This is a genomic window from Nocardia niwae NBRC 108934 = DSM 45340 (assembly GCF_001613465.1).
GTDB classification, from domain to species: domain Bacteria; phylum Actinomycetota; class Actinomycetes; order Mycobacteriales; family Mycobacteriaceae; genus Nocardia; species Nocardia niwae.
Genome location: NZ_BDCK01000042.1, coordinates 1 through 45111, shown reverse-complemented (window position 1 = coordinate 45111; position 45111 = coordinate 1). Strand labels below are relative to the sequence as shown.

Below are 45111 nucleotides of genomic sequence, written 5' to 3'. Positions count from 1 at the left end.
CCGTGCCCTCCGGGGCTTTGCGCACCAGCGTCTTGCGCACAGCGGTCGCGATGACGTCGCCGTGCTGGTTGCGTCCGGTGTGCGCGAAGGTGACGATGCCCTCGCCCGGCCGGCTCTTCGACTCCCGCTTGTCGGTGACCACGGTCTCGGCGTACAGGGTGTCGCCGTGGAACACCGGCTTGGGGAACGCGACTTCCGAGAACCCGAGGTTCGCCACGATGGTGCCCTGGGTCAGCTGCGCCACCGACAGCCCGATCAAGGTGGACAGGGTGAACATCGAGTTCACCAGCCGCTGGTTGAACGGGGGCAACTCGTCGCTGAACGCCGCGTCCAAGTGCAGTGCCTGCGTGTTCATGGTCAGCGTGGTGAACAGGACGTTGTCCGCCTCGGTGATGGTGCGGCCGGGCCGGTGCTCGTAGACCACCTCGGTGTCGAACTCCTCGAACCACAGGCCGCGCTGTACGACCGTCCGGCGGGTCACAGGCCCAGCTCCCGGCCGATCAGCATCAGCTGCACCTCCGTGGTCCCTTCGCCGATTTCCAGGATCTTGCTGTCGCGATAGTGCCGGGCGACGGCGTATTCGTTCATGAAGCCGTAGCCGCCGAAGATCTGTGTCGCGTCGCGGGCATTGTCCATGGCGGCCTCGCTGGCCACCAGTTTCGCGATGGACGCCTGCTTCTTGAACGGCTTGCCCGCCAGCATCAGCGCGGCCGCGTCGTAGTAGGCGGTGCGCGCGGCATGCGCCCGCGCCTCCATCCTGGCGATCTTGAAGGCGATCGCCTGGTTGCGCCCGATGACCTGGCCGAAAGCCTCGCGCTCCCGGGCGTAGCGCACGCTCTCCTCCACACAGCCCTGCGCGGCCCCGACCGCGAGCGCGGCGATGGCGATGCGTCCCTCGTCGAGGATGCGCAGGAAGTTCGCGTAGCCGCGCCCGCGCTCGCCGAGCAGGTTCTCCTCGGGCACCCGCACGTCGGTGAAGCTGAGGGGATGGGTGTCGGAGGCGTTCCAGCCGACCTTGTTGTACGCGGGCTCGGCGACGAAACCCGGCGTGTCGGTCGGCACCAGGATGGTCGAGATCTCCTTCTTGCCGCCGGTGTTCCCGGTCACGGCGGTCACCGTGACGAGCTTGGTGATGTCGGTGCCGGAGTTGGTGATGAACTGCTTGCTGCCGTTGATGATCCATTCGCCGCCGTCGGCGACCGCGGTGGTCCTGGTGCCGCCCGCGTCGCTGCCCGCGCCCGGCTCGGTGAGCCCGAACGCGGCGAGGTTGCGGCCGCTGGTCAGCTGCGGCAGCCATTCCTGCTTCTGCTTGTCGTTGCCGAAGCGGTAGATCGGCATCGCGCCCAGCGAGACACCGGCCTCCAGCGTGATCGCCACGCTCTGGTCGACCTTGCCCAGTTCCTCGAGCGCCAGGCACAGCGCGAAGTAGTCGCCGCCCATGCCGCCGTACTCCTCGGGGAACGGCAGGCCGAACAGGCCCATCTCGGCCATCCCCGCCACCACCTCGTAGGGGAAGGTGTGGTTGGCGTCGTGTTCGGCCGACACCGGAGCGACCACCGACCGCGCGAAGTCGCGCACGGTCAGCGCGAGGTCGCGGTACTCCTCCGGCAGCGTGCCGGTGGACAGGAAGTCGGTCATGCGGGGATTCCTTCTCGTTCGGCGTGATTCGTTTCGGCGTGCGCGACGACGCGCGCCAGCACCTGGTCCAGGCGCACCTGGGCGCCCGGCTCGACCAGTAGTTCGACGGTTCCGGCGACCGGCGCGGTGAGCGAGTGCTCCATCTTCATCGCCTCCACGATGACCACCGGATCGCCCGCGGCGACGGTGGCGCCCGAGGCGACCGGCGCCGCGATCACCGAACCCGGCATGGGGGAGCGGATCTCGGCGTCGCCCACGTGTTCGTCGCCGCCGCGCACGTTGACCTCGGCCACTTCGCGCAGCGCCGCGATGCCGGACGGTCCGGCCACCCACAGCAGGCCGTCTTGTTCGGCGACCCGGTAGGTGCGGCGCAAGCCGTCCAGGGTGAGCGTGAGCACGCCCGCGGACCGCTCGGAAGCGACGAAAGACGCACTGATCGAACGGTTTTCGCCCTCGTCGACCCGCACCGTCCCGTTTCCGGGGGTACCGGAGAGGTAGACGTGCTCGACCCGCTCGCCTGCGGCGAGCCGGAGGGGAGTGGGCGCGTCGGCCCCGATCCGCCAGCCGGACGGCACCTCCCAGGGATCGCGCGGCACAGCCGGCCAGCGGCGCAGCCAGTGCCAGGCCGCCGCGGCGACGAATTCGTCGTCGCCGACGGAAGCGGGCCGGAAGTCGGCGACCCGCCGGTCCAGCAGATCGGTGTCCAGGCGTCCTTCGGCCACGTCCGGGTCGTCCAGCAGGAAACGCAGGAATTCGATATTGCTGGTGACGCCGAGCAGGACCGTATCGGCCAGGGCGCGATCCAGATTCGCCAGCGCGGCCGTGCGGTCGGCGGCATGGGCGATGACCTTGGACAACATCGGGTCGTAGTCGCTGCCGACGCGCGTGCCGATCCGCAGGCCGGAATCGACCCGCACCCCTGGGCCCTCCGGCTCGTCGAGGTCGAGCACCGTGCCGCCGGTGGGCAGGAACCCGCGCGCGGGATCCTCGGCGTACACCCTGGCCTCGATCGCGTGCCCGACCATGCGGATGTCGTCCTGCGCCACCGCCAGTTTCTGCCCGGCCGCCACCCGGACCTGGCATTCCACCAGGTCGACGCCGGTGACCAGTTCGGTGACCGGATGTTCCACCTGCAGGCGAGTGTTCATCTCCATGAAGAAGAACTCGTCCGGCTGGTCGGCGGAGACGATGAATTCCACGGTGCCCGCGCCCACGTAGTCCACGCTGCGCGCGGTGTTGCAGGCGGCGGCGCCGATCCTGGCTCTGGTGGCCGCGTCCAGCAGCGGCGAGGGCGCCTCCTCGATCACCTTCTGGTGGCGGCGCTGCAGACTGCATTCGCGTTCGCCCAGGTGCAGCACATTGCCGAATTGGTCGGCGAGCACCTGCACCTCGATGTGCCGTGGCCGGGTGACGAAGCGTTCCAGGAACAGCGTGTCGTCACCGAACGCGGCCGCGGCCTCGCGCCGGGCGCTGCGCAGCGCCTCCGGCAGCCGGGCCGGATCGTCCACCCGGCGCATGCCCTTGCCTCCGCCGCCCGCGGACGGCTTGACCAGCACCGGATAGCCGACGTCGGCGGCGGCGGCGATCAGTTCGTCGTCGGTCAGGCCGGGGGTGGCGATGCCGGGCACCACCGGGACGCCGAACGCGGCCACGGTGTTCTTCGCGGTGATCTTGTCGCCCATCACCTCGATGGCGCGGGCAGGCGGGCCGAGGAAGACGATGCCCGCCTCAGCCAGCGCGGCGGCGAACGAGGCGTTCTCCGAAAGGAACCCGTAGCCGGGATGGACGGCTTGCGCGCCGGTGCGCACGGCGGCGGCCACCACCCGGTCGATGGCGAGATAGCTCTCCCTGGCCGGAGCCGGGCCCAGGCGCACTGCCGTGTCGGCTTCGTGGACGTGGCGGGCGTCGGCGTCGGCGTCGCTGTAGACGGCCACCGAGCGGACGCCGAGAGCGCGCAATGTGCGGATCACCCGCACCGCGATCTCGCCGCGGTTGGCGACGAGCACGGTGTCGAATCCGACGGGAACGGATCTGTTCAGCATCGTCATCACATCCGGAAAACGCCGTAGGAAACGGGTTCGAGCGGGGCTTGCGCGCACACCGAGAGAGCCAGTCCGAGCACGGTTCTGGTGTCGGCGGGGTCGATCACGCCGTCGTCCCACAGCCGGGCCGTCGAGTAGTACGGATTGCCCTGACTCTCGTACTGGTCCCGGATCGGGGCCTTGAACGCCTCTTCGTCCTCGGCCGACCAGGGCTGCCCGCTGCTGTCGAGCTGGTCGCCGCGCACCGTGGCCAGCACCGACGCCGCCTGCTCGCCACCCATCACGGAGATGCGGGCGTTCGGCCACATCCACAGGAACCGCGGCGAATACGCGCGCCCGCACATCGAGTAGTTGCCCGCGCCATAGGAGCCGCCGATGACGACGGTCAGCTTCGGCACGCGCGCGCAGGCCACCGCGGTGACCATCTTCGCGCCGTGCTTGGCGATGCCGCCCGCCTCGTAGTCGCGGCCGACCATGAAGCCGGTGATGTTCTGCAGGAACAGCAGCGGGATACTGCGCTTGTCGCACAGTTCGATGAAATGCGCGCCCTTCATGGCGGATTCGCTGAACAGCACGCCGTTGTTGGCGACGATGCCCACCGGATGTCCGTGGATGTGCGCGAACCCGGTGACCAAGGTCTTGCCGTATTCGGCCTTGAACTCGTGGAAGCCGCTCTCGCCCTCGACGGTCCCGTCGACCAGGCGGTGGATCACCTCGCGCACGTCGTAGGGGGTGCGCAGGTCGGTCGGCACCACGTCGTAGAGCTCGGATTCCGGCGCGGCGGGCGCGATGACCGGCCGCACGTCCCAGGGGACCGGCGTGCGCGGTCCGAGGGTGGCGACGATACGGCGCACGATGCGCAGCGCGTCCTGGTCGTCCTCGGCCAGGTGGTCGGTGACGCCGGAGGTGCGCGAATGCAATTCGCCGCCACCGAGTTCCTCGGCCGTGACCACCTCACCGGTCGCGGCCTTCACCAGCGGCGGGCCGCCGAGGAAGATGGTGCCCTGGTTGCGCACGATCACGGCCTCGTCGCTCATCGCGGGCACGTAGGCGCCACCGGCGGTGCACGAGCCGAGCACCGCGGCGATCTGCGGGATCCCCTTGGCGCTCATGGTGGCCTGGTTGTAGAAGATGCGCCCGAAATGCTCCCGGTCGGGAAAAACGTCGTCCTGGTGCGGCAGGTACGCGCCACCCGAGTCGACCAGGTACACACACGGCAGCTGGTTCTGCAACGCGATCTCCTGCGCGCGCAGATGCTTCTTCACCGTCATCGGGTAGTAGGTGCCGCCCTTGACCGTCGCGTCGTTGGCCACGATGACGCATTCGCGGCCGGACACCCGGCCGATCCCGGTGATGATTCCTGCGCCGGGGGACTCGTCGCCGTACATCCCGGTCGCGGCCAGCGGCGAGAGCTCGAGGAACGGGCTTCCCGGGTCCAGCAGCTGGTCCACCCGCTGCCTGGGCAGCAGCTTGCCGCGCGCGACGTGGCGGTCGCGCGCCTTCGCGGGCCCGCCCAGCGCCGCGGCGGCCAGCCGGGCACGCAGGTCGTCGACCAGCGCCGCGTGCGCGGCGCGGTTTCCGACGGCCTCTTCGGTAACGGTCATCACGCCATCCTGTCGTCCAGTTAGTCGACGATAACTGGAATTCAGGTTAGTCTTGATTAACCGAACTGTCCAGGTCGGCGGAAAGGAACGCGTGTGACCAGTGCCGAATCCGTCGCGCCCACTCGTCGCGAGCAACTGAAGGCGCAACGCAGGACGCAATTGCTGGAAGCCGGAGCGCGGTTGATCGCCGATCGCGGCTTCCTCGGCATGCGCTTGGACGACCTGGGCGCCGCCGTCGGGATCAGCGGCCCCGCGGTGTACCGGCATTTCCCGAACAAAGAAGCGCTGCTGGTCGAGCTGCTGGTGGGAGTGAGCCAGCGCCTGCTCGACGGCGGCAAGGAGGTGGTCGCGGGCACGAACTCCGCCGAACAGGCGCTCGCCGGGTTGGTCGATCATCACTTGGACTTCGCGCTCGGTGAACCGGAGTTGATCCGTATCCAGGACCGCGACCTGGACAACGTGCCGCCCGCCGCCCGCCGCGAGATCCGCCGCACCCAGCGTCAATACGTGGAGATCTGGGTGGGCGTGCTGCGCGAGCTGCATCCGGAGCTACCCGAGGAGACGGCGCGGGTGCAGGCCCACGCCGCCTTCGGCCTGATCAACTCCACCCCGCACAGCGCGAGCGACGCGACCGCGATCCGCGCCAGGCCGGTGCTGCGCAGGATGGCGCTGACCGCGCTGGGTTGAGCGCCCCCTCATCGAGCGCTCCACCCGCCGTCCATCGTGTAGGCCGCGCCGGTGACCATGCCCGCCTCCGGCGACGCGAGCCAGCTCACCAGCGCCGCTACTTCCTCCGGCTCCACGAGGCGCTTGATCGCGCTCTCGGTGAGCAGGATCTTCTCCACCACCTCCTGCTCGGGCACGCCGTGTGCCTTGGCCTGGTCGGCTATCTGCTTGTCCACCAGCGGTGTTCGCACATAGCCCGGGTTGACGCAGTTGCTCGTCACGCCGTGCGGGCCGCCCTCCAGGGCGGTGACCTTCGACAGCCCCTCCAGTCCGTGTTTGGCCGTCACGTAAGCGACCTTGTATTCGGAGGCGCGCAGGCCGTGCACGGAGGAGATGTTGACGATTCGTCCCCAGCCCTGCCGGTACATGTGCGGCAGCGCCGCGCGCACCAGCAGGAACGGCGCCTCGACCATCAGTGTGAGCAGGTCGCGGAAGCGCTGCGGCGCGAACTCCTGGATCGGGCTGACGTGCTGCACCCCGGCGTTGTTGACCAGGATGTCGACATCGAGGACCAGTTCCTCCAGCGCCGCGACGTCGAGCAGGTCCACCGCCCACACGTTGCCGCCCAATTCCCCGGCCACGGTCTTCGCGCCGGCATCGTCGACATCCGCGACGGTCACCGTGGCGCCGCGCGCCGCGAGCGCGCGGGCGCACGCCGCGCCGATGCCGCTCGCGCCGCCGGTGACCAGGGCGCTGCGCCCCGTCAGATCGCTCATCGCACGGTCACTTCGGCGCGCGCGCCGAGGGTGGCGGCGTCGGCGTGATCGATGCTTTCCAAGGTCAGCCCCTTCGTCTCTCGTGCGACGAGCACGGCGATCGCGCTCACCGCCGCGGCGCCGGCCAGGTACCAGGCGATCGGCACCGCGGAGTGGTAGGTGTTCAGCAGCCGGACGGCGATGATCGGCGCGAGCGAACCGGCCACGATCGAGGTCACCTGATAGCCCAGCGACACACCGGAGTAGCGCATCCGGGTGGGGAACATCTCGGCCATGATCGCGGGCTGCCCGGCGTACATGAAGGCATGGAAGATCAAGCCGATGACGATGGCGGACATGATGACCACGTTGTGCCCGCTGTCCATCATCGGGAAGGCGAAGAAGCCCCAGGTGCCCGCGGTGAGCGTGCCGATCAGGTAGACCGGCCGCCTGCCGAAGCGGTCGGACAGGCTGCCCACCAGCGGAATCGTCACGAAGTGCACCGCGTGCGCGGCGAGCAGCCACCACAGGATCACTTGGGTGTCGGCGTGCACCTGCGTCTTGAGATAGGTGATCGTGAACGTCACCACCAGGTAGTACATGACGTTCTCGCCGAAACGCAGCCCCATCGCGGTGAGCACGCCGCGCGGGTAGCGGCGCAGCACCTCGACCACGCTCAGGGAGGTCGCCTTGATCTGCTCGGCTTCCCGCTGCGCCGCGACGAAGATGGGCGCGTCGGTGATCTTGGTGCGGATGTAGTAGCCGATCAGCACCACCACCGCCGACAGCCAGAACGCGACCCGCCAGCCCCAGCCGAGGAACGCCTCGTCCGACAGCGTGGAGGTCAGCACCAGCAGCACCACCGTCGCCAGCAGGTTGCCCGCGGGCACGCCCGCTTGTGGCCAGCTCGCCCAGAATCCCCGGCTGCGACTCGGACTGTGCTCGGCGACCAGCAGCACCGCACCGCCCCATTCCCCGCCGACCGCGAAGCCCTGGATGAAACGCAGCGTCACCAGCAGCGCGGGCGCCCAGTAGCCGATCTGGCCGAAGGTGGGCAGGCAGCCCATCAGGAACGTCGCACTGCCCACCAGCACCAGGCTGAACTGCAGCAGTTTCTTGCGGCCGTACTTGTCACCGAAGTGCCCGAAGACCACGCCGCCGAGCGGGCGCGCAGCGAATCCGACCGCGTAGGTGATGAACGCGGCGAGGATGGCGTCCAGGTCGCTGGTGCCCTTGGCGAAGAACACCTTGCTGAACACCAGGGTGGCGGCGGTGCCGTAGAGGAAGAACTCGTACCACTCCACGACGGTGCCCGCCATCGATGCGGCCACCACGCGGCGCAGGCCGCTGGTCGTCCCGCCCGGATCCTCCGCCGCTGTCGTCGCGGCGCTGTGCTCCCTCATCGCACTTCTCCTTCGTGCCCGGGGCCACACTTCGCTCTCGATGTGATGGCCCCCACATTGCTTGGCTGCACCGAGTATTAGTGCAGACGATTTGCTCCGCAATGACCATTAATGCAGTGCCTCTCTGCAAAGATGCAGATATGCGCCCGGCCTCTCCCGGTCGTCCCAGCGCGGACGACCTTCTCGTGCTCTTGGCTGTCGGGCGCTCCGGCCGATTCGTGACCGCGGCCGATGAACTCGGCATCAACCACACCACCATCTCCCGGCGTATCGCCGCGCTGGAGCAGACCCTCGGCGGCCGGGTGCTCACCCGGGTGACCGGCGGCTGGGAACTGACCGATCTCGGCAGGGAGGCCCTGGCCGCGGCCGAAGCGGTGGAGTCGGCGGTGCAGTCACTGGCCGCGGACGCCGACGGCAACCGGGTGCTGGAGGGGGTGGTCCGGCTCTCGGCGACCGACGGCTTCAGTGCCTATATCGCCGCGCCCGCGGCGGCGGAGGTGCGGCGGCGGCATCCGAGGATCTCGGTGGAGATCGTGGCGATCACCCGGCGCGCCTCCCAGCAGCGTTCAGGACTCGATCTCGAGATCGTGGTCGGCGAGCCGCAGGTGCACCGCGCCACCGCCACCCACCTGGCCGACTACTGTCTCGGCCTCTACGGTTCCCGCGAATACCTGCACGAGCACGGCGCACCCGCGACGATCGACGACCTGTCCCGGTATCCGCTGGTCTACTTCATCGATTCCATGCTGCAGGTCGACGATCTCGACTTGGCTTCCAGCTTCGTGCCCGCCATGCGCGAATCGGTCACCTCCACCAATGTTTTCGTGCACGTGGAGGCCACGCGGGCCGCCGCGGGCCTGGGCCTGCTGCCCTGCTTCATGGCCGACCGCCATCCGGATCTCGTTCGCGTCCTGGCGGATTCGGTGACCGTGACCCTCGGCTACTGGCTCGTCGCCCGCACCGAGACCCTCCGCCGCCCGGAAGTGGCCGCCGTCGTCACGGCAATCCGCGCCGTGGTCGCCGACCAGCGCGACACCCTCCTCGGCCGCTCTCGTTGAGGCCGCCCGCGACCGCACCATAGCGAGACGACGATCCTCGCCGCCAGTGAAGTCGTCGGGCTTCGGTGCGACAGCCTGCTCGGCCGCTACGGTCACATCGACGCGAAATCGCTCGACGACCCCCGCACGACCGCCGACACCGTCACGGCGGTGGCTCCCGTGTCGAGTCCTTGTGGTGCGGTTGAACGACAGCTGAAGGCCTGCATCAGGGCCACGATGGTCGCATGCAATGGGCCGTAGTCGGAACAGTGGCCGGAGCCTTCTTGGGCGCTCTCGCCGCGATCGCTGGTCAACTGATAGCCGCCCGATCCGCCGAACGACGAGAAGCCCAAGTGCGTGCGGCTCAGCTGCGAGCGGAGAAGAAGGCTGCTATCGAGCAGTTTCTCGAGATCTACCAGGACATCGAACGAATCGTCGACAGCGATGAATCCGCCCGGCCCGGCGATCTCGGCCATCGTGTTTGGGTGCTGCACAACAAACTCGCGCTGATAGCCTCCGACCGCCTGCAGGGACCGCTGGCGGACGTGGCGGGCGAACTGCACCGTATCTATTGGCACGGGGTGCCCGACCAGCAGCACGCGTGGGAGTACCTTCGCGCGTATTGGCCTCCGTTTCGTGATGCAGCGCGGGAAGAGATCGGAACGGACTACTGAGGGGCAGCGGTCGATTGTGGCGGATGACCTGTTTCACGCCGTGCGGGTGAGGGTGTCGAAGCGGTGGCGGAAGTGTTCGGCGTTCTCGCCGCGGATGTGGGTGGCTGCGGTGCGGACGGGGTGTAGTTCGGCGAGTAGGCGTGGGGAGTTGACGGGGCCTTCGAGCAGGGTGAGGGCGGTGTGGGCTTCGGTGATGGCGGTTGTGGTGTCGCCGAGGCCGGTGAGGGCGGCGGCGTAGTAGACGCGGTACGACGCTTCGTCGCGCGGACGCTGGGTACCGCGGACGCCGATGGTCTCGCGGTAAATCGCGACCGCCCGGTCATGCTGTCCGAGATAGACACGGCCACGGGCCTCGATCGATCGGATTTCGGACGGCGTGACGTGATGCAACCAGACCGGCTCGTCGGCATCGTCGAGTCCTCGATCGACCTCGCGCCAGGCGCGGGTCATCGTTCGCTCGAAGTCCTGTCGTTCCCCGATCGCCGCGTGCGCCACGGCCTCCCGTGCGGAGCGAACCGCGTTCAGCCGGGCCGATGGGATCCGGCGAGCCAGATGGCTGGCGCGCTCGGCCAGGCGCACGGGCTCGCGGCTGGTCGGCCTGTCGGTCGTGAGAAAGGTCAGGCTGGCGAGCGCGTTGGCGAGCAACTCGTCGTTGTCGGCCTGCTCGGCCAGCGAAACCGCCTCGAAGTAGCACCGCCGCGCAACGTCGGATCGCCCAGCGTCCAGGCAGAGCCAACCGGCGCAGCGAGCCAGGCGGCTCGTCTCGGTCAGTAAGCGGAGGCCGGTGTGTCGTCCATAGACGCCGTGGTCGAGCAGGCGGCGTGCCACATCATATTGGCGGAGAGCGAGTTCGGCGATATCGCCGCCGCCGAAGTGGTTGTCGTGGTTCCACATCCGCTGAGTCAGCGTCTGGAAGTACTCGACATGTCCGGACCCGACCCGGGGCGGTGTAGCAGTCGCCGGTGCGCTGGCGGCCATCGTGGTGATCGTTGCTGCCAGGCCGAATTGTCTGCGGTCCATGTCGTCGGCTCCTTTACCCCCGACTTCGATGGTCCTCGGATCAACCTGCCCCAGCAAGATTGGAAGCAAAGCCGTGCGCGGCACTCCCAACGCGTCAGCGGCGCGCACGAGTTCGCGCACATCGAAGATGGTCCCCACTTCTCCCCGTTCCACCCGGCCCGCGTGGGTGCGGTCCCAGTGCAGGAGAGCGCCGAAATCCGCTTGGGACAGTCCCATCTCTCTGCGGACGAGGGCGAGGGCTTGACCAGGTTGTCCTTCGGCGAGCAGCTTGCGGAATCGCGGAGACTTCCAGATACCGCCGGCCATGTCCTCGGTCACTATTGCCCCCCGTTCTTGAACTGCGCTGTTGCATAGAAGCTTTATGAATGCCTGCACAGCGTGCACGGGCAATTGCAGATTTCGCGCATCGCGTCGCGTCTGCTTGACAGCGCGGTGTGTTCCCTCGTACTTCGATGCGCGGGATGCATGCAGTCCGGATGACCTCGAGTTGCGCGGCGCCCCGGATGCGAGCGGTGGCCGTCTTCCGGTGCAGGACGTCCGGATGACCTGTTTCACGCTGTGCGGGTGAGGGTGTCGAAGCGTTGGCGGAAGTGTTCGGCGTTCTCGCCGCGGATGTGGGTGGCTGCGGTGCGGACGGGGTGTAGTTCGGCGAGTAGGCGTGGGGAGTTGACGGGGCCTTCGAGCAGGGTGAGGGCGGTGTGGGCTTCGGTGATGGCGGTTGTGGTGTCGCCGAGGCCGGTGAGGGCGGCGGCGTAGTAGACGCGGTACGACGCTTCGTCGCGTGGGAAAGTTTCAGCACGGGAGATGCTTTTGCGGCACAGTTCGGCCGCTCGACCGTGGTGACCGAGCATTCCGAGCCCCCGCGCCTCGTGGGCGCGCAGTTCGGCCTCGTTGACGTGCTCCAACCAGGTCGGATCGTCCGGGTTGTCGAGACCGCGATCGGCTTCGCGCCAGACTCGCGCCATCGCGCGGTCGAACTCTCGCTCGTCGCCGACAGCCGCGTAGGCCGTCGCCTCCTCGGCGGCTTTCAAGGCATTCATGCGCGCCGACGGTATTCCTTTGACGAGCTCTGTCGAGCGTCGTGCGAGACGCACGGGCTCGGCGAACGAGGCGGGTGACGAAGCGGCGAGATTCGCCAAGTCTCCGAGGGCGGCGGCCAATAATGCACTGTCACCGCATTGTTCGGCAAGCAGAACCGATTCCGTGAGGTGCCGCCGGGCCGTGGCCGGGCGATTACTGTCGCGAGCCAGCCATGCGACGGTATTCGACAGCCATCCCGTGGCGCTCACCAAATCGGCGCCGATGCGGTGGCCATAGGACCTGGAGTCCAGAAGTCGTCGTGCGGCAGCATATTGCCGCGAGGCGTAATCGAAGACGCCACCGCCTCCGTGGAGATTGTCGTGCTCCCATAGCCGTTGCGTGAGCGCGCGGATGTAAGTGACATGTCCGGTGCCGACCCTGATCGGTTCAGCCGCCCTCGTCGGCGGTAGGGAGACGCCTGCCACTGCCGTTATCGTCGCTGCCCGGCCGAATTGTCTGCGGTCCACGTCATCGACTCCTTCGCCACCCCCGTCGTCGATGGTCCCCGTATCGGGTGTCGCGAGCAAGAGGGGAAGCAGCGCCGAGCGGGGGATGCCCAACGCGTCGGCGGCGCGCACGAGTTCGCGCACATCGAAGATGGTCCCCACTTCTCCCCGTTCCACCCGGCCCGCGTGGGTGCGGTCCCAGTGCAGGAGAGCGCCGAAATCCGCCTGGGATAAACCCATCTCCCGTCGGACGAGGGCGAGAGCTTGACCGGGTTGTCCTTGCGCGAGCAATTTCCGGAATTGCCGGGACTTCCATATACCGCCGGTCTCGTTGTCGATAGCTATCGCCCCCTGGCCCGAAATCAACTGTGTCGAGCGAACTTTAAGTACGACTGCGCAGGTGGTGGGAGACAACCGCAGATATCGCACACCCGGACGCGCGCTCTTGACAGCGTCGCGGTGGGCGCTCTGTTCCTCGAGGCTCTGGGGTGCGCGCGCCGCCGGGGTGATGTCGTGCCTGCACGGCACTCCGGACGCGGTGAGCCGCGAGCGGTGGCGAAAGCCCCCGGCGGCGGGCGCACCCATCGAACGAGAGGTGAACATGAAGCCGAAAGTGGTCGGATACCTGCGCCGTGACATCTCCGGGCGTCGCGCGCGCAGGCACGAACTGGAAATGCGGGCCCTGGCGAAGTCGTCGGGGTTGGATTTGGCGCGCACGCTGGTCGCCGGTCCGACCGCGCCCGCGTCGCTCGCGGCGCTGCTCACCGTGGTCGGCCGCGTCGGCGCGGTGGCGGTGATCACTCCAGCGCTCGACCATGTGGAATTCCGTGCGGACGAGATCATGGCGATGTGCGCGCTGATCACGCTCGAATCCCGGCACATCCCGCCGCATGGAATCGGCCGGCGTCCACCTCCCGCACAACGGGGATTCCCGGGTCGTTCGTGATCGGTCGGAAGAGTGCAGGCACTTTCGGTCACGCCTGGCGGGGAAGGGGACGGCCGTCGCGGGGAACCGGCGGCTTCGGGGGAGTGCAGGGTGTTCCCGCGCTGTCGAAGGACGCGGGCTCCGAGCTGTGACATCTCGTCAGGCTGAAAAGACCGTTCGGTAGTAAGTTGCCTTCACAGACGCCGACAGTCCGTTCAGGGAGCTCCGCTCCCTGTCGGATGTCGGACCGCTGCCGGGCGGTTCGTCGCAGTGAGAGGTGAGGTTTCATGGCCGGGTACACGCCGACTCTGGTCGCGATTCATGACGTCGGCTATTCGCCGTCACGCCGAGTGGCCGAATTCGGTCTGAATCCCGGCGGAGGGGTGACACTCACGGTGATCGATCCCGACGGATGCCTCATCGCCGAAAGGTTGTACACACGCGGCATCGAGGTTTTCGACCCGCCCGGACGGATAATGCCCGACGAGGGTCCGCCTTTCCTGCGCGCGTTGCTCCATTCGCGGGCGATGAGCTACTACCGCATTGTCGATGAAAGCCCGGACGAGCCGGAGCGCGGCATCCGTACGCCTTGGTCCGCGAATCCGGCATCGGGCCCGGATGGCGCGTCAGCGCCGCCCGTTCGGTGAGAGACGGCATCACTCCGCTACTTCGCAACATCACCCGGCGTCTGACCAGAACTCTCGATCTGGGGACCCGGTCCGCCGCGGGCACTTATCGGCGCACCAGCAGCACGCTGGACCTCGGCGCCCGTAGGTTCCGGGACGCGGACGAGCGGTCCTCGCATCTGTTGGAAGAAGCGCGCACCCGAGTGCAGCCGCATCCGGCGCAGGCGGCTCGGCAGCGCACGTGGGATTATCAGCCCAGTGCGGCCGAATCGGCCATGAGCGCGCGCCGGCTGACCACCGATGTCGAGTTCGAGGGCGACATGAGAGCAGCCGTGGCCAAGAGTTCCACCACGGTGCGGAAGATGCGTTCCGATGATGGGGAATTGAATATCTACAAACCTATCCACGGTGAGCAGTACGACGCGGGGCTGCCCTTCGTGCACGCTCCCGGCGCGCTGACGAGCCGCGAGATCGCGGCCTATCGTGTCGATGAGCTACTCGGCTTCGGCAGGGTGCCTCCGACGGCTCGGACGGACGGTGTCGTCGGACCGGACGGGCGAGCGTCCGGGCCCGGCATGATCCAGCAGTTCGTCGAGTCCCAGCCCGCGAGGGCGGTGGGGGACTACCCGATAGTGCAGCAGCAACAGGTCGCGGTACTCGACTACATCATCGGCTCGATGGATCGGCACCCCGGCAACTTCCGGACCGTGGAACGCGACGGACAGCTCGAAGTAGTCGCGATCGACCACGGTCGATCGTTCCCGCTGTCGACTCGACCGCTGGAGATAAACATCGACTCCGATTTCGCCATGGCACAAAAGGGTCAGCGCCTCGAGGACGAGGTGTTCCGCGCGGTCGCGGGCGTCGATATGGACCGCTTCCGCGCGGCGCTCGGCGACGCCGGACTGCACGACAACGCGATCAACGGCGCGGTGGCGCGGCTGGAGAAGATACGGGAACTGGGCATGATCCCGGCCGACGCCAGGGTTCTGCCACCCTGATCCGCTGGTCACCCGGCCTGTGGGTGCGGGCGCCGTTCGATCGTATTCCCCGCCCGTGCCCACACTTCCTGCGCATCGAAAGCCGGGGCCTGCCACGAGTCGGTCGCGAGACCGACTCTGCCGCGCCACTTCCGCATGATGTCGGCGTGCACCGGCCAGCGCACGAACCGCCGCATGTCCTGCTCGGTTTCCCACACCGAGATCGAACCACCGCGCGCCTCCGACGGCCTGGCCCACAACCACAGGCCGACCGCGCCGTGCATCACCGGCCAGTTCCGGCCCAACCGCATTCCTGTCTTGTAGATCTCCTGGACGTCCTCTTCGGAGGCGGCGAGGAAGTCGGTAACGCTGACGAACACCCTCCCTTGGGTGTCGTGTCGCGGCCCGGCTTGCCAGGGCATCAGCACGGTCCCGTCCGAAAACGGCTGGTGGTCCGATCCTTTGCGCTGGTCGTCGGATCGGCGATCACTGTTATTAGTAAGCATGAGCAGATGATATGCACACGTAGATAAATATGCCAACTCGGCGTGCGTCGACGGGTGGGAGGTCTCGGCCGCTCACCGCTCGACCGATCTGCCATCCGGGTTCCGTGTCACTGCGGGCCAACTTGGAGCGAACTCTGGTCGTCGGCCGATGCTGGGATTTAGAGTTAACGGCTATGAGTGGTAGGCATAGGAAAGATCGGGGGCGGAGCAGCATCGACTCCGTAGCGGTCGCCCGTGTCACCGCCGCGGCGCGGCGTGATCCGGAAAGCTCGACCGCCCGCGAAGGATTCGCTGCTCGTGCGCTGGCCGCGCAGCCGGAGGTGCCGGGTTGGATCGTGTGGCTGTATGAGCATGCGGGAGAACGGCTGGCGCGGTTGGAGTATCAGGTGCATTACCCGCTGGACTACGGCGGTCCGGGCGCTCGAACGAGCGAGGAGTGGCTGATCACCCAACGCGCCTATCTCGCCGAGCGGTCGGCTCGCGCGGTCGAGCGCGCCCGCCGCTTCCACGGCGACCGTCCCGGCGTCGTATACGCCCATGGCCCGGAACTGCCCGACGACGAGGAGTTCTACGACGCCCTCGAGTCGGGCAGGGAATGGACCGGACATTGGTATTCCCGCGACTCGGTCGAAGCGTGGGACTGTCCGGGAGTGCCGGCCTGACCGTAGCGGTGCAGGCCGAGCCCACATAAGCCCCTTCTGGGGCCCCGGGGGGTGGAGGGCGCCCACCCCCCGGGTGGGTGGGCGCCCGCAGGGGGTGGGCACCGTGCACCCAACTATGGACCGTAGCGGCTCACGGGCCGGCAACGCGGTCATTCGGCTGCGGCGTCAAGCGTGGCACGACGTTGTCCCCCATTCGCCCCTCATCCGAACGCCACCCGCCAGCGGTAGCGACCCTTCCGTCGGGGGATCTGCCTCGGTTCGGCAATCCGGGTTCCGGCGTGACGGAGCCACGGCACCTCGACGATCACCTCAGCGGAGCAGGCGCGCCGATTTCCGAAGCGGCTGCAGGGGGTCGAGGCCGAGCGGTGGGCGCTCGGCCGGGACGGTCTCCGTAGTGAGGCGTCCGTCGACCATGCGGTAGACGGCGGTCATTCGATGCAGGTGGGAGCGGTCGTGGGTGACCAGGAGGGTGGCGGCCGCGTGGTCGTGGGCGACCGACAGGATGAGGTCGATCACCGCGGCTCCGCGCTCGGAATCCAATGCGCTGGTGGGTTCATCGATCACCAGGAGGGAGGGAGCGTGCATCAGGGCGCGGGCGATGTTCACTCGTTGCCGTTGCCCGCCGGACAGTTGCGCGGGGCGTCGGTCCCGTTGATCGGCGAGTCCGACCGAGTCCAGCAGGGCCAGTGCCCGGCCGCGCGTCGTGCGGCGGTGCCGGGGTGAGGTGACGATTCGTTGCCCGAGATGCGCCATCGCCTCGAGTTGTTCGACGGCGGTGAGTGCCGGGATCAGATTCGGTTGCTGGAAGACGATGCCGATGGATGAGCGGCGCAGCGCTGCGGCTTCGCGACGGCTCACGGTGGTGAGATCGACCGATCCCCGCGATGTTTCGAGACCGATGTGCCCGGAGTCGGGGCGGATCAGGGTGGCGGTCACGGCCAACAGGCTGGACTTGCCGGAACCGGACGGGCCGGTGATGGCGGCGATCTCGCCGCCGGAGACCCGCAGGTTCACTCGGTCCAGCGCGGTGCGGCGGCCCGTGCCGTCGGGGTAGGTGAGCGTTACGTCCGTGAGGGTGAGCGTCATCTGGGGACTCCGATGCTGTGGACGAGCCGCGGCGCATGAAGGTGCTTCCCCGGCACTTGATCCGTGTGCGGTACTTCAGCGGCCCGCGCCTAGTGCGGTGAGTGGGTCGGCGGTGAACAGGAAGCGCAGGGCGAACGCCGCGCCGAGCAAGCCCAGCAAGATCAGTGCGGCCGAGGGGAGCAGCGTCGTGGCCGGGGTCAGCACGAACGGGACCGCGTCGCCGAGCAGTGCCGCGGCGGCGACGGTGATCCCCAGGCCCGTCGCGATACCGACGGCGAGCACGGTCGCGGCCTGGACGAGCGCATCGCGGACGAGTGATCCCGAGGTCGCCCCCAACGCCTTGAGCGTGGCGATATCGGGCATCCGCTGGATCGTCCATACGGTGAAGAAGGAGCCGATCACCAGCGCGGAGATGACGAACAGCAGGACGGTAAGCAGGGTGAGCGAGCCGTTTTCGGCCTGGTAGGAGGCGATCGCCGACCGGGCCCCGGACAAGTCGGTGGTCCGGGTGTGGGCGGTGGCGTTCACCGCGTTCCGATCGGCCGCCCCCGACACCGCCAGCACGGTGGCCGCGCCGGAACGAGGGTTCAGCGCCTGCCAATCGGCGAGCGTCGTCCAGACCACAGGCGTGTGGCTGTACCAGTCGTCGCCGCGCACGGCCGCCACGGTGAAGTAGCGTCCGCCGACCGCGACCGAATCACCGGGCGCCGCAGCGAGATCGGCGGCCGCGCCGGTGCTGAGCATCACTGTGCCCGCTTCGGTCGCCCAACGGTTGCCGGAGTCCTTGCCGGACGGCGCGACCTGCGTGGGGGCGCCCGTGCCGAACAGAGCGATCTGCGCGGGCGCGCTGCCGTCATGGATGGCCTCGCCGCGGGCTATGCCGATCGGCGTCACCTCGCTCGCGGCGGCCCGCCAAGTCGCGATCTGGTCCTCGGTCAGCGCGGATCCGTCGAACGAGGGGTCGCCCCCCGTGTCGGCGAAGACCACGGTGCCGCCGGGCAGTGACCGCACGGCCGAGACGTTCTGGTGGGCGAGTCCGGCGGTGAGCCCGCTGAGGAAGCTCACCAGCACCGCCACCAGCGTGACAACGAGTGTGATCAGCGAGAACCGGCCGCGGGCGGCGCGGAGGTCTCGGAGTGCGACGAACATGTCTCCACCCTCGCGTCGCACCGGGCCGATCCCATCGCCCGGGGGAAGGAACCAGGCGTGAGCGAAAGTCGGCGATGATTTTCCACCTTTCGATGGATGCCCTGGTAATAGCCGTACATAAGCTGGCACGGTGCACTCGTCCCCGCTGACCCCGGTTTTCACCACGTTGCGGCTCGGCCTGCACGTGCTGGCAACCGGCTTGGCGGTGGTCGTCGCCGGGCGCGCGATGCTGCCCGGCGCCGCGCATCCGGCCGCGACCGTCGTGTGCACCGTGGCCTTTCTCGCGACCTATTTCGCGGGTGCGGCGGTCGCCGGAAGACGGCACGCCATCCCGGTGTGGCTCGGTGCGCTGACGACGCTGTGGCTCGGACTGGTCGTGCTCGCGCCGGACGCGGGCTACCTCGCGTTCGGGCTGTTCTTCCTGTACTTGCACCTGCTGCCGCGCCCATGGAATCTCTGCGCCGTCGCGGCCGCGACCGCCGTGGCGGTAGTCGGCTTCGGCCTGCACCGGGGCTGGTCGGTGGCCGGCGTCGTCGGGCCGGTCATCGGAGCCGCCGTGGCGGTCGGCATCGGGCTCGGCTATCAGGCGTTGTTCCGCGAGGCGACCGAGCGGCAGCGGCTGATCGACGAATTGCTCAGCACCAGAGCATCTTTGGCGGACCGGGAACGTACGGCGGGCAAGCTCGCCGAGCGGGAGCGGCTGGCCGCCGAGATCCACGACACGGTGGCGCAAGGGTTGAGTTCCATCCAGCTGCTGCTGCACGCCGTCGAGCAGGAAGCGCCGCGGCACCCTGCGTTGCAACGAGTCCGGCTGGCCAGGGAGACGGCCGCGGAGAACCTCGCCGAGACACGAAGGCTCATCGCCGAGCTGGCTCCCGCCGCGCTGGAGGGGCAGTCGCTGGCCGAAGCGCTGGAGCGGATCACGCTGCGTGCCGCAGCGCCCGGGCTGGACACCCGGTTCGCGGTCGAGGGCCCGGCGCAGCGACTTCCCATGCCGATCGAGGCCGCGCTGGTCCGGATCGCGCAAGGCGCGGTCTCGAACGTCATCCGGCACGCCGGTGCGGACCGGCTGCGGGTGACGCTCACCTATGCGGACGACGCGATCCATCTCGACGTGGTCGACGATGGGGCGGGCATCGACCCCGAACTGCTCGCGCGAAGCCCGTCGAGATCGTTCGGGCTGGCCGCCATGCGGTCGCGGGTCCACGAGCAGGGCGGCGTCATGGCGGTCGAGTCCGAGCCAGGGCACACGGCGGTCACCGTGTCCTTTCCGCTCGATACGGGCTCGCCGGATCGCGCCGAACTCGCGGCGGGCGAACACGGCGCGGCGCCGAGTTCCGCGCCGCTGGGCACGGCACACCCGCTGCGCACGCAACGAGCCGCGGAATCAGCTGGTTCGGATCCGGGCGTGCCGGGATCCGAGCCAGGCGGGCCCGAGCAGGACGGAACGGGCGTGCCTGGCACGCAGCCGCGCGACCTGGGCCCGGAGGGCGGTACGTGATCCGCCTGCTGCTCGCCGACGACCACGCGATCGTCCGCGCCGGATTGCGCGCGCTGCTGGACGTCGCCGCCGACGTCACCGTCGTGGGCGAGGCGGCCACGGCGGAGGCGGCCGTCGCGTTCTGCGCGACCACTCCGGTCGATCTCGTGTTGATGGACCTGAGTTTCGGGTCCGGACGGTCGGGTGTCGAGGCGACCGCGCGGCTGCGCGCACTGGCGACGCCGCCGAACGTTCTCGTAGTCACCAACTACGACACCGACGCCGACATCCTCGCCGCCGTCGAGGCGGGCGCCTGCGGCTACATCCTCAAGGACACACCGCCCGCCGAATTGCTCTCCGCGGTCCGGTCGGCCGCGGCGGGCGACAGTGTGCTCTCGCCCGCGGTGGCGTCCAAGCTGATGACCAGGGTGCGCCGCGCCGACACGACGCTGAGCCGACGCGAGATCGAGGTGTTGCGGCTGGTCTCCGAGGGCCGGTCCAACCGCGAGATCGCCAAACAGCTGTTCCTCAGCGAGACCACCGTCAAGTCCCACCTGGTGCATATTTACGGAAAGCTCGGCGTGCGTTCGCGCACCTCAGCGGTGGCGCGCGCCCGCGAGCACGGCGTCCTGTGACCCGCGGGCTCGTCGCCTCCGGCCTGGAAATCGGCGATTCGTCGCGTGCTCCGTGGTGGGCCGCGACCTAGGGTGGGCGGATGGCCTCTCTCTCCGATCCCGAAGTGCGCGAGTTCCTCACCCACGGCACCCGTACCGGCAAGGTGGCGTTCGTGACCGCCGACGGCACGCCGATGGTGACGCCGGTGTGGTTCGTCGTCGAGGGGGACGAGCTGGTCTTCAACACCGGCAAGTCCACCGTGAAGGGCAAGGCGTTCGCCAGGGACGGGCGCATCGCGGTGTGCGTCGACCTGGAGGAGCCGCCGTACGCGTCGGTCCAGCTGCGGGGCACGGTCACCCTGTCCGAGGACCCGGATGAACTGCTGCGCACCGCCACCGAGATCGGCGGCCGCTACATGGGCGCCGAGCGCGCCGAGGAATTCGGCAAACGCAACGGCGTCCCCGGCGAACTCGTCGTCCGCCTGCGCCCCGACAAGGTGATCGCACACTTCGACGCCACCGCCTGAGTGGTGAGTCCGGCCCGACGCCCCGCACCCGGCCCGGTCCACGCCACCTACGGCCGTCCGGCGCATCGAAGCCGCCCGAACCTTCCGGAGCCGTCGACGCCGGTGCCACGGTTCGCAGCCATGAGGCGAGGCCCGGCGGCCCTGCCCGGCGGCGACAGGAACGGCTGCGAGTGACAACCGTGCGCGCCGATGAGCCCGCACCAGCAGGCGATGCCGAATCCCTCAGGGCGCATCCTTGCCGCGGGGGCTAACCCGGCGCGACTGCCGAAGCCGCCCGCCGCTCTGGTCGGCGTCGTCGAGCCGAGTGGCGGGTGAAGCTGTTCCGGTCGCCTCGGCGAGCCCACCCCGCAGGGCGCTCCGGCGCTCGGGTGGTCCACGGCGGTCAATACACTCGCGCGCATGACCGTGCACTTCATCGGGGCCGGGCCGGGCGCGGCCGATCTGCTGACGGTGCGCGCGGTCGAGTTGCTGCGCGCGTCGCCGGTGTGCCTGTACGCGGGGACGTATCTGGACCCCGGCGTGCTGGCGTACTGCGCGCCGGAGGCCGAACTGGTCGACACCCAGCACCTGGACCTCGACCAGATCACCGAGCGTCTGGTGCGCGCTACCTCGGAGGGCAAGGACGTGGCCCGCCTCTGCTCGGGCGACCCGTCGCTGTATTCGGCGCTGACCGAGCAGACCCGCAGGCTGGACGCGCACGCGGTGGCGTGGGATGTCACACCCGGCGTGCCCGCTTACGCCGCCGCGGCGGCGGTGCTCGGCGCGGAGCTGACGGTGCCGGAGCTGGTGCAGTCGGTCGTGCTGACGCGCACGCAGGCCCGCTCCACCGCGATGCCCGAATCCGAAGCGCTGGCGAACTTCGCCGCCACCGGCGCGACGCTCGCGCTGCACCTGGCCATCAGCCGCACACGCGCCTTGGCCGCCGAACTGGCGGCCGACTACGGGCCGGACTGCCCGATCGCCGTCGTCTATCGGGCCAGCCAGCCCGGGCAGCTGGTCCTGCGCGGCACCCTGGCCGACATCGCCGACCAGGTCGAGGCCGCCGGACTGCGGCAGGCCGCGGTGATCTTGGTGGGCCGCGCGCTCACACCGGAGGTGTCGTGCGCGCAATCCCATCTCTACGACCCGGCGCGCATGCGCGGGTCCTGACGACGGGTGCCGCAGGCGGCTGCCTTCCCCGGCGCGAAAGTGCCGGTATGGGGCCACGGTGACTCATGTGAGAACCGCAACATCCTCCTGGCAAACCTTTTGCGGCATGCCTGCCAGCGGTAATGCTCATCGGCTATAACCGTTGGTTGGTTGGCTGCCGGAGGCGACGGTAGATTGATCCGGTGATTCGCAATGAAGGTCCCGGCGGAGCCGGTCGGTGGGTTCTGGGCACGGTCGAGCTCATGTAACAAGCCCGGCACGTTGGACAGATAGTTCAATTGAACATTTTTTGCCTGATTTGATGTGAGAACTCAACCCGGAGACGCAGGCGCCACGCTCGGACAGGTGCGCGCCCCCTCTGGGTGTGGTCGGGGAGCGCTTGCGTGGTGTTCCGGAAGCGAGGTTACGGTTGGACCGGCTGGATTTCGGCGGCAACGGCGAAACTGGTGGCGAACGGGCGGACGCTGGTGCTGGGGTTGAGCCCGGCTTGTCCGGCGCTTTCCCGCTGTCTCCTGCTCAGCTGGGCATCTGGTACGCGCAGCACGTCGACCCGCAGGTGCCGGTCACCATCGCGCAATACGTCGACCTGCACGGTGAGCTGGATGTCGATGTGCTCGAGCGCGCCAGCATCGACGCCTCGCACGAGCTCGGTTCCGGCTTCCTGCGGATCGTCGAGCGCGACGGCGAGCCGCTGCAGTTCATCGATCACTCCATCGCCGATTACGACAAGGTCGTTTACGTCGATCTGCGCGGTGAGGCCGATCCGGCGGCCGCGGCGATGGCGTGGATGCGCGCGGAGTACAGCCGCCCGCTGGACCTGATCAACGACCGCCTGATCTTGGTCGCGGCCCTGCGGCTGGCCGACGATCACTGGTACTGGTACTCCCGCGCCCACCACATCGCGCTCGACGGTTTCGGCGCGATGACCAACCTCAACCGCATCGCGGAGCTCTACACCGCCTACGTCGACGGCGCCGAACCCGCCGCGTCCAAGGCCACCGATCTGCACACCCTCTACGAGCAGGAGATCGCCTATCGCGAGAGCTCCCGCTTCGTCTCCGACAAGGACTACTGGGCGCAGCGGGTGGCGGGCCTGGAGGAGGGCACCAGCCTGACCGGCCGTTCCGCCCCGCCGGCCGCGATCAACGGCGTGGTGAGCGCGGCGCTGTCGGAGGAGCAGAACACGCTGCTGGACGCGGCCGTCGCACGGCACGATTCCTCGCCCGCCGGATTGCTGCTGGCCGGTTTCGCCGCGTATCTGGCGCAGTGGAACGGCGTCGAGGACGTCATCCTCAGCCTGCCGGTGACCGCGCGCACCACCGCCGCGATGCGCCGCTCGGGCGGTGTGTCGTCGAATATCGTGCCGCTGCGGCTGCGCGTCGGTCACGACACGACGGTGTCGGAGCTGCTCAAGCAGGTGCAGGTCGAGGTGTCGGGCGCGCTGCGCCACCAGCGCTACCGGCACGAGGACATCCGCCGCGACGCGGCCGGTGACGGCGTGGTGACCACGGAGTTCTTCGGGCCGTGGGTCAACATCATGCTGTTCCAGAACGAGATCGTGCTCGGCCCGATGGTCGGGCAGCTCAGCGTGCTGTCCACCGGCAGCATCGAGGATCTGGGCGTCAACTTCTACCAGTCGGTCGCGGGCACCCGCTCGCACATCGACTTCGAGACCAACCCGAACCTCTACACCGAGGACGAGGCGCGCCGCCACCACGGCCGCTTCCTGGAGTTCTTCGATCGCTTCCTCGCCGCCGAGGCGGACGCCGTGGTGTGGGGGCTTCCGGTCACCACCGCCGACGAGCGCGAGCGGACGCTGCTGGAGTGGAACGACTCCGAGCAGGAGGTCCCGCACACCACGCTCGCGGCGCTGCTGGACGCGCAGATGGCGCGGACGCCGGACAACATCGCCCTCGATTTCGAGGGCGCGACGCTCACCTACGCGGAATTCGACGCGCGGGTCAACCGGCTGGCCCGTTTCCTGATCGCCGACGGCGTGGGCCCGGAGTCGCTGGTCGCGCTGGGCATGCGCCGCTCGCTGGAGCTGGTGATCGGCATGCACGCGGTGCTGAAGGCCGGTGGCGCGTACGTGCCGATCGATCCGGATCATCCGGCCGAGCGCACCGCCTACATCCTCGACAGCGCCGCGCCGGTGTGCGTGCTGACGCATTCGGCCGACGAGCTGGAGTTGCCGGAATCGGTGCGCAGGGTGGAGATCGACACCCTGGACACCTCGGCGTACTCGGCGGATCCGGTCACCGACGCCGACCGCCTCGCGCCGCTGCGCCCGGACAACACCGCCTACGTCATCTACACCTCGGGTTCGACCGGCCGCCCCAAGGGCGTGGCGGTCGCCCACCACGCGATCGTCAACCAGCAGTTGTGGATGCTGGATGAGTACCGGCTGACCGCGGCGGATGTGTATCTGCAGAAGACCGCGACCACGTTCGACGTGTCGCTGTGGGGGTACTTCCTGCCGCTGATGGTGGGCGCGAAGCTGGTCATCGCCTCGCCGGACGGGCACCGCGACCCGCTGTACGTGGCGGAGATGATCTCCCGGCACGGAGTCACCGTCACCGACTTCGTCCCGTCCATGCTCACGGTGTTCGTCGCGCACGCCACACCGGCCCAATGCGCCACGCTGCGTGCGGTTTTCGTGATCGGCGAGGCGCTGCCGCCGGAGACCGCGGCGAAATTCAGAGAGATCACCACTGCGCCCGATGGCCGTTCCGCAGGCTCCGCTCCGGCGGGGCTGCACAACCTGTACGGCCCGACCGAGGCCGCCGTCTCGGTGACCTACTGGGAGGCGACGGCCGCCGACACGGTGACCGTGCCGATCGGTATCCCGGAGTGGAACGTCCAGGTCTACGTGCTGGATTCGCGGCTGCGTCCGGCCGCGATCGGCGCGCCGGGCGAGTTGTACCTGGGCGGGCGCCAGCTCGCCCGCGGTTACCGCGGCCGTCCCGACCTGACCTCGGACCGCTTCGTCGCCAACCCGCTGTCGAGCACGGGTGAGCGGATGTACCGCACCGGCGACCTGGTGCGCTGGAACGAAGCGGGCACGCTGGAATACATCGGCCGCACCGACTTCCAGGTGAAGTTCCGCGGCCAGCGCATCGAACTGGGCGAGATCGAGACCGATCTGCTCGCGCATCCGGCGGTCAGCCAGGCCGTGGTGCTGGTGGTGGACACCGCGACCGGCCAGCAGCTGGTGGCCTACGTGGTCCCGGCCCCCGACCGCACCGTGGAGCCGGTGGAGCTGACCAGGTTCGCCGCCGAGCAGCTGCCCAGCTACATGGTGCCCGCGTCGATCATGGTGCTGGACGCCTTCCCGCTGAACACCAGCGGCAAGCTGGACCGCAAGGCGCTGCCGGAGCCGGTGTTCAGCGCCGACGCGGGTGATTTCCGCGCGCCGCGCACCCAGGCCGAGCAGATCGTGGCGGGCATCTTCGCCGACGTGCTCAGCCAGGACCGCATCGGCATCGACGACAACTTCTTCGACCTGGGCGGCAACTCGCTGGTCGCCACCCAGGTGGTGGCGCGCATCGGCGCCGCGTTCGGCACCCGGATCGGGGTGCGCGCGCTGTTCGAGACCCCGACCGTCGCCGGTATCGCCGCCCGCGCCGAAAACGCCGCTGCCGTGGGCGAATCACGTCCGCCGCTGGTGGCTCAGCAGCTGCCGGAGCGGGTGCCGCTGTCGCTGGCGCAGCAGCGCATGTGGTTCATCAACCAGTTCGATCCCACCGTGCCGACCTACAACCTGCCGTTCGTGGTGCGGTTGCGCGGCCAGGTGGACTTGGAAGCGTTGCAGTCGGCGCTGCTGGACGTGGTCGAGCGGCAGCAGTCGCTGCGCACGATCTTCCCCGAGTCCGGCGACGGCGGCTACCAGCAGGTGCTTCCGGTCGACCAGGTGGACCTCGGCATCGAGGTGGCGCCGATCGACGAGGCCGAATTGCACGGCGCGCTGGCCGAATTCGCCGCGCGCGGCTTCGACGTCTCGACCGAGCTGCCCATCCGGGTGCGGGTATTCGCGGTCACCGGCGGCCGCGGCAACGGCGCCGCCGACTACGCGGTGGCGTTCGTCGTGCACCACATCGCGGCCGACGGCTTCTCCTTCGGCCCGCTGGCGCGCGACGTGGCCGCCGCCTACCTGTCCCGCACCGCGGGCGAGGCGCCGAGCTGGGCGCCGCTGCCGGTGCAGTACCAGGATTTCAGCGTCTGGCAGCGTGAGCTGCTCGGCGCGGAATCCGATCCGGCGTCCATGGCGGCGCGCGAGATCGCCTACTGGCGCAGGGCGCTGGCCGGTCTGCCGGATCAGCTCGACCTGCCCGCGGACCGGCCGCGCCCGCCGGTGCAGAGCTTCCACGGCAGCCGGGTGAGCTTCGACATCGACGCCGAGCTGCACCGCCGCCTGGTCGCGCTGGCCCGCGCCCAAGGCGTCAGCCTGTTCATGGTCATGCACGCCTCGCTGGCCGTGCTGCTGGCCCGGTTGTCGGGCACCAGCGACATCGCCATCGGCACCCCGGTCGCCGGGCGCGGCGAGCAGGCGCTCGACGACCTGATCGGCATGTTCGTCAACACCCTCGTGCTGCGCTCGGAGGTGGACGGCAGCGAGCCGTTCGCCGAATTCCTCGGCCGCACCAGGGAAACCGACCTCGCCGCGTTCGCGTTCGCGGACGTTCCGTTCGAGCGCCTGGTCGAGGTGCTCAACCCCACCCGCTCGCAGGCGCGTCACCCGCTGTTCCAGGTGATGCTGTCGTTCCAGGAGATGTCGCACGCGACCCTGGAACTGCCGGGGCTCTCGGTCACCGCCGACGAGCTCGAGGTCGACATCGCCAAGTTCGATCTGCAGTGGACGGTGACCGAGGAGCGCGGCGCGAACGGCGAGCCCGCGGGCATGGGCGCGGTCATCTCCTTCGCCACCGACCTGTTCGACGCGGCCACCGTCGCCGAGTTCGGCCGCCGCTACCAGCGCGTGCTGGAAGCCGCCGTCGCCGCGCCGGACCAGGCCGTGCGCGACATCGAGATCCTCGACGAGGCCGAGCGCGGCCGGGTGCTGACCGAGTGGAACCACACCGGCCGGGACGTGCCCGCCGCCACCGTGCTCGAGCTGTTCGCCGAACAGGTGCGGGGCAGGCCGGACGACCCGGCGGTCGTGTTCGACGGCGGCTCGCGCGGCGCGCAGGAGTACGGCGCGCCGGTCGAGCTGACCTACGCCGAGTTCGCCGCGCGGGTGAATCGCCTGGCGCGCAAGCTGATCGACGTCGGTGTCGGCCCGGAGACGCTGGTCGCGGTCGGCATCCGCCGCTCGGTGGACATGCTGGTGGCGATCTACGCCACGCTCACCGCGGGCGGCGGCTATGTGCCGATCGACCCCGACCACCCGGCCGAGCGCACCGAATACGTGCTCGACAGCTCGTCACCGGTGTGCGTGCTCACCACCACCACGGACGACGTCACCGCCGCGGACATCCCGGTGCTGACGCTGGACACCCTGGACCTGAGCGAATTCGGTGACGAGCCCGTCACCGACGCCGAGCGCCGCGCCCCGCTGCGCGCCGCGAACACCGCGTACGTGCTCTACACCTCCGGCTCCACCGGCCGCCCCAAGGGCGTCGCGGTCAGTCACGCATCGGTCGTCAACCAGATCGCGTGGATCACCGCCGAATACCGGATCGGCCCGGCGGATGTGATCCTGCAGAAGACGCCGGTCACCTTCGACGTGTCGGTGTGGGAGTTGTTCGGCACGCTGGCCGTCGGCGCCCGCATGCTGATCGCCGCGCCCGACGGCCACCGTGATCCGATCTACCTGTCGGAGATCATCGGGCGGCACCGGGTCACCATGACCTCGTTCGTGCCGTCCATGCTCTCGGTGTTCGCCGGGTCCGCGTCCACGGCCGAATGCGCTTCGCTGCGTACGGTTCTCGTCGCCGGTGAGGCGCTGCCGCCGACGACCGTCACCGCGTTCCGGCAGTTCTCCACCGCCGCGGTGCACAACCTGTACGGCCCCACCGAGTTCACCGTGCACGCCACGGCCTGGCACGTCAACGGGATAGCGCCCACGTCGGTGCCGATCGGCCGCCCGGTGTGGAACGCGCAGACCTACGTGCTGGACGAGGGCCTCGCGCCCGTTCCGGTCGGCGTGCCCGGTGAGCTGTACCTCGGCGGCGTGCAGACCGCCCGCGGCTACCACGGCCGCCCGGACCTGTCCGCCGAGCGCTTCGTCGCCGACCCGTTCGGCCCGCCCGGCGCCCGCCTGTACCGCACCGGCGACCTGGTGCGCTGGGTGCAGCCGCGCGATCCCGAAGTGGGCAGCGCGGGCGTGCTGGAGTACATCGGCCGCACCGACTTCCAGGTGAAGTTCCGCGGCCAGCGCATCGAGCTCGGCGAGATCGAGACCGCCCTGCTCGACCACCCGGCCGTCAACCAGGCCGTCGTGCTGGTGATGGACACCGTCGCGGGCGATCAGCTGGTCGCCTACGTGGTCAGCACCGGTGGCCCGGTCGACATCGACAGCATCAAGAACGCCCTGCACCGCACGCTGCCCGCCTACATGGTGCCCTCGGCGATCATGGTGCTCGAGGCGTTCCCGCTCAACGCCTCCGGCAAGCTGGACCGCAAGGCGCTGCCCGCCCCGGTGTTCGAGGTGCGCGAATTCCGCGCTCCGACAACGCCGATCGAGGAGATCGTCGCGCAGATCTTCGGTGAGGTGCTCGGCATCTCCCGCGTCGGCGTGGACGACGACTTCTTCGAGCTGGGCGGCAACTCGCTGATCGCCACCCAGGTGGCCTCCCGCCTCGGTATCGCCCTGGACACCAGGGTGCCGGTGCGCATGCTGTTCGAAGCGTCCACCGTGGCGGCGCTGGCCGCGCGGGTGGAGTCGCACGCCGGTGACGGCGCGCGCAAGGCGCTGGTGGCCCGGCAGCGTCCGGAACAGGTGCCGCTGTCGCTGGCGCAGCAGCGCATGTGGTTCCTCAACCGGTTCGACACCTCCTCGGCGGTCAACAACATCCCGGTCGCGATCCGGTTGTCCGGTGATCTGGACATCGCCGCGTTGCAGGTCGCGGTCATCGACGTGATCGACCGGCACGAGTCGTTGCGGACGGTGTTCCCGGAGACGAAGACCGGCCCGGTGCAGGTGGTGCTGGACGCCGCGCAGATCGTGCCGGACCTGACCCCGGTGCCGGTGACCGAGCACAACCTGATCGATCACCTGGTCGAGCTGGCCTCGATGGCGTTCGACGTGACGAACGAAGTGCCGCTGCACGCCCGGTTGTTCGAGATCAGCGAGACCGAGTACGTGCTCGGCATGGTGGTGCACCACATCTCCGCCGACGGCTGGTCGATGGGACCGCTGGCCCGCGACGTCATGGTGGCCTACGCCGCGCGCACGTCGTGGGAGGCGCCCGCGTGGTCGGCGCTGCCGGTGCAGTACGCCGACTACGCGCTGTGGCAGCGCGAGGTGCTCGGCTCCGAGGACGACCCGAGTTCGCTGATCGCCAGCCAGATCCGCTACTGGACGCGCGAACTGGCCGATCTGCCCGACGAATTGACGCTGCCGTCGGACCGGCCGCGCCCGGCGGTCGCCTCCTACCGTGGCGGCACCTACCCGTTCGTGATCTCCGGCGAGACCCAGCGCGCCTTGATCGAACTGGGCCGCAGGCACAACGCCTCGCTGTTCATGGTGCTGCACAGCGCGCTGGCGGTCCTGCTGGCACGGGCCAGCGGCACCAGCGACATCGCCATCGGCACCCCGGTCGCCGGCCGCGGTGAGGCCGCGCTGGACGACCTGATCGGCATGTTCGTCAACACCCTGGTGCTGCGTACCGAGGTGGACGGCGCGATGACCTTCGCCGACCTGCTCGCCCGCTCCCGCGAGACCGACCTGCACGCGTTCGCGCACGCCGACGTGCCGTTCGAGCGGCTGGTCGAGGTGCTCAACCCCGCCCGCTCGCAGGCGCGGCACCCGCTGTTCCAGGTGATGCTCACCTTCCAGAACACCCGGCAGGCCAGCCTGGAGCTGCCCGGTCTCTCGGTCAACGGCATCGACTACGACGCGCGGCTGGCCAAGTTCGACCTGCAGCTGACCCTCTCGGAGACCCAGGACGAGCAGGGTGACTCGGCGGGCATGTCGGCCGAGTTCTCCTACGCGCTGGATCTTTTCGACGAGCCGACCGTCGCGGCGTTCGCCCGCCGCCTGGACCGCATCCTCGCGGTCGTGACCGCCGATCCCGATGTCCCGATCGGCGACATCGACCTGCTCGCGTCCGAGGAACGCGCGCGGGTGCTGATCGACTGGAACGACACCGCGCACCCGGTGGACCAGGTCGCGACACTGGTCTCGCTGTTCGACGCCCAGGCGGCGGCCACGCCCGACGCGATCGCGCTCGACTTCGACGACGAGCGGCTGACCTACCGCCAGTTGCAGGAGCGGGCCAACCGTATCGCCCGCCAGCTCATCGGCGCGGGCGTCGGCCCGGAATCGCTGGTGGCGCTGGCGTTGCGGCGGTCCACCGAGTTGGTCGTCGCGATGTACGCGGTGGTGCAGACCGGCGCGGCCTACGTGCCGCTGGATCCGGACCAGCCCGCCGAGCGGATCAACTACATCATCGAGACCGCGCGGCCGCGGATGATCCTGTACCGGTCGGCCGACGGCTTCGGCCTCGACCCGCAGCCGGAAGTGACCGCGCTGTCGGTGGAGGGCATCGAGGGCGTGCCCGGCTTCGCCGCGACCAGCGGCGCGCCGATCACCGACGCCGAGCGCACGCGCCCGCTGCGGCCGGAGAACACCGCCTACGTGATCTTCACCTCCGGCTCCACCGGTCGCCCGAAGGGTGTGGCGGTCAGCCATGCCGCGATCGTCAACCGGTTGCTGTGGATGCAGCACGCGTACCCGATCGGCTCGCAGGACGCGGTGCTGCAGAAGACGCCCGCCACGTTCGACGTGTCGGTGTGGGAGTTCTTCTGGCCCTTGCAGACCGGCGCGAGGCTGGTCGTCGCGAAGCCGGACGGGCACCGTGACCCGGTGTACCTGTCCCGGATCATCGCCGAGAAGGAAATCACCACGGCGCACTTCGTGCCGTCCATGCTCTCGGTGTTCGTGTCCACGCTGGGCAACGAGAACGGCGACGGCCTGCCCGCGCCGCGGCTGCGGCAGGTCTTCGCCTCCGGTGAGGCGCTGCCCGCGCAGACGGCGCAGCGTTTGCGCGAGCTGACCGGCGCGCGCCTGCACAACCTGTACGGCCCGACCGAGGCCGCCGTCGACGTGACGTATCACGAGGCGACGGAGGCCGACACGGTGTCGGTGCCGATCGGACGTCCGGTGTGGAACACCCGCGTCTTCGTGCTCGACAGTCGCCTGCACCCGGTCGCGCCGGGTGTCGCGGGTGAGCTGTATCTCGCGGGCGATCAGCTGGCACTGGGCTACCTGGGCCGTACTGATCTGACCGCCGACCGGTTCGTGGCCAACCCCTACGGCGCGCCGGGCGAGCGGATGTACCGCACCGGCGACCTGGTGGCCTGGACACCGGCCGGTGAGCTGGACTACCTGGGCCGCACCGACTTCCAGGTGAAGCTGCGCGGTCTGCGCATCGAGCTGGGCGAGATCGAGTCGGCGCTGCTGGCGCAGCCCGGCGTCGCGCAGTCGGTGGTCGTGCTGCGCTCCGACGCGCACGCCGGCGACCAACTGGTGGGTTACCTGGTCTGCGAACCGTATGTGGCCGTCGATATCGACGAGGTGAAGACCGCGCTGGCGGCGGCGCTGCCGGGCTACATGGTCCCGGCGGCGCTGGTCGTGCTGGACGCGTTCCCGGTCAACGCCTCCGGCAAGCTGGACCGCAAGGCGCTGCCCGCCCCGGTGTTCGAGGCCAGGGTGTTCCGCGCCCCCTCGACGCCGATCGAGGAGATCGTCGCGGAGATCTTCGCCGATCTGCTCGGTGTGCCGCGCGTGGGCGTGGACGACGACTTCTTCGAGCTCGGCGGCAACTCGCTGGTGGCCACCCAGGTGGTCGCCCGCCTCAGCGCGGCGCTGAACGCCGAGGTCGGTGTGCGCGTGCTGTTCGAGGCCCCGACCGTGGCCGCGCTGGCCGCGCGGGTGGAGTCGCACGCGGGCAGCGGTGCGCGCCAGGCGCTCACGGCACAGGTGCGTCCCGAGCACCCGCCGTTGTCGCTGGCGCAGCAGCGCATGTGGTTCCTCAACCGTTTCGACGCCGACTCCGCCGCGAACAACATCCCGGCCGCGGTGCGGCTGGAAGGCGCGCTGGATCTGGACGCGCTGCGCGGCGCGATCGCCGACGTGGTCGCGCGGCACGAATCGCTGCGCACGATCTACCCGTCCCGCGACGGGGTCGCCTACCAGCGGGTGCTGAACGCCGCCAGGGCCATTCCGGAGCTGGACGTGGTCGAGGTGGCCGAAGGTCAGCTGCTCGGCGTGCTCTACGAATTCGTCGAGCGCGGCTTCGACGTGACCACCCGCCCGCCGGTGCGGCTGCGCGCCTACCGGCTCGGGCACGACGACTATGTGCTGGTCGTCGTGGTGCACCACATCGCGGCCGACGGCTTCTCCATGCGTCCGCTGGTGCGCGACCTGATGACCGCCTACGTGGCGCGGACCTCCGCGGCCCAGCCGGGCTGGCCGCCGCTGGCCGTGCAGTACGTGGATTTCGCGCTGTGGCAGCGCGACACGCTCGGTTCCGAGGACGACCCGACCTCGCTGATCTCCGAGCAGCTCGACTACTGGCGCGAGACGCTGGCCGGGCTGCCCGACGAGCTGCGCCTGCCCGGTCGGCCGCGACCCGCCGTCGCCTCCTACGGCGCGGGCACCCACCGGTTCCGCGTGCCGGGCGAGCTGATCGAGGATCTGAACCGGGTCGCGCAGACGCATGGCAGCACGCTGTTCATGGTGGTGCACAGCGCGTTCGCGGCCCTGCTGGCGCGGTTGAGCGGCTCCGAGGACATCGCCATCGGCATCCCGGTGGCCGGCCGCGGCGAGCAGGCGCTCGACGATCTGGTCGGCATGTTCGTCAACACGTTGGTGCTGCGCGCCGAAGTGGACCCCGGTGACTCGTTCGCCGATCTGCTCGCCCGGGTCCGCGAGCGCGACCTGCAGGCGTTCGCGCACGCCGACGTGCCGTTCGAGCGGCTGGTCGAGGTGCTCAACCCGGCCCGCTCGCAGGCGCGGCACCCGCTGTTCCAGGTGATGCTGTCGTTCCAGAACCTCGGCCGCACCGCGCTGGAGCTGCCCGGCCTCACCGTCTCCGAGCTGGGCGTCGACCAGCCGACGGCGAAGTTCGACCTGCAACTCACGCTCAGCGAGGTCCCCGGCGGCGAGGCGGCGATGGACGCCGAGCTCGTCTACGCAACCGATCTGTTCGACGGCGTGTTCGCCGGGACGTTCGCCGAGCGCTTCGTGCGCGTGCTGCGCGGCGTGGCCGCCGAGCCGTCGGTCACCGTCGGCGACATCGATCTGCTGGACGACGCCGAGCGGTCCTTGGTGATCGAGCGGTGGAACGCCACCGAATTCCCGGTCGACGCCGCGCTCACCTCGCCGGTGGGCGACGCCGCCGCGACCCTGGTCTCGCTGTTCGAGGCGCAGGTCGCGCGTACCCCGGACAGCCCGGCGGTCACGTTCGAGGGGACAAGTCTGTCCTACGCCGAGTTCGCCCGCCGGGTGCACCGGCTGGCGCGCTGGCTCAAGGTCAACGGCGTCGGCCCGGAATCGTATGTGGCGCTGGGCATGCGCCGCTCGATCGACCTGGTGGTCGGCATGTACGCGGTGAACGCCGCGGGCGGCGCGTACGTGCCGCTGGATCCGGATCACCCGGCCGAGCGCATCGACTACATCCTGGAGACCGCGCGCCCGGTGTGCGTGCTGACCTCCGGTTCCGACCTGGAGACCACGGTCTCCCGGCAGGTGCGCATCGATGAACTCGATTTGTCGGAGTTCTCCGACGGGCCGCTGACCGACGCCGATCGGCACAAGCCGCTGCGTCCGGCCAACACCGCGTACGTGATCTTCACCTCCGGTTCGACCGGCCGGCCCAAGGGCGTGGCGGTCTCGCACGCGGCGATCGTCAACCGTCTGGTGTGGATGCACGCCGAATACGGTTTGGCGGCCTACGACGTGGTGTTGCAGAAGACGCCCGCCACGTTCGACGTGTCGGTGTGGGAGTTCTTCTGGCCCTTGCAGGTCGGTGCGCGACTGGTGGTCGCGAAGCCGGACGGGCATCGCGATCCCGCGTACCTGGCGCGCCTGATCGTCGACGAGCAGGTCACCACGGTGCATTTCGTGCCGTCGATGCTGTCGGTGTTCGTCGCCGAGGAGCGCGCGGCCGAATGCGCCAGCCTGCGCAATGTTTTCGCCTCCGGTGAGGCACTGCCCGCGGTGACCGCGCAGAAGCTGCGCGAGCTGACCGGCGCGCGGCTGCACAACCTCTACGGTCCGACCGAGGCCGCGGTCGACGTCACCTTCCACGAGGTGACCGAGGCCGACACGGTGTCGGTGCCGATCGGCGCTCCGGTGTTCAACACGCAGGTGTACGTGCTGGATTCACGACTGCGGCCGGTGCCGGTCGGCGTGCCCGGCGAGCTGTACCTCGCGGGCGCGCAGCTGGCGCACGGTTACGTGGGCCGCCCAGACCTGACCACCGAACGATTCGTCGCCAACCCGTTCGGCGACGCCGAGCGGATGTACCGCACCGGCGATCTGGTGGCCTGGACCGAAGACGGTGAGCTGGAGTACCTGGGCCGCACCGACTTCCAGGTGAAGGTGCGCGGTCTGCGCATCGAGCTGGGCGAGATCGAGTCGGCGCTCACGGCGCTGGACTCGGTGGCGCAGGCGGTGGTCGTGGTGCGCGCCGACGAGCGGACCGGTGACCAGCTGGTCGCGTACCTGGTGACGGACCCGGATCGGGTGGTGGACGTCGAGTCGGTCAAGGCCGAACTCGGTGCGCGGCTACCGGGATACATGGTGCCCGCGGCGTATGTGGTGCTGGAGGAGTTCCCGCTGAACGCCTCCGGCAAGCTGGACCGCAAGGCGCTGCCGGAACCGGTGTTCGAGGCCAAGGTGTTCCGCGCGCCCGCCACGCCGGTGCAGGAGATCGTGGCCGAGACCTTCGCCGAAGTGCTCGGCGTGGAGCGGGTCGGCCTCGACGACGACTTCTTCGAGCTGGGCGGCAACTCGCTGGTCGCCACGCAGGTGGCGGCGCGGCTGGGCGAAGCGCTGAACACGCAGGTTCCGGTGCGAGTGCTGTTCGAGGCGTCCACCGTCGCGGCGCTGGCGGCGAAGGTGGAATCGGCCGCCGGACAGGGTGGCCGGACGCCGCTGGTCGCGCAGGAGCGCCCCGAGCTGGTGCCGCTCTCGCTCGCCCAGCAGCGGATGTGGTTCCTCAACCGGTTCGACAACCGCACCGCGGTGAACAACATCCCGGTCGCGCTGCGGCTGACCGGTGCACTCGACGTCGCCGCGCTCGGCGCGGCCGTCGGTGACGTGCTCGCCCGGCACGAGGCGCTGCGCACGGTCTACCCCGAGGTGGAGGGCACCGGCTACCAGCGTGTGCTGCCGGTGGGCGAGGTCTCCTTCGACCTGGTCGCCGAGCCGGTCACGGCCAAGGAACTGCCCGCGCGGATCGTGGAGCTGGCGAGCGCCGGTTTCGACGTGACCGCCGAGATCGGGTTCCGGGCGAGCCTGCTGTCGCTGTCGGCGACCGACCACGTGGCGGTGCTGGTCATGCACCACATCAGCGCGGACGGATTCTCGCTGCGGCCGCTGCTGCGCGACGTCGTGCTCGCCTACACCGAGCGCGCCCGCGGCGAGACGCCGTCCTGGGCCCCGCTCGAGGTGCAGTACGCCGACTACGCGCTGTGGCAGCGCGAGGTGCTCGGCAGCGAAACCGATCCGGACTCGGTGGCGGCCCGGCAGATCGCCTACTGGACCGAGCAACTGCGTGACCTGCCCGACCAGATCGAGCTGCCCGCCGACCGCCCCCGCCCGGAGATCGCCTCCAACGCCGGTGGCACGCACGACTTCTCGGTCGACGCGCAGGTGCACGAGGCGCTCGCGGAGCTGGCGCGCGCCCGTGGCGTGACGCTGTTCATGGTGGTGCACGCCGCGCTGGCGGTGTGGGCGGGCCGGTTGTCGGGTAGCACCGACGTCGCGATCGGCACGCCGATCGCGGGCCGCGGCGAACGCGCGCTCGACGACGTCGTCGGCATGTTCGTCAACACGCTGGTGCTGCGCAGCGAGGTCGATCCGGGCGGCGGGTTCGCCGAGCTGCTCGAGCAGGTGCGCCGCACCGATCTGGCCGCGTTCGCCAACGCCGACGTACCGTTCGAACGTCTGGTGGACGTGCTCAGCCCGGTGCGCTCACAAGCGCATCACCCGCTGTTCCAGGTCGCGCTGACCTTCGAGGCCGCCTCGGCGGCCGCGCTCGGCGCCGTCGCGCTGCCCGGCGGCCTCGAGGTCGCCGCCGTCGACTTCGACCCGGGCACCGCGAAATTCGACGTGCAGCTCACCGTGGGCGAGGCCGCCGACGGCGGGCTGACGCTGTCGTGGAACTACGCCACCGAACTGTTCGATTCGGAGACGGTGGCCGCGTTCGCCGACCGTTTCGTGCGCATCCTGCGCGGTGTGGCCGAGGATCCGCAGGTCGCCATCGGTGACATCGATCTGCTCGGCGAGGGCGAGCGGCTGGACGTCTCGCAGCGCTGGGTGTCCTCCGGCGCGCAGAGCGTCGCGGGCTTGTTCGCCGATCCGGGCATCACGCTGGTCGGGTTGTTCGACGCGGCGGTGGCCGCGCACCCGAACCGGGTGGCGGCGCGCTTCGGTGTGGAGACGCTGACCTACGCCGAGCTGGACCGGCGCGCGAATGTGCTGGCGCGCAGGCTGATCAGCGACGGCGCGGGCCCGGAGACGCTGGTCGCGGTGATCCTGCCGCGCTCGCTGGACCTCGTGGTCGCGTTGCTGGCCGTGGTGAAGACCGGCGCGGGATACGTGCCGGTGGACCCGACCTATCCGGCCGAGCGCATCGCCTACGTGCTCGCCGATTCCCGGCCCACCAGCGTGGTGCTCGACTCCACGGTGCAGGTCGAGGTGCCCGCCGGGCTGCCCGCCGTCGTGCTGGACGGGTTCGCGGTGGAGACCGGCAACGTCGAGGACGCCGACGACGCCCCGATCACCGACGCCGACCGCAATTCCGCGCTCACCCCGGACAACGTCGCGTACGTGATCTACACCTCCGGCTCGACCGGCCGTCCGAAGGGCGTCGCGGTCGCGCACCGGAATGTGGTGCGGCTGTTCGCGAACACCGACCGCGACTTCGGTTTCGGCCCCGACGACGTGTGGACCTTGTTCCACAGCTACGCCTTCGACTTCTCGGTGTGGGAGCTGTGGGGTCCGCTGCTGTTCGGCGGCACCCTCGTCGTGGTCGACTACTACACCTCGCGCTCGCCCGAGCAGTTCCTGGAACTGCTGCGCGCCGAACGCGTCACGGTGCTCAACCAGACCCCGTCGGCGTTCTACCAGCTGGCCGAGGCCGACCGCAACGCCACGCCCGGCGCCGCACCGCTGGCGCTGCGCTACGTGGTGTTCGGCGGTGAGGCGCTGGAGCTGCGCAGGCTGTCGGAATGGGTGGCTCGCCACGGCGACGGCACCGGCGCGACCACCGGGCCGCTGCTGGTCAACATGTACGGCATCACCGAGACCACGGTGCACGTGTCCTACCGCGCGCTGGACGCCGCGACCATCGCCGCCGCCTCCGGCAGCGTGGTCGGCCGCGCCATCGCCGGGCTGCGGGTGTACGTGCTCGACAGCAGGCTGCGCCCGGTGCCGGTCGGCGTCGCGGGCGAGATGTACGTGGCCGGACCGCAATTGGCGCGCGGCTACCTGGGTCGTCCCGATCTGTCGGCGACCCGATTCGTCGCCGACCCGATGGGCGAGACGCCCGGCGGGCGGCTGTACCGCTCCGGCGACCTGGCGCGCTGGAACCGCTTCGGCGAGCTGGAATACCTCGGCCGCGCCGACGACCAGGTCAAGGTGCGCGGCTTCCGCATCGAACTCGGCGAGATCGAGTCCGCGATCCTCGCCCAGCCCGGCATCGCCCAGGCCACGGTCATCGTGCGCGAGGACCAGCCCGGCGATCAGCGGATCGTCGCCTACGTGGTGTCCGAGCCGGGCGCCGAACCCGTGCTCGACGCGGTCCGCGACGGCGCGGCCGCGCAACTGCCCGCCTACATGGTGCCCTCGGCCGTGGTGCGGCTGGAGTGGATCCCGCTGACCGTCAACGGAAAGCTGGACCGCCGTGCGCTGCCCGCCCCGACCGCACAGGCGCGCGCCTTCCGCGCGCCGGTCACTCCGGTGCAGGAAACCGTGGCCGCGGTGTTCGCCGACGTGCTCGGCCTGGAACGGGTCGGCGTGGACGACGACTTCTTCGACCTCGGCGGCAACTCGCTGATCGCGACCCGGGTGGTCGCCCGCATCGGCGCCGCGCTGGGCACGACCGTCGCCGTGCGCACCCTGTTCGAGGCGTCCACGGTGGAAGCGCTCGCCGCGCGAGTGGAATCGCACGCAGACGGCGCCGCCCGCGCCCGGCTGGTCGCCCGCGAGCGGGCGGCGGGCGAACTGGTGCCGCTGTCGTTCGCGCAGCAGCGCATGTGGTTCCTGAACAAGTACGACACCGCGTCGGCGGCCTACAACCTGCCGATCGCCATCAGGCTCACCGGCGCGCTGGATGTCGAGGCGCTGCGGCTGGCGGTGGCCGACGTGGTGCGCAGGCACGAATCGCTGCGCACCCGCTACCCCGAGCACGGCGGCACCCCGGTCCAGGTGATCGTGCCCGCCGAGGACATCGCCCTGGACCTGCATCCCGTGGCGGTCGACCCGGCGCGGCTGATCGAGACGGTGACCGAGTTCGTCACCACCGGATTCGATGTGGCCGAACAGGTTCCACTGCGCACCCGGCTGTACGCGGCCGGCCCGGACGAGCATGTGCTCGTCGTGGTGGTGCACCACATCGCGGCCGACGGCTTCTCGATGGGCCCGCTGACCCGCGACGTGATGGCCGCCTACACCGCGCGCAGCACCGGTAGCGCTCCCGGCTGGGCGCCGCTGGCGGTGCAGTACGCCGACTTCGCGGTCTGGCAGCGCGAGATCCTCGGGTCCGAGGAGGACCAGGACTCGCTGCTGGCGAAGCAGGTCGCCTACTGGCGGCGCGCGCTGGACGACATCCCCGACGAGCTGGCTCTGCCCACCGACCGCCCGCGTCCGGCCGTCGCCTCGCATCGCGGCGCGACGCTGCACCGCGAGCTGTCCGGTGATCTGGTCGCGGCGCTGGAGGAGGTCGCGCGGCAGCGCGGCGCGTCGCTGTTCATGGTGATGCACGGCGCGCTGGCGGTGCTGCTGGCGCGGTTGTCCGGCAGTGACGATGTCGCGGTGGGCACCCCGATCGCGGGCCGCGGCGAGGCCGCGCTCGACGACCTGGTCGGCATGTTCGTCAACACGCTGGTGCTGCGGACGGGCATCGAGCCGGGCGAGTCGTTCGCCGGTCTGCTCGACCGCGTGCGCCGCACCGACCTGGACGCCTACGGCAACGCCGACGTGCCGTTCGAGCGGCTGGTGGAACTGCTCGCGCCGGAGCGCTCGCAGGCCCGCAACCCGCTGTTCCAGGTGATGCTGGCCTTCCAGAACCTGGAACGCACCACCCTGGAACTGCCGGGCCTTTCGGTGTCCGCGCTGGACCTGGAAGAGAACGTCGCGCGCTTCGATCTGCAGTTCACCCTCGCCGAGCGCGGTGAAACCGGTTCCGGCGCCATGGCTTTGGCGCTGACCTATGCCACCGACCTGTTCGACGAGGCGACCGCGGCGGCCATCGTGGACCGCTGGGAGCGCGTGCTCGCGGCGGTGGCGGCCGACGCGTCGGTGACCGTCGGCGCGATCGACGTGCTCGACGCCGCCGAGCGGGCCGACCTGGTCGCGCGCACCGGCGCACCCGCCACACCGGCGCGGACGCTGCCGGACCTGATCGCCGAGGCCGCCGCCATCGATCCCGAGGCGCCCGCCGTGGTGTTCCAGGGCAGAAGCGTGTCCTACGGCGAGTTGGACGCGCGGTCGAACCGCCTGGCCCGCTTGCTGATCGAGCGCGGCATCGGCACCGAGGATCTGGTGGCGGTCGCCGTGCCGCGGTCGGACGAGTCGTATTTCGCCGAGTGGGCGGTGTCCAAGTCCGGCGGCGCGTTCGTGCCGATCGACCCGACCTACCCCGCCGACCGCATCGCGCACATGGTCACCGACTCGGGATCCCCGATCGGCCTGACCGTGGCGTCGGTGCGCGCCGAGCTGCCGGAGTCGGTCGAATGGCTGGTGCTCGACGAACTGGATCTCGACGGGTTCGACGCCGCCGCGGTCACCGACGCCGACCGGGTGCGCCCGGTGCGGCCGGAGCACCCCGCGTACGTCATCTACACCTCCGGTTCCACCGGTGTGCCCAAGGGCGTCGTGGTCACCCACGCCGGTCTGGCCAACTTCCGCGACGAGCAGAACGCCCGGTATGACGTCGACTCCGACACGCGCGCATTGCATTTCGCCTCGCCCAGCTTCGACGCCTCGATCCTGGAATTCCTGCTGGCCATCGGTCGCGGCGGCGCCCTGGTGGTCTGCCCGCCCGGCGTGTACGGCGGCGAGGAGCTGTCCGAGCTGATCCGCGCCGAGCGGGTCACGCACGCGTTCATCACCCCGTCGGTGCTCGCCTCGCTGGATTCGGCCGCCCTGGCCGGTATGCGGGTGATCGTGGCCGGTGGTGAGGCCGTGCCCGCCGATCTGGTCACCAAATGGGGTGGCGCGCCGGATGGTTCGGGCCGCCGCTTCCACAACGGTTACGGCCCGACCGAGACCACGATCATGACCAACATCAGCGACGCGCTCACGCCGGGCGACCGGGTCACCATCGGTGGCCCGACCCGCGGCATGCAGTCGCTGATCCTGGATGCCCAGCTCAGGCCCGTTCCGGTGGGTGTCGCGGGTGAACTGTATCTGTCGGGCGTCCAGCTGGCGCGCGGTTACCACGCGCGGCCGGGGCTGTCGGCGGAGCGGTTCGTCGCCAACCCGTCTGTGCCGGGTGCGCGGATGTACCGCACCGGTGACGTGGTCCGCTGGACCCGCACCGGCGAGGTGGAATACGTCGGCCGCTCCGACTTCCAGGTGAAGGTCCGCGGCTTCCGCATCGAGCTCGGTGAGATCGACGCCGCGCTCGCCGCGCACGAGACCGTCGACTTCGCCGTCACGGTCGGCCACAAGAGCGCCGCGGGCGCGGTGTCGCTGGTGTCGTACGTCGTCGCCGCGCAGGGTCACTCGATCGATGTGCCCGCGCTGACGGCACACGTCGAGGACCGCCTGCCCGCCTACATGGTGCCCTCGTCGATCATGGTGATCGACCACGTGCCGCTCACCCCGGTGGGCAAGCTGGACCGCAAGGCGCTGCCGGAGCCGGTGTTCGCGACCGAGGTCGTGTTCCGCGCGGCGCGCACCCCGATCGAGCAGACCATCGCCGAGGTGTTCGCCGAGGTGCTGGGTGTGGAGCGGGTCGGCGTGGACGACTCCTTCTTCGCGCTCGGCGGCGACAGCATCGTCTCCATCCAGCTGGTCTCGCGGGCCAAGGCGCGCGGTGTGGTGTTCACGCCGCGGCACGTCTTCGAGCAGCGCACCGTCGCCGGGCTGGCCTCGGTCGCCGAGACCACGGAGGCGGCCGAGGCGTCGGCCACGACGCTGGCCGAACCGCCGGGCGGCGGCATCGGCGTCATGCCGTTGACGCCGGTGGTGCGCTTCATGGCCGAGCGGCGCGGCTCCTTCGGCCGGTTCAACCAGACGCTGGCGCTGGAACTGCCGGTCGGCATCGACCGGGCGGGCATCGCCGCGACGGTGGGCGCGGTCATCGATCGCCACGACATGCTGCGCGCGAGTCTGCGCCGCGACGGCGACGACTGGGTCGTCGAGACCGCCGCGCCGGGCACGGTCGAAGTGGACGCGCTGATCGACCGCACCGAGTTCGCCGCGGACGTCACCGACGCCGAGTTGACCGAGATCGCCTCGGCCGCGCTGGACGAGTCGCTGGACCGGCTCGATCCGGCGGCGGGCGTGGTCATCCGGTTCGTCTGGCTGGAACCCGATTCCACCGAGCGCGCCGGACGCCTGATCGTCGTCGCCCACCACCTGGTGGTGGATGGCGTCTCGTGGCGCATCCTGGTGCCGGACTTCGTGACGGCGTGGGGACAGCGCACCGCCGGGCAGACGCCCGAGCTGGTCGCCCCGGCCACGTCGATGCGGGCGTGGGCGCACGCGCTGGAGCGCGAAGCCGCGAGCCCCGAGCGGGTGGCCGAACTGGACTACTGGCGTTCGGTGGTCGCCGCGGCCGATCCGCTGCTGACCCAGCGTGCGATGGATCCCGAGGTCGACACCTCGGGCGTCATCGAAAAGCATCAGGTCGAGGTGTCCGCCGAGGTCACCAAGGCCCTGCTCACCACGGTTCCGGCGCTGTTCCACGGCGGTGTGAACGACGGCCTGCTCACCGCGCTGGCGCTGGCCACCGCGAAGTGGCGGGCGCGGCGGGTGGCCGCCCGTGGCGAGGATTCGCTGCTGATCCGCCTGGAGGGTCACGGCCGCGAGGAAGACGTGGTGGCGGGTGCGGATCTGTCGCGCACCGTCGGCTGGTTCACCGCGATCTACCCCGTCCGGTTCGACTTGGCGGGTATCGATGTCGACGCCGCGTTCACCGGCGGGCCCGCGTTGGGCGCGGCCGTCAAGGCGGTCAAGGAGCAGTTGCTCTCGGTGCCGGACAAGGGCATCGGCTACGGCTTGCTGCGCTACCTGAACGCCGAGACCGCCGCCGAACTGCCGCGCGAACTGCCCGGCCAGGTGAGCTTCAACTACCTCGGCCGCATCTCCGAGGGTGACGTGCCGGAGTCGCTGCGCGGCTTCGGCTGGATCCCCGCGCCGGAGCTCGGCGCGCTGGGCGGCGCCTACGACGCGGACATGCCCGCGATGGCGCCGCTGGACGTGAACGCGATCGTGGTGGGCGACAAGCTGACCGCGAACATCGGCTACCCGTCGACGCTGCTGTCGGAAGCCGAGGTGCGCGAGTTCGGCGAGCTGTGGACCGCGGCGCTGGAAGCGGTGGCGCGGCACGCCAATTCGGCCGGCGCGGGCGGGCACACCCCGTCGGACTTCGCGCTGGTGCGCAGCACCCAGCTCGATATCGACGCCTGGGAGCGGCGCTACCCGGCGCTGGCCGATGTCTGGCCGCTGTCGGCGCTGCAGGCCGGTCTGCTGTTCCACGCCCGCCTCGCGGCGACCTCGGTGGACGTGTACACCGCGCAGGCGGTGCTGACGCTCACCGGCCGGGTGGACGCCGCCCGGTTGCGCTCGGCCGCACAGGCTCTGGTGGACCGCTACGAGAACCTGCGCACCGCGTTCGTCAGCGACCACGACGGCAACCCGGTGCAGATCGTGCTGGAGGGCGTCCGGGTGGCGTGGTCCGAGCACGACCGGATCGAATCCGGTTCGGCCGAGGACCTGATCGAGGCCGACCGCATGCGCCGGTTCGACCTGGCCGCGCCGCCGCTGATCCGCTTCACGCTGATCCGGGTCGCGCCCGACCGCTGGCAGTTCGTGGTGTCCAACCACCACATCCTGCTCGACGGCTGGTCGATGCCGCTGCTCATGCGGGATCTGCTGGTGCTCTACGCCGCCCACGCGGATGCCTCGGCATTGCCCGCGGTGCGCTCCTACCGGCACTTCCTGGACTGGACCCGGCAGCAGGATCACGCGGCGTCGCTGGCCGCGTGGGCGCACGCGCTGCGCGGCGTCGGCGAGCCGACCCTGCTGGCGCGGCCGGACGCCGGTCGTGAGATCACCTCGTTGTCCGGCGAGTACTTCTTCGAGCTGGACGAGGCGACCACCGCGCGGCTGACCGCGCTGGCGGGCTCGCTCGGCGTCACCCCGAACACGGTGCTGCAGACGGCGTGGGGCATCCTCGTCGGCCGGATGACCAGCCGCGACGATGTGCTGTTCGGCACCACCGTCTCCGGTCGTCCCGCGCAGCTGTCCGGCGTGGAGGCGATGGTCGGCCTGTTCATCAACACCGTGCCGGTGCGCGTGCGTTTCGATCCGTCGGAGCCGGTGCGCGAGCTGCTGGTCCGCACCCAGGGCGAGCAGGCCGATCTGCTCGACCACCACTACGTGGGTCTGGCCGACATCCAGTCGGTCGCGGGCATCGGCGGCCTGTTCGACACCCTGGTGGTGTTCGAGTCCTACCCGGTCGACGCCGCGGGCTTGCAGGCGCAGGCCGCGGACATCGACGGCATGGCCGTGGTCGGCCTGGACGCGGCCGACGCCACGCACTACCCGCTGACCCTGATCGCGCAGCTGGATTCACGGCTGCGGGTGCGCGCGGGCTACCTGCGCGACCTGTTCGACGAGCAGACGGTGCGCCGCATCGCCGACCGCCTGGTCCGGGTGCTCACCGCGATCACCGCGGAGCCCGACGCGGTGGTCGGTGACATCGCGCTGCTGGATGCCGCCGAGCGCGAGCTGGTGGTGTCGGGCTGGAACGACACCGCGCACCCGGTGGACACCGGCGCGACCCTGGTGTCGATGTTCTACGACCAGGTGGAACGCACTCCGGACGCGACCGCGATCACGTTCGAGGGGACAAGTCTGTCCTACGCGGAGTTCTCCTGGCGGGTGAATCAGCTGGCGCGCTGGCTGATCGCGCGTGGCGTGGGCGCGGAATCGTATGTGGCGCTGGGCATGCGGCGCTCGATCGATCTGGTGGTCGGCATGTACGCCGTGGCCGTGGCCGGTGGCTCGTACGTGCCGCTGGATCCGGATCACCCGGCCGAGCGCACCGAATACATCCTCGGCACCGCCGATCCGGTGTGTGTGCTGACCTCCGGCAGCGATCTGGACATCGACACCGCGCAGGTGCGCATCGATCTGCTCGACCTGAAGGGGCTGTCGGAGGCTCCGGTCACCGACGCCGATCGTCGTGCGCCGCTGC

The 45111-nt window shown here is 69.9% G+C and carries 23 protein-coding genes and 1 pseudogene; 12 read left to right on the top strand and 12 right to left on the bottom strand.

Features of this window, described 5'->3' with window-relative positions:
* From NNI01S_RS27555 to NNI01S_RS27540, 4 genes are all read right to left on the bottom strand, one after another.
* On the bottom strand, positions 1–481 hold a 481-nt coding region (locus NNI01S_RS27555), incomplete at its 3' end, for a MaoC family dehydratase (protein WP_063023421.1).
* Positions 478–1638: an acyl-CoA dehydrogenase family protein gene (locus NNI01S_RS27550; protein WP_063023418.1), complete on the bottom strand. Its 1161-nt coding sequence runs from the start codon at positions 1636–1638 to the stop codon at positions 478–480. The genes NNI01S_RS27555 and NNI01S_RS27550, both read right to left, overlap by 4 nt.
* A complete protein-coding gene (locus NNI01S_RS27545; protein WP_063023422.1) occupies positions 1635–3680 on the bottom strand; it encodes an acetyl/propionyl/methylcrotonyl-CoA carboxylase subunit alpha in 2046 nt (681 codons plus the stop codon). The genes NNI01S_RS27550 and NNI01S_RS27545 overlap by 4 nt, the downstream gene beginning before the upstream one ends.
* A gap of 5 nt (positions 3681–3685) precedes the next feature.
* Positions 3686–5284 carry a carboxyl transferase domain-containing protein gene (locus NNI01S_RS27540; protein WP_063023416.1) on the bottom strand — a complete coding sequence of 533 codons (1599 nt, stop codon included), beginning with the start codon at positions 5282–5284 and terminating at the stop codon, positions 3686–3688.
* 93 nt (positions 5285–5377) lie between these two features.
* On the opposite strand from NNI01S_RS27540, the gene NNI01S_RS27535 reads away from it, so the two are divergent.
* On the top strand, positions 5378–5971 hold the full coding sequence (locus NNI01S_RS27535; RefSeq protein WP_063023413.1) for an SACE_7040 family transcriptional regulator: 594 nt from the start codon (positions 5378–5380) through the stop codon (positions 5969–5971).
* A gap of 8 nt (positions 5972–5979) precedes the next feature.
* On the opposite strand, the gene NNI01S_RS27530 is transcribed toward NNI01S_RS27535, so the two are convergent.
* Entirely contained in the window at positions 5980–6726 is a 747-nt protein-coding gene (locus NNI01S_RS27530; protein ID WP_063023411.1) for a 3-hydroxybutyrate dehydrogenase, read from the bottom strand.
* The gene (locus tag NNI01S_RS27525; RefSeq protein WP_063023409.1) at positions 6723–8108 is read right to left on the bottom strand and encodes an MFS transporter; all 1386 of its coding nucleotides are present in this window, start codon (positions 8106–8108) and stop codon (positions 6723–6725) included. The genes NNI01S_RS27530 and NNI01S_RS27525 overlap by 4 nt, the downstream gene beginning before the upstream one ends.
* 101 nt (positions 8109–8209) lie before the next feature.
* Here NNI01S_RS27525 and NNI01S_RS27520 point away from each other — a divergent pair, with 101 nt between their 5' ends.
* A complete protein-coding gene (locus NNI01S_RS27520; protein ID WP_063023407.1) occupies positions 8210–9166 on the top strand; it encodes a LysR family transcriptional regulator in 957 nt (318 codons plus the stop codon).
* Positions 9167–9258: 92 nt separating this feature from the next.
* Here NNI01S_RS27520 and NNI01S_RS27515 read toward each other — a convergent pair whose 3' ends face one another.
* Positions 9259–9621, bottom strand: a complete 363-nt coding sequence (locus NNI01S_RS27515; protein ID WP_157115003.1) for a hypothetical protein — start codon at positions 9619–9621, stop codon at positions 9259–9261.
* A 9-nt stretch (positions 9622–9630) separates the two neighbouring features.
* Between NNI01S_RS27515 and NNI01S_RS34815 the strand changes: the two genes are divergently transcribed.
* Positions 9631–9819: a hypothetical protein gene (locus tag NNI01S_RS34815; protein ID WP_157115002.1), complete on the top strand. Its 189-nt coding sequence runs from the start codon at positions 9631–9633 to the stop codon at positions 9817–9819.
* A 33-nt stretch (positions 9820–9852) separates the two neighbouring features.
* Here NNI01S_RS34815 and NNI01S_RS27505 read toward each other — a convergent pair whose 3' ends face one another.
* Positions 9853–11157: a helix-turn-helix domain-containing protein gene (locus NNI01S_RS27505; RefSeq protein ID WP_157115001.1), complete on the bottom strand. Its 1305-nt coding sequence runs from the start codon at positions 11155–11157 to the stop codon at positions 9853–9855.
* A 233-nt stretch (positions 11158–11390) separates the two neighbouring features.
* Positions 11391–12968, bottom strand: a complete 1578-nt coding sequence (locus tag NNI01S_RS34810) for a helix-turn-helix domain-containing protein (RefSeq protein WP_169813026.1) — start codon at positions 12966–12968, stop codon at positions 11391–11393.
* Between NNI01S_RS34810 and NNI01S_RS35480 the strand changes: the two genes are divergently transcribed.
* The 3 genes from NNI01S_RS35480 to NNI01S_RS27485 all read left to right on the top strand — a co-directional run bounded on the left by NNI01S_RS35480 (position 12967) and on the right by NNI01S_RS27485 (position 14917).
* The gene (locus tag NNI01S_RS35480; protein ID WP_063023397.1) at positions 12967–13311 is read left to right on the top strand and encodes a hypothetical protein; all 345 of its coding nucleotides are present in this window, start codon (positions 12967–12969) and stop codon (positions 13309–13311) included. The genes NNI01S_RS34810 and NNI01S_RS35480 overlap by 2 nt on opposite strands.
* Before the next feature lie 266 nt (positions 13312–13577).
* The gene (locus NNI01S_RS27490) at positions 13578–13937 is read left to right on the top strand and encodes a hypothetical protein (protein WP_063023395.1); all 360 of its coding nucleotides are present in this window, start codon (positions 13578–13580) and stop codon (positions 13935–13937) included.
* The gene (locus NNI01S_RS27485; RefSeq protein ID WP_157114999.1) at positions 13934–14917 is read left to right on the top strand and encodes a protein kinase family protein; all 984 of its coding nucleotides are present in this window, start codon (positions 13934–13936) and stop codon (positions 14915–14917) included. The genes NNI01S_RS27490 and NNI01S_RS27485 overlap by 4 nt, the downstream gene beginning before the upstream one ends.
* A gap of 8 nt (positions 14918–14925) precedes the next feature.
* On the opposite strand, the gene NNI01S_RS27480 is transcribed toward NNI01S_RS27485, so the two are convergent.
* On the bottom strand, positions 14926–15402 hold the full coding sequence (locus NNI01S_RS27480; RefSeq protein ID WP_157114998.1) for a hypothetical protein: 477 nt from the start codon (positions 15400–15402) through the stop codon (positions 14926–14928).
* A gap of 173 nt (positions 15403–15575) precedes the next feature.
* Between NNI01S_RS27480 and NNI01S_RS27475 the strand changes: the two genes are divergently transcribed.
* On the top strand, positions 15576–16064 hold the full coding sequence (locus NNI01S_RS27475; RefSeq protein WP_063023390.1) for a hypothetical protein: 489 nt from the start codon (positions 15576–15578) through the stop codon (positions 16062–16064).
* A gap of 309 nt (positions 16065–16373) precedes the next feature.
* Here the strand turns inward: NNI01S_RS27475 and NNI01S_RS27470 are convergent, their stop codons facing one another.
* Entirely contained in the window at positions 16374–17150 is a 777-nt protein-coding gene (locus NNI01S_RS27470; RefSeq protein WP_084489354.1) for an ABC transporter ATP-binding protein, read from the bottom strand.
* Between the two features lie 75 nt (positions 17151–17225).
* Positions 17226–18299, bottom strand: a complete 1074-nt coding sequence (locus tag NNI01S_RS27465; RefSeq protein ID WP_063023388.1) for an FtsX-like permease family protein — start codon at positions 18297–18299, stop codon at positions 17226–17228.
* A 130-nt stretch (positions 18300–18429) separates the two neighbouring features.
* Here NNI01S_RS27465 and NNI01S_RS27460 point away from each other — a divergent pair.
* The 5 genes and pseudogenes from NNI01S_RS27460 to NNI01S_RS27440 form a co-directional block, all read left to right on the top strand.
* Positions 18430–19587, top strand: a pseudogene (locus NNI01S_RS27460) (sensor histidine kinase); the annotation flags it as partial.
* 209 nt (positions 19588–19796) lie between these two features.
* Entirely contained in the window at positions 19797–20414 is a 618-nt protein-coding gene (locus NNI01S_RS27455) for a response regulator (RefSeq protein ID WP_063023386.1), read from the top strand.
* 80 nt (positions 20415–20494) lie between these two features.
* Positions 20495–20920: a PPOX class F420-dependent oxidoreductase gene (locus NNI01S_RS27450; protein ID WP_063023384.1), complete on the top strand. Its 426-nt coding sequence runs from the start codon at positions 20495–20497 to the stop codon at positions 20918–20920.
* Between the two features lie 399 nt (positions 20921–21319).
* Complete coding sequence (gene cobM, locus NNI01S_RS27445; RefSeq protein WP_063023382.1) at positions 21320–22069, top strand: precorrin-4 C(11)-methyltransferase; 750 nt, start codon at positions 21320–21322, stop codon at positions 22067–22069.
* Between the two features lie 409 nt (positions 22070–22478).
* Positions 22479–45111: non-ribosomal peptide synthase/polyketide synthase (locus NNI01S_RS27440; protein ID WP_157114997.1), on the top strand; the 22633-nt coding region annotated here is incomplete at its 3' end.

Bases quoted from the DNA above. Each gene is read 5' to 3' on its own strand.
- NNI01S_RS27470 (WP_084489354.1), bottom strand. From the start codon at position 17,150: ATGACGCTCACCCTCACGGACGTAACGCTCACCTACCCCGACGGCACG.
- NNI01S_RS27475 (WP_063023390.1), top strand. From the start codon at position 15,576: ATGAGTGGTAGGCATAGGAAAGATCGGGGGCGGAGCAGCATCGACTCC.
- cobM (WP_063023382.1), top strand. From the start codon at position 21,320: ATGACCGTGCACTTCATCGGGGCCGGGCCGGGCGCGGCCGATCTGCTG.
- NNI01S_RS27540 (WP_063023416.1), bottom strand. From the start codon at position 5,284: ATGACCGTTACCGAAGAGGCCGTCGGAAACCGCGCCGCGCACGCGGCG.
- NNI01S_RS27525 (WP_063023409.1), bottom strand. From the start codon at position 8,108: ATGAGGGAGCACAGCGCCGCGACGACAGCGGCGGAGGATCCGGGCGGG.
- NNI01S_RS27490 (WP_063023395.1), top strand. From the start codon at position 13,578: ATGGCCGGGTACACGCCGACTCTGGTCGCGATTCATGACGTCGGCTAT.
- NNI01S_RS27450 (WP_063023384.1), top strand. From the start codon at position 20,495: ATGGCCTCTCTCTCCGATCCCGAAGTGCGCGAGTTCCTCACCCACGGC.
- NNI01S_RS35480 (WP_063023397.1), top strand. From the start codon at position 12,967: ATGAAGCCGAAAGTGGTCGGATACCTGCGCCGTGACATCTCCGGGCGT.
- NNI01S_RS34810 (WP_169813026.1), bottom strand. From the start codon at position 12,968: ATGTTCACCTCTCGTTCGATGGGTGCGCCCGCCGCCGGGGGCTTTCGC.
- NNI01S_RS27520 (WP_063023407.1), top strand. From the start codon at position 8,210: ATGACCATTAATGCAGTGCCTCTCTGCAAAGATGCAGATATGCGCCCG.
- NNI01S_RS27545 (WP_063023422.1), bottom strand. From the start codon at position 3,680: ATGCTGAACAGATCCGTTCCCGTCGGATTCGACACCGTGCTCGTCGCC.
- NNI01S_RS27515 (WP_157115003.1), bottom strand. From the start codon at position 9,621: ATGGCCGAGATCGCCGGGCCGGGCGGATTCATCGCTGTCGACGATTCG.
- NNI01S_RS27550 (WP_063023418.1), bottom strand. From the start codon at position 1,638: ATGACCGACTTCCTGTCCACCGGCACGCTGCCGGAGGAGTACCGCGAC.
- NNI01S_RS27530 (WP_063023411.1), bottom strand. From the start codon at position 6,726: ATGAGCGATCTGACGGGGCGCAGCGCCCTGGTCACCGGCGGCGCGAGC.
- NNI01S_RS27465 (WP_063023388.1), bottom strand. From the start codon at position 18,299: ATGTTCGTCGCACTCCGAGACCTCCGCGCCGCCCGCGGCCGGTTCTCG.
- NNI01S_RS27480 (WP_157114998.1), bottom strand. From the start codon at position 15,402: ATGCTTACTAATAACAGTGATCGCCGATCCGACGACCAGCGCAAAGGA.